The organism is Paenibacillus sp. 01T47, from assembly GCF_056398245.1.
In genome coordinates this window covers 1-41,682 of the sequence record NZ_JBFTPA010000033.1, presented here as the reverse complement: position 1 = coordinate 41,682, position 41,682 = coordinate 1, and the positions used below count along the sequence as shown (strand labels likewise).

At 45.8% G+C, this 41,682-nt stretch carries 42 protein-coding genes, 2 rRNA genes, 1 pseudogene and 1 riboswitch; of the genes and pseudogenes, 5 read left to right on the top strand and 40 right to left on the bottom strand.

Annotation, left to right across the window (positions count from 1 at the left end; genetic code table 11):
- Positions 1–266 precede the first annotated feature (266 nt).
- On the top strand, positions 267–1,457 hold the full coding sequence (locus AC1DOV_RS32665; RefSeq protein WP_477551989.1) for an IS256 family transposase: 1,191 nt from the start codon (positions 267–269) through the stop codon (positions 1,455–1,457).
- A 618-nt stretch (positions 1,458–2,075) separates the two neighbouring features.
- Here AC1DOV_RS32665 and AC1DOV_RS32660 read toward each other — a convergent pair.
- From AC1DOV_RS32660 to AC1DOV_RS32645, 4 genes are all read right to left on the bottom strand, one after another.
- Positions 2,076–4,301: a polysaccharide biosynthesis protein gene (locus AC1DOV_RS32660; protein ID WP_477551988.1), complete on the bottom strand. Its 2,226-nt coding sequence runs from the start codon at positions 4,299–4,301 to the stop codon at positions 2,076–2,078.
- A 127-nt stretch (positions 4,302–4,428) separates the two neighbouring features.
- The gene (gene spoVT, locus AC1DOV_RS32655) at positions 4,429–4,971 is read right to left on the bottom strand and encodes a stage V sporulation protein T (protein ID WP_054025813.1); all 543 of its coding nucleotides are present in this window, start codon (positions 4,969–4,971) and stop codon (positions 4,429–4,431) included.
- 343 nt (positions 4,972–5,314) lie between these two features.
- A complete protein-coding gene (locus AC1DOV_RS32650; protein ID WP_076271291.1) occupies positions 5,315–5,500 on the bottom strand; it encodes a type II toxin-antitoxin system antitoxin in 186 nt (61 codons plus the stop codon).
- A 12-nt stretch (positions 5,501–5,512) separates the two neighbouring features.
- The gene (locus tag AC1DOV_RS32645; RefSeq protein WP_477511759.1) at positions 5,513–6,385 is read right to left on the bottom strand and encodes an SPFH domain-containing protein; all 873 of its coding nucleotides are present in this window, start codon (positions 6,383–6,385) and stop codon (positions 5,513–5,515) included.
- Between the two features lie 155 nt (positions 6,386–6,540).
- Here AC1DOV_RS32645 and AC1DOV_RS32640 point away from each other — a divergent pair, with 155 nt between their 5' ends.
- Complete coding sequence (locus AC1DOV_RS32640; RefSeq protein WP_477511758.1) at positions 6,541–7,032, top strand: hypothetical protein; 492 nt, start codon at positions 6,541–6,543, stop codon at positions 7,030–7,032.
- 26 nt (positions 7,033–7,058) lie between these two features.
- Positions 7,059–7,931, top strand: coding sequence for a phosphotransferase (locus AC1DOV_RS32635; RefSeq protein ID WP_477551987.1), 873 nt, complete (start codon positions 7,059–7,061; stop codon positions 7,929–7,931).
- An 87-nt stretch (positions 7,932–8,018) separates the two neighbouring features.
- Here AC1DOV_RS32635 and urtE read toward each other — a convergent pair whose 3' ends face one another.
- The 24 genes and pseudogenes from urtE to AC1DOV_RS32515 all read right to left on the bottom strand — a co-directional run bounded on the left by urtE (position 8,019) and on the right by AC1DOV_RS32515 (position 32,329).
- On the bottom strand, positions 8,019–8,714 hold the full coding sequence (gene urtE, locus AC1DOV_RS32630) for an urea ABC transporter ATP-binding subunit UrtE (protein ID WP_477551986.1): 696 nt from the start codon (positions 8,712–8,714) through the stop codon (positions 8,019–8,021).
- The gene (urtD, locus tag AC1DOV_RS32625; protein ID WP_477511755.1) at positions 8,692–9,465 is read right to left on the bottom strand and encodes an urea ABC transporter ATP-binding protein UrtD; all 774 of its coding nucleotides are present in this window, start codon (positions 9,463–9,465) and stop codon (positions 8,692–8,694) included. The genes urtE and urtD overlap by 23 nt, the downstream gene beginning before the upstream one ends.
- Entirely contained in the window at positions 9,437–10,519 is a 1,083-nt protein-coding gene (gene urtC, locus AC1DOV_RS32620; protein WP_477511754.1) for an urea ABC transporter permease subunit UrtC, read from the bottom strand. The genes urtD and urtC overlap by 29 nt, the downstream gene beginning before the upstream one ends.
- A gap of 22 nt (positions 10,520–10,541) precedes the next feature.
- Complete coding sequence (gene urtB, locus AC1DOV_RS32615; protein WP_339205875.1) at positions 10,542–11,447, bottom strand: urea ABC transporter permease subunit UrtB; 906 nt, start codon at positions 11,445–11,447, stop codon at positions 10,542–10,544.
- Positions 11,448–11,576: 129 nt separating this feature from the next.
- Positions 11,577–12,851 carry an urea ABC transporter substrate-binding protein gene (gene urtA / locus AC1DOV_RS32610; RefSeq protein ID WP_441885266.1) on the bottom strand — a complete coding sequence of 425 codons (1,275 nt, stop codon included), beginning with the start codon at positions 12,849–12,851 and terminating at the stop codon, positions 11,577–11,579.
- Between the two features lie 325 nt (positions 12,852–13,176).
- Positions 13,177–13,635: pseudogene (locus tag AC1DOV_RS32605) on the bottom strand (TroA family protein); the annotation flags it as partial.
- A 116-nt stretch (positions 13,636–13,751) separates the two neighbouring features.
- Positions 13,752–14,837: a peptidylprolyl isomerase gene (locus tag AC1DOV_RS32600; protein ID WP_441885268.1), complete on the bottom strand. Its 1,086-nt coding sequence runs from the start codon at positions 14,835–14,837 to the stop codon at positions 13,752–13,754.
- A 71-nt stretch (positions 14,838–14,908) separates the two neighbouring features.
- The gene (gene mfd, locus AC1DOV_RS32595) at positions 14,909–18,436 is read right to left on the bottom strand and encodes a transcription-repair coupling factor (RefSeq protein WP_076271279.1); all 3,528 of its coding nucleotides are present in this window, start codon (positions 18,434–18,436) and stop codon (positions 14,909–14,911) included.
- A 109-nt stretch (positions 18,437–18,545) separates the two neighbouring features.
- Positions 18,546–18,776 (bottom strand): anti-sigma-F factor Fin family protein, encoded by a 231-nt coding sequence (locus AC1DOV_RS32590; RefSeq protein ID WP_339205871.1) that lies wholly within the window; start codon positions 18,774–18,776, stop codon positions 18,546–18,548.
- A 63-nt stretch (positions 18,777–18,839) separates the two neighbouring features.
- Complete coding sequence (gene pth / locus AC1DOV_RS32585) at positions 18,840–19,400, bottom strand: aminoacyl-tRNA hydrolase (protein WP_076271325.1); 561 nt, start codon at positions 19,398–19,400, stop codon at positions 18,840–18,842.
- A 184-nt stretch (positions 19,401–19,584) separates the two neighbouring features.
- Positions 19,585–20,235 carry a 50S ribosomal protein L25/general stress protein Ctc gene (locus AC1DOV_RS32580; protein ID WP_441885271.1) on the bottom strand — a complete coding sequence of 217 codons (651 nt, stop codon included), beginning with the start codon at positions 20,233–20,235 and terminating at the stop codon, positions 19,585–19,587.
- A gap of 257 nt (positions 20,236–20,492) precedes the next feature.
- Positions 20,493–21,890, bottom strand: a complete 1,398-nt coding sequence (gene glmU / locus AC1DOV_RS32575; protein ID WP_477551985.1) for a bifunctional UDP-N-acetylglucosamine diphosphorylase/glucosamine-1-phosphate N-acetyltransferase GlmU — start codon at positions 21,888–21,890, stop codon at positions 20,493–20,495.
- A gap of 319 nt (positions 21,891–22,209) precedes the next feature.
- On the bottom strand, positions 22,210–22,491 hold the full coding sequence (gene spoVG / locus AC1DOV_RS32570) for a septation regulator SpoVG (RefSeq protein WP_028609566.1): 282 nt from the start codon (positions 22,489–22,491) through the stop codon (positions 22,210–22,212).
- 130 nt (positions 22,492–22,621) lie between these two features.
- A complete protein-coding gene (locus tag AC1DOV_RS32565) occupies positions 22,622–23,020 on the bottom strand; it encodes a RidA family protein (protein ID WP_305953918.1) in 399 nt (132 codons plus the stop codon).
- Between the two features lie 51 nt (positions 23,021–23,071).
- Positions 23,072–23,899, bottom strand: coding sequence for a pur operon repressor (gene purR / locus AC1DOV_RS32560; RefSeq protein WP_076271323.1), 828 nt, complete (start codon positions 23,897–23,899; stop codon positions 23,072–23,074).
- 83 nt (positions 23,900–23,982) lie between these two features.
- Positions 23,983–24,837, bottom strand: coding sequence for a 4-(cytidine 5'-diphospho)-2-C-methyl-D-erythritol kinase (gene ispE / locus AC1DOV_RS32555; protein ID WP_339205863.1), 855 nt, complete (start codon positions 24,835–24,837; stop codon positions 23,983–23,985).
- A gap of 137 nt (positions 24,838–24,974) precedes the next feature.
- On the bottom strand, positions 24,975–25,160 hold the full coding sequence (locus AC1DOV_RS32550; protein ID WP_054025797.1) for a small, acid-soluble spore protein, alpha/beta type: 186 nt from the start codon (positions 25,158–25,160) through the stop codon (positions 24,975–24,977).
- Between the two features lie 203 nt (positions 25,161–25,363).
- Positions 25,364–25,639, bottom strand: coding sequence for a biofilm formation stimulator Veg (gene veg, locus AC1DOV_RS32545; protein WP_053373389.1), 276 nt, complete (start codon positions 25,637–25,639; stop codon positions 25,364–25,366).
- Between the two features lie 282 nt (positions 25,640–25,921).
- Entirely contained in the window at positions 25,922–26,806 is an 885-nt protein-coding gene (gene yabG / locus AC1DOV_RS32540; protein ID WP_076271274.1) for a sporulation peptidase YabG, read from the bottom strand.
- A gap of 76 nt (positions 26,807–26,882) precedes the next feature.
- A complete protein-coding gene (gene rsmA / locus AC1DOV_RS32535) occupies positions 26,883–27,800 on the bottom strand; it encodes a 16S rRNA (adenine(1518)-N(6)/adenine(1519)-N(6))-dimethyltransferase RsmA (RefSeq protein WP_477551984.1) in 918 nt (305 codons plus the stop codon).
- 4 nt (positions 27,801–27,804) lie between these two features.
- Positions 27,805–28,353, bottom strand: coding sequence for a ribonuclease M5 (gene rnmV, locus AC1DOV_RS32530; protein WP_076271272.1), 549 nt, complete (start codon positions 28,351–28,353; stop codon positions 27,805–27,807).
- A 124-nt stretch (positions 28,354–28,477) separates the two neighbouring features.
- Positions 28,478–29,626: a ubiquitin-like domain-containing protein gene (locus AC1DOV_RS32525; protein ID WP_477551983.1), complete on the bottom strand. Its 1,149-nt coding sequence runs from the start codon at positions 29,624–29,626 to the stop codon at positions 28,478–28,480.
- A 248-nt stretch (positions 29,627–29,874) separates the two neighbouring features.
- A riboswitch (cyclic di-AMP (ydaO/yuaA leader) is annotated at positions 29,875–30,055 on the bottom strand.
- Between the two features lie 184 nt (positions 30,056–30,239).
- On the bottom strand, positions 30,240–31,013 hold the full coding sequence (locus tag AC1DOV_RS32520) for a TatD family hydrolase (protein WP_076271270.1): 774 nt from the start codon (positions 31,011–31,013) through the stop codon (positions 30,240–30,242).
- 17 nt (positions 31,014–31,030) lie between these two features.
- Positions 31,031–32,329, bottom strand: a complete 1,299-nt coding sequence (locus tag AC1DOV_RS32515; protein ID WP_477551982.1) for an HD domain-containing protein — start codon at positions 32,327–32,329, stop codon at positions 31,031–31,033.
- A gap of 270 nt (positions 32,330–32,599) precedes the next feature.
- Here AC1DOV_RS32515 and AC1DOV_RS32510 point away from each other — a divergent pair, with 270 nt between their 5' ends.
- Positions 32,600–32,854 carry an AbrB/MazE/SpoVT family DNA-binding domain-containing protein gene (locus AC1DOV_RS32510; RefSeq protein WP_054025791.1) on the top strand — a complete coding sequence of 85 codons (255 nt, stop codon included), beginning with the start codon at positions 32,600–32,602 and terminating at the stop codon, positions 32,852–32,854.
- A 132-nt stretch (positions 32,855–32,986) separates the two neighbouring features.
- On the opposite strand, the gene rsmI is transcribed toward AC1DOV_RS32510, so the two are convergent.
- From rsmI to AC1DOV_RS32460, 10 genes are all read right to left on the bottom strand, one after another.
- Positions 32,987–33,868 (bottom strand): 16S rRNA (cytidine(1402)-2'-O)-methyltransferase, encoded by an 882-nt coding sequence (gene rsmI / locus AC1DOV_RS32505; RefSeq protein ID WP_477511748.1) that lies wholly within the window; start codon positions 33,866–33,868, stop codon positions 32,987–32,989.
- A complete protein-coding gene (locus tag AC1DOV_RS32500; protein WP_076271322.1) occupies positions 33,865–34,533 on the bottom strand; it encodes a tRNA1(Val) (adenine(37)-N6)-methyltransferase in 669 nt (222 codons plus the stop codon). Before AC1DOV_RS32500 ends, rsmI begins: the two co-directional genes overlap by 4 nt.
- A 127-nt stretch (positions 34,534–34,660) precedes the next feature.
- Positions 34,661–35,062: an initiation-control protein YabA gene (locus AC1DOV_RS32495; protein ID WP_076271267.1), complete on the bottom strand. Its 402-nt coding sequence runs from the start codon at positions 35,060–35,062 to the stop codon at positions 34,661–34,663.
- 62 nt (positions 35,063–35,124) lie between these two features.
- Positions 35,125–35,928, bottom strand: coding sequence for a PSP1 domain-containing protein (locus AC1DOV_RS32490; RefSeq protein WP_053373398.1), 804 nt, complete (start codon positions 35,926–35,928; stop codon positions 35,125–35,127).
- A 3-nt stretch (positions 35,929–35,931) separates the two neighbouring features.
- Entirely contained in the window at positions 35,932–36,909 is a 978-nt protein-coding gene (holB, locus tag AC1DOV_RS32485; protein WP_076271266.1) for a DNA polymerase III subunit delta', read from the bottom strand.
- 33 nt (positions 36,910–36,942) lie between these two features.
- Complete coding sequence (locus AC1DOV_RS32480; protein WP_076271265.1) at positions 36,943–37,386, bottom strand: YaaR family protein; 444 nt, start codon at positions 37,384–37,386, stop codon at positions 36,943–36,945.
- A gap of 16 nt (positions 37,387–37,402) precedes the next feature.
- A complete protein-coding gene (locus AC1DOV_RS32475) occupies positions 37,403–37,732 on the bottom strand; it encodes a cyclic-di-AMP receptor (protein ID WP_054025787.1) in 330 nt (109 codons plus the stop codon).
- 127 nt (positions 37,733–37,859) lie between these two features.
- Entirely contained in the window at positions 37,860–38,516 is a 657-nt protein-coding gene (gene tmk / locus AC1DOV_RS32470; RefSeq protein ID WP_339205851.1) for a dTMP kinase, read from the bottom strand.
- Between the two features lie 113 nt (positions 38,517–38,629).
- Positions 38,630–40,159, bottom strand: coding sequence for an aminotransferase class I/II-fold pyridoxal phosphate-dependent enzyme (locus tag AC1DOV_RS32465; RefSeq protein ID WP_477551981.1), 1,530 nt, complete (start codon positions 40,157–40,159; stop codon positions 38,630–38,632).
- A gap of 105 nt (positions 40,160–40,264) precedes the next feature.
- Complete coding sequence (locus AC1DOV_RS32460; protein ID WP_339205847.1) at positions 40,265–40,456, bottom strand: sigma factor G inhibitor Gin; 192 nt, start codon at positions 40,454–40,456, stop codon at positions 40,265–40,267.
- A gap of 232 nt (positions 40,457–40,688) precedes the next feature.
- On the opposite strand from AC1DOV_RS32460, the gene AC1DOV_RS32455 reads away from it, so the two are divergent.
- Entirely contained in the window at positions 40,689–41,219 is a 531-nt protein-coding gene (locus AC1DOV_RS32455; RefSeq protein ID WP_076271261.1) for a hypothetical protein, read from the top strand.
- A 111-nt stretch (positions 41,220–41,330) separates the two neighbouring features.
- On the opposite strand, the gene rrf is transcribed toward AC1DOV_RS32455, so the two are convergent.
- Both rrf and AC1DOV_RS32445 read right to left on the bottom strand, forming a co-directional pair.
- Positions 41,331–41,447: ribosomal RNA gene (gene rrf / locus AC1DOV_RS32450) — 5S ribosomal RNA — on the bottom strand.
- Positions 41,448–41,546: 99 nt separating this feature from the next.
- Positions 41,547–41,682 (bottom strand): 23S ribosomal RNA (locus AC1DOV_RS32445); the annotation flags it as partial.

Here is a 41,682-nt window from a genome sequence, read left to right as displayed (position 1 = left end):
GATCGGCGCCGTGCTCATGGAGATTGAAGCACATTGGGAGTCAAGTCGTAAATTCATGGAGATGACTGCTTACCATGAATGGAGAAAAAACTGTTAGTCTAATCTCAGACAACGTAGATGGGATTTTACACATAAATATGGACTTGACCGAATAAGTTGAGTCCATATAATTGTGTAAAATGAAGAACTTCATAAAAAGTAAGCCATGAAGTAAATACTCATCTAGAAGAAGTTGCCTAGACCATTCCAGAGGAGAGTATTTATTCATGGCTCAATATCAGGTTACACTAGATCACCAATTATTAAACCAGTTGTTTATCGGAGAATCTCGGGACGCAGGCGTAGCCGCTTTGCTCGAGACCGTTTTGAATCAAGTATTGAAGGCACAAGCCACAGAACAATTAGCAGCTGAGGATTATGAGCGTACGCCTGACAGACAAGGACAACGAAATGGCAGCTATTCGAGAAGCTTAACGACACGTGTAGGCAGTATAACCCTACAGGTTCCAAGGTTTCGAGATGGCAAGTTTTCGACAGAGCTTTTCAAACGCTACCAACGTAGTGAACAGGCGCTTGTACTCACACTGATGGAACTTGTTGTTCAGGGTGTATCCACCCGTAAAGTAGCACGTGTGACGGAAGAACTCTGTGGAAGGGAGTTTTCCAAGTCGACGGTCAGTGAACTGTGCAAGCAACTCGATCCCATTGTTCATGAGTGGAATAATCGCTCTTTGCACGAAGTTGCGTATCCCTTTGTTACGGTAGATGCCATGTATGTGAAAGTGCGTGAAGACGGCCGGATACGTTCTAGAGGCGTCTTCATTGGGTATGGCGTTAACACAGATGGCAATCGGGAGATTCTTGGGCTTGCAGTAGGCGATACAGAGTCCGAAGCAAGCTGGAGTGCTTTCTTTAACCAGCTAAAAGAGCGCGGACTGCATGGTGTCGACTGTATCACCAGCGACACACATGGTGATTTAGTAAAATCGATTCGTCAACATTTTCAAGGTGTAACGTGGCAACGATGTCAGACACATTTTATGCGAAACATACTCGATGCTTCACCGAAATCACTTCAGACGAGCATCAAAGGTATGGTTCGCTCTATCTTTGAAGCACCGGATGTAGACATCGCTAGGAAATGTCTAAAAGAAACGTTAGAGGCTTTTCAGGACAAAGCACCAAAGGCTATGGATACACTCGAAAATGGCTTTGACGATGCAACCGCAATCCTTGTCTATCCAGAAGAGTACCGCGTTCGTCTACGCACTTCAAATGGCATTGAACGTGTGAACGGTGAGATTCGTCGTCGTGAACGCGTCATTCGTATTTTTCCAAACCGTGAAGCCGTCGTACGCATGATCGGCGCCGTGCTCATGGAGATTGAAGCACATTGGGAGTCAAGCCGCAAATTCATGGAGATGACTGCTTACCATGAATGGAGAAAAAACTGTTAGTTTAATCTCAGACAACGTAGATGGGATTTTACACATAAATATGGACTTGACCTCAGAATAATCATTATCCCACAAATAAGCTTAGATATTAGTCTTATTTCGCAGCGCTTTCTGCCAATGGGCAGCAGAAGTGCGGAATGGTCGGAAATAGGACTAGAATTTAGTTCTATTTGCTTCAGAATGATCAATATTCCACAAATAAGCCTAAATATTAGTCTTATTTTGTAGCGCTTTCTGCCAATGGGCAGCAGAAATGCGGAATGGTCGGAAATAGGACTAGAATTTAGTTCTATTTGCATCGGAATGATCAATGTTCCACAAATAAACCTAGATATTAGTCTTATCTTGTAGCGCTTTCTGCCATTGGGCAGCAGAAGTGCGGAATGTTCAGAAACAGATCTGTGGATTCATCACGTTGAGAGATTACATGTTCAATCGAGGCAAGCGATGCCGCACAGCAATGATTGTGCTGAAAAGATGCTTAGGTTTTCTCAACTTTAGAGAAAACCCTAATAATCTACACGAGATAACCTGTGCAGCTCAGACAACTGGCGTTTTACATATTACTCCATGAAAAACACTTGCTTTACAAGCGCTCACCGCCGCCAACTTGCGGCGCTAGCGCTCATCTTTCGCTGGCGGAATAAGCCGCCAGCGCTGCAAACGGGCGGCCAGCACCGCGCCGCCCGGCAACGCGCGCAATTCGCGCGCGCTGATAGCGCCGCCACGCAAAGCTGCGACGCCAAAGGCGCAAGCGCCGACGGCAACGCACGTCAGCGCAAGCGCAGTTGCTGCCGCCCTAGGCGGCAGCCCGCCAAGCGCTGCGCTCAGCGCTCGCTCGGCGATAACAAGCGCCGCGGCCATGACCGCGAGCGCAAAGACCGTGCCCGCCGCCGCACGCCCATGCGACGGCTGACGTCCCTCTTCCTCGAGCACTCGTTCTTGCTCTCGCCCCTGCCCCTGCTCTCGCACTCGGCCCTGCTCTTCCTTCAGCAATTGCTCCTGCCCGTGCTCTCCCTCTTCCTCGAGCACTCGTTCTTGCACTTGCCAATGCACTTGCTCCTGCCCTTGCTCTTGCACTTGCACTCGGCCCTGCTCTTCCTTCAGCATTTGCTCCTGCCCGTTCTCTCCCTCATCCTCGAGCACTCGCCCATGAACTCGCTCCTGCCCTTGCTCTTGCTCTCGCCCTTGCACTCGCTCCTGCTCTTGCACTCGTCCCCGCTCTTCCTCAGACACCCGCTCTCGCACTACCCTCTCACCAACCACTCGATCGCGCGGCTTCACACGCCCTTCCACACCCGCTCGTCCGCCAGCTAACGCCGCTCCAGAACCCGAAGCTGCATACCGCACTGCAATGATCCCAAGCAAAGCCGCCACGCTTAGTGCCACGACACCTGCGATGGCTGCGCCTTCAATGCCATACGTGGGTACAAGCACAGCGTTAATGACGCCTTTAAGCAGCGCTGCAACCAGCAGCAGGATAGCTGGAATACGTACAGCGCCTAATCCTTGAAGCACAGGTGCCGTCACCGCATTCACACTGCCCGCAAGAGCAGTGCAGCCAACCAAGGCGAAGGCGAATGTACCTTGAGTATCCGAATACAGCATCATATTGAGCGGTTCCGCGAGCAGTGCCAAGCCGATGGCTGCTGCAGCGCCGATTGCCCAAGCCGCCCGCTCAGCAAGCGAAAGCTGTACTCGAAGCTGTCCGTATGCACCCCGCATACGTGCTAACGCAATGCTTGGTACGAGCGCCGCTGCCGCCGCTCCAGCTACCATAACAACAAGCTGCACAAGCGGCTGCGCTCGGCTGTACACGCCAAACGATGTCATTGCCGCAGCTTCCGAAGCCCCTCCTTCCTGCAATAAGCGAGGAACCATAAAGGCATCCACAACGCCAAGAACAGGAACAACCACCGCGCCAAGCGCGACAGGCAGTGCAATAACGGCAAGCTTTCTCATCTCTGCTCGTATTGCCCCTGCCATTCGATTAAGCCGCTCCCCGCTGCGTCTGCGCCATAAATATATAGCCAGCAGCAAAAGCGATGCGCAAGCTCCGAATGCCGAACCGCTCATCACACCAGACGCTACAGATGCATCTGCCCATCCAGCGGACCAGCTTAATGCAAGCACTAGCAGCATTACGCCTACACGAATCATTTGCTCAACAACTTGTGAGGCGGCAGACAATCCCATTTGTCCGATTCCCTGCACATATCCTCTTAACGCAGCAACGAATGGAGCAAGCAGCAGCGCAAACGAGACCGAGCGCACTGCACCAGCCGTCTCCGCATCGCCAATCCAACCTGCTACTTGATTCGCTCCACCCCACATCAAGCCAAACGAAATAATACCCGTCACACCAAGCAGCAAAAGCGCAGCGTATAACGTTCGCCTGACGCCTTCTGCATCATCTCCCTTGCGCAGCCTCTCTGCAATGAGAAGCGATACGGCCGTTGGCAATCCCGCAGTGGCTAGAACAGCTGCCAGCTGATAAAACGGATACACGGCGTTGTAAATGCCAAACACGCGGTCCCCAGCTAGATTTTGCAGCGGTATTTTTTGAAAAACACCAATCAACTTTGACAGCAGCGCCGCACCCGCCATGAGCGCAACACCATTCATGAGATGCTGCTTCGAGCTTCGTTCTACTTGAACCCGTCCTTCAACTGCAGGTTCCGCTGCTTTAGCTAGCGACTGTTCGCCGGCACAAGGTCGCTCTTGGCTCTCCGTAAGTTCAGCCTCAGCTTGGCGTGCTTCGACCACTCCCACGCTTGTTTTTCGCTTACCCGCCTGCCCCAGCATTTCCGCCGATTGCCTATTTTTCCCCGGCTTGCGGTTCATCCCGTTCACTCCTGCCTGTCGCACGATTTCTATTGGTATCTATTATACCTCACAATCGTAAACGTGGAAAAAGCTTCCCCAATCGAGTGTTTCTCGATCAAAGAAGCTGTTATAGCCACATTTCTTACTATTGCTCCATCTGTTTTGCCAAAAAGCCCGCTGCTGTTTCAGCCATTTTTGTTTCCATAGTAGACATTTTTACCGATTCATCCTTGCTAAGCAGCACGACTGTTCCAATGGGGTCGCCACCCGCAATGATCGGCGCAATAACGAAGGAGCTGTAAGTTTCCTGCGTATCCTTCACAATTTCAAAGGCACCGCCATTTGCTTCAGCAAGCGTCTTGCGATTTTCCATACAACTCTCCAGAACAGTGCCTACCTGCTTATCAAGCAGTTCTTTCTTGGAGGCTCCAGCTACAGCAATTATGGTATCCCGGTCCGTGATCAATGTAACATGATTTGTTCCTTCAAATAACGATTCCGCATATTCCTTAGCGAAGTCGCCAAGCTCACCGATAGGAGAATATTTTTTCAAAATAACTTCGCCATCACGATCTACAAATATTTCTAGAGGGTCTCCCTCGCGAATACGCAGTGTACGGCGGATCTCCTTCGGAATGACGACACGCCCGAGATCATCGATGCGACGTACAATTCCAGTTGCTTTCATTTCTTGTTGCCCCGCTTTCCTAGAGGATTTTGAATCGACTGGATTCTTGCAGCTTGTTTATAACGAAGAAGAAACTTCCTTCAAAAGATTTTGAATCTGACCATAGTATTCATCCGCTCCCAATTTCTTATGCACGGACTACAGTTCAAGCCAAACGTTCCATCTCTTTGTGAAAAAGGCCGTCGACGTATCGTCCAGCCTTCGTTTTACGCTTCCCCGAGCTCGTTTTCAGCATTCCCCATTTCTCCCTTTTGCTTGCATGAGAAGCAAATGCTTTTTAATTGTTTATGGATTAAAAAAGGCAATTATCGATTTGAATCGATAACCGCCCTTTGCCTAAATATTATTTACCTTCATTATTGTCCATCTGATTCGTTTTTTTGAGCCTGCCTGCCTTGCCAAGCGCTTCTCTGAGCAAAAACTCAATGTGCCCGTTGACGCTGCGGAATTCGTCTGCGGCCCATTGCTCAAGAGCACGATGGATATCGGGATCCAAACGAAGCGGAAATGCTTTCTTTTCTTTAGCCATAATAATCAGCCTCTAGCCGTAAAGAGTTCCTGTATTAATGACTGGAGTTGCAGCGCGATCAGATACAATCGCCACCATTAAATTGTTCACCATCGCCGCTCTCCGTTCGGCATCCAAGCTAATCCCGTTTTCCTCCAACTGCCGCAGTGCCATATCTACCATACCAACTGCACCTTCAACAATTTTGGAACGTGCCGCTACAATCGCAATCGCCTGCTGCCTTTGAAGCATTGCACTAGCGATTTCCTGAGCATACGCCAAATGAGTCAAGCGAGTCTCAAGCACCTTTACGCCGGCAACTGCAAGACGGTTTTGCAGCTCGTTGCCTAGCTCCGCCGCTACCTCATCCGCATTGCCTCTAAGTGAGGAAGCCGCGTCTGTAGAGAAAACATCGTAAGGATATTGCGCGGCAATGTGACGTATCGCCGTCTCGCTTTGAATTTCTACAAAACGCTCATAATTATCAACGTCGAAGCTCGCTCTTGCCGTATCCATTACTTTAAATACAACAACCGCACCAATCTCCACCGGATTTCCTTCCGCATCATTCACCTTTAGTGTTTGGCTGTTGAAATTGCGTACTTTAAGTGAAATATTAACCTTGTTTGTAAGTGGAAGAACCATCCATAAGCCGCTTTCAAGAACTGAACCCATATACGTTCCAAAAAACGTAACCACCTTCGCCTCATTCGGCTGCACGATCGTAAGAGAGGATAAACAAATGACGGACAGCAAAATTAAAAAGGCGCCAACACCGATAATTACCCCAGACCCGCTGTCCTTGGATGCTTCCGATATCGTTAGAAAAATACCGCCAGCAGCAGCAACTACCGAAAACAGCAATGCCATGTATCCGCTAACATACCAGGCTTTCTTCTCGTTCATTAAACCCCACTCCTTCATCTTTTTCTATATTGTTTTGATATAAATATGATATCACTTTTTACATATATAAGCAATTATTTCTTTTTACATCCAACCTCTTTTTGCAACAAAGGGAGCTGCCGCTTCGTCACAAAAAGCAAAGAGATTAAGAAGGGATGAATACATTGAAATATTTATTAATCCTATTTCTGCTTTCCTTGTCGATCGGTTGTACAGGAGAAACCAAAACAACGTCAGAGCAATCCATTTCTCAAAGCTATCTTGAAGAAAAAGGATATCGAATCAGCTCAAAAGAAGGGCAAGTTGAGAGCTATGAGCTTACCGAACAGAAATTATCAGCATTGCCCTATATGATGTACTGGGGGTTGCAGCGCGTGAACCCCTCCGATTATATTGGAAAAACGATTCATATCCAGAAATTTACCGTAACGAACCATCCACTGAGCAAAGAGAAAGTAGATGTTTTTGTTTATTTGGCTGATGGTCAGCCTATAGGAGGAACTTCATTTCCAAACGGAGACACTGCAGACGGCGGGTATTGGTCTATAGAAGGCAAAAATTTAGAAGATATTCAAGGAATGTCTTATCAAGAGTGGCGTAAAAGCTGGACTGAGAAATATAAAAGCACTTCACCAGATGAAGCATAAAGCATTCCATATACAGGGGGATTTACATGAAAATAAAGAACGGCGTGCAGGAAATCATCGAAAATCTTCGGCATATAAGTGCCATTGAAAAACAGTCCGAATTCCATAAACAAATGGACGGAACGACGGAAGGTCTTGTATATCTCATTAAAGTTGATGAATCACCCAAATATGTGCTAAAGCTTGATCAGCCAGATGCACTTTCTTTAGTTGAACAATATAAAAAAACATATCCAGATGCCCCTCTATTGCCTAAGCTTACTTACACCGCTCCAGATAAAACATATATCGTTTATACATTTCTCAAGGGTTCAACCGATTATATTGGCGGCTCTAAGGAGCAATGGTTGAAGGCTTTAGTGAACGGACTTATTCAGCATTACATAAGCTGCTCACCCTCACAGAAATGGGGAGATTGGCTGGAGAATCCCCGCAATACTTGGCGAGAATTTATGGAGGAGAAAGTCGATTACGCTAGAAGTTATATCGGCGACCGCTTGCCATTAGAGGATCATACCCTTGTAAAATCACTTTTAAAGAAAGCAACGATGAGTGAGTCTCAGGGGAAATTTTTGCTTCACGGCGACTGCGGTGTTCACAACTTCATCTTTAGTCATAACGAGTTAATTGGCGTTATCGATCCATCACCAATAATCGGACCTCCGCTCTATGACTTGCTTTATGCATTCTGTTCCTCACCTGATGACTTGAGCATAGAGACGTTAATGCCTGCATTCGTTATGCTTAATCAATCGGATGCGGATCAACCAAGGCTAATTGAAGAAGTGATCATTCAGCTCTATTACCGCTTAGGCATTTGCCTCAAGCATCACCCTCACGATATAGACGATTACTTACAAGCATGGCGTTACTGGAAGTCCTTAATAAGCAATGAATAAACCACTATCATCACAGCTCAAAAACAGCTCTAAAAACACAAAGCAAAAAGCGCCTCTCATAAAGGCGCTTCTAGCTCATCATTCGCTTTATACCGTCAAATATTTGCGTATGACCTCATCATCCAACGACTCCAAGCCGCCCTCCCACGCAATCGCCCCTTTTTCCAGCACGTAGAAGTAGTCTCCTACACTCTTAACGAAATCCAGGCTTTGCTCCACCAGCAAAATAGCCGTCTTGCCATCCGCTTTAATTGAGCGAATAACATCCCTAATATCATCGACAATGGAGGGCTGAATCCCCTCACAAGGCTCATCAAGCAGCAATACTTGAGGCCTTGAAGTTAACGCCCTCGCGAACGCGAGCTGCTGCTGCTGTCCGCCGCTGAGATCGCCGCCGCGGCGCGTATACATTGTCGGCAGCACAGGAAACTTCGCAATAGCCTCTTCTGGAATAGAAGATATTTTCGACTTTGAAGCCTCAAGGCCAAGCAGCAAATTTTCATAAACGGATAGCTGAGCAAATATTTCGCGTCCTTGCGGTACATAGCCGATTCCGCTTTTAGCCCGCAGTCCCGGCGCTTTCTTCGTTAAATCCGAGCCATTATAAGAAACAGAACCCTCGCGCGCCTTCAGCAGCCCCATAATGCTTTTCATAAGCGTTGTTTTGCCTACGCCATTCCGCCCGAGCAGACATACAACCTGCCCTTGCTTCACTTTCAGCGACACATCACGTAAAATAATGCTTTCACCATAACCAGCCTCAAGCTGTTGAACGGCTAACATCGGCATCCCGCCTTTTCCCCAAGTACACTTCCGCCACGCGGTCATCTCGTTGAATTTCATCCATCGAGCCTTCTTTCAGCAGCTTCCCTTCATGCATAACGGTGACCTTGCTCGCAAAATTACGAACAAACTCCATATCATGCTCCACAACTACAATCGACCGCATACGGGCTATCTGGTGGAGAAGCTCGCCCGTTTTATCCGTCTCCTTATCGGTCATCCCCGCCACTGGCTCATCGAGCAGCAATATTTCCGGCTCCTGGAGCAGCATCATGCCAATTTCGAGCCACTGCTTCTCTCCATGCGACAGACCGCCTGCCCGCCAGCTCGATTTTTTCTGCAATCCAATCATAACGAGCTGCCCGTCAATTTTAGCCCGCTCATCCTCAACCATCTTCGCAAACAACGTCGCGAACACAGTACGCTTTTGGCGCATCGCGATTTCCAAATTCTCAGCAACCGTCATCGAAGGGAATATCGAAGGAGCTTGAAATTTACGACCGATGCCAAGCTCAGCAATTTGATGCTCTTTCTTTTTCGTTATATCTACCTTCCCGAATGTGACACGTCCCGCTGAAGGCCTTACTTTCCCACAAATCACATCCAGAATTGTCGTTTTGCCGGCTCCATTTGGCCCAATGAGGAAACGAAGCTCCCCTTTCTCAAGCTTTAGGTTCATGCCTTGGACCGCTTTAAAGCCATCGAACTCAACAGTCACATCATCACACAGCAGGATTGCGGACTCCTTCATGCTTCGGCTCCCTCCCTTTTTTGCGTAATTTCAATTGGCCAACTAAGCCAGCAACACCTTTAGGCATAAATACGACCACGACCACAAACAGCAGCCCCATAAAGAATAACCAACCCTGCGGATAAGCGGTACTGAACTCACTTTTAGCCCAGTTCATGAGGATAGCGCCGAGTGCGGCTCCAACCAGCGTTCCACGTCCGCCAATTGCTACCCAAAGAACCATTTCAATCGAAGGCACAATTCCGAGCATCGACGGTGAAATAATACCGACGTGGAGTACAAACAGCATGCCCGCTATACCTGCAATGCCTGCCGAAATCGTAAATATGACCATTTGATAAATTGCGGGATTGTAGCCGATAAACCGCACCCGGTTCTCGCCATCGCGAATCGCACGAAGCACCTTGCCGAAGCGGCTGCCGATGACGTAACGGCAAAAGACGAAGATAGCAATGAGAGCAATGACGGTAATATAGTAAAGCACGCGCTTCGTCTCAGGAGAACCTATAGAGAAGCCAAGCACGGTAGAGTAGCCTGTTATCCCATTCGTACCGCCTGTAAAAGCTTGCTGACCAATGAGCAGTGTCGTCGTAATAATAACGAGCGCTTGCGTCAAGATCGTGAAGTAAACGCCGCGAATTCGGTTGCGGAACGTGACGTAACCAAGCACAAGCGCGAGCAGCGCAGGTATGGCAATCCCCATCGCTACCGCAAACCAGAAGCTCTGAAATGGCTGCCAGAAAAGAGGAAGCTCTTTAAGACCGCTCCAGCCCATGAAATCCGGCGGCCTTCCTCCGCTTGCCTCCAGCTTCAAATACATCGCCATAGCGTAGGCGCCTAAGCCAAAGAAAATGCCATGCCCTAAACTTAAAATGCCGGTGTAGCCCCATATCAGATCAAGCCCTAATGCTACTATGGCAAAGGCTAGAAATTTCGCTAACAAATTGAGCCGAAAATCACTTACAAATAGCGGAGCGGAGAAGAGTGCTGCCGCTGCTGCCGCATAGCCAATTAAGATCCATATCCGCGCAGGAGTAAACTTTTGCAAGCGCATAAGCGTTCCACCTTTCTTTTCCCTAGTCAAGCGACCGCGAACGCATGGCAACGAGTCCCATAGGCTTCCATTGGAGGAAAGCAACTATACAGACAAACACTAGCACCTTGCCAAGCGAAGCATTCGTCCAATACTCAAACAACGTATTAAACATTCCAATCCCTGTTGCCCCGAGCACCGTCCCAACCAGCTTGCCGACTCCGCCAAGCACGACGACCATAAAGGCATCAACGATATAATAAGTGCCAAGGGACGGACCGATAGGACCAAGCAGCGTTAACGCACAGCCGGCAATGCCGGCAATACCCGATCCGATAGCGAAGGTCATCGCATCCACTCGTCTTGTCGAAACGCCAAGGCATGCAGCCATATCGCGATTTTGCATCACTGCCCGCATCCTTCTGCCTTCATGGCTGCGGTAAATATAAAAATACATAGCAACTAAACAAGCGATGACGAGTCCGATGATGAATAACCTTTTGTAAGGAAGCAATGTTCCATCCATAATCTTCAAGCCGCCATTTAGCCATGCCGGGCTTGTGACTGCAACGTTTGGCGCCCCAAAAATAGATCTTGCTAACTGCTGCAGCACGAGACCCACACCCCAAGTGGCGAGCAAGCTATCAAGCGGCCGTCCATATAGAAAGCGAATCAGCGACATTTCGAGAATGAGACCAATGATAAATGCAACGATAAAGCTGACCGGAATGGCCAATACAAAATACCAATCAAACATCGATTTCGGCAAATAATCATGAAACACATTTTGCGTCAAATACGTGGAGTACGCACCGATCATAATTAACTCACCATGCGCCATATTGATGACCTTCATCAAGCCAAACGTAATCGCTAGCCCCAAAGCAACCAGCAATAAAATGGAGCTGATGCTTAAACCATTAAATAGCTGCAGCAGAAACACTTCCATATGACCGCTCCTCTCTAGCGTAAACGGCTGTCGCCTTCCTCTGTCACAAAAAAAGCAGAAGGGAGCATTCGAAGCGATCGAATACTCTCCCATTAATTGCTGTGTATTAGACCATTGTTTGCTTATGAATTATTGCGTTGGTTGAATGCTTGCTGCCCAGTCGTAGCCTTTGAGATACGGGTCCGGCTTAACCGCTTCACCAGAGTTCCACAGCTCCTTGAATTGGCCGTCCGCTTGCACTTCGCCAATACGAACCGTTTTATAAATATGCTGAGTAGCGCCGTCGATTTTCACTTTTCCTTCTGGAGCATCCCACTCCAGCTCTTTGGCTGCTTCCTTTACTTTATCTACGTCCGTTGAGCCTGCTTTCTCGACCGCCTTTGCCCACAAGTAGACCGCTGTATAGCCGGCTTCGATAGGGTCCGCCGTTACACGCTCATCACCGTATTTCTTTTTGTAGTTTTCGACGAACGTTTTGTTAGCTGGCGTATCCGTTGTTTGATAATAGTTCCACGCCGCCAAATGGCCTTCCAGCACATCGACGCCAATACCGCGGATCTCTTCTTCTGCAACCGATACTGACAAAGTAGTCAAATCTTTAGCTGTAATGCCTGCATCCTTCAATTGCTTGAAGAACGCAACGTTGCTGTCACCGTTAAGCGTGTTGTATACGACATCTGGTTTAGCTTCTTTAATCTTGCTAATTAGCGTGCTGTAATCTGTATGGCCTAGCGGCGTGTATTCTTCTCCAACTAGTTCGCCGCCTTCAGCCTTCAACTGTTCTTTTATTACGAGGTTTGCGGTACGAGGGAATACATAGTCCGATCCGAGTAAGTAAAATTTCTTGCCGCGGTTTTCAAGCAGCCACGAAACAGATGGAACGATTTGTTGGTTTGTCGTAGCGCCTGTATAAAAAATATTCGGAGAGGATTCAAGACCTTCATATTGCACCGGATACCACAGCAGGCCATTTAACTCTTCGAATACCGGCTTCATTGCTTTCCGGCTTGCGGAAGTCCATCCACCAAATACGGTAGCCACTTTATCTTCGGAAATAAGCTTGCGAGCCTTCTCAGCGAAGGTCGGCCAATCCGAAGCGCCGTCTTCAAGTACAGGTACAATCTTTTTACCTAAAACGCCGCCTGCAGCATTAATTTCATCGATAGCCATCATTTCAGCATCGATAACCGATACCTCACTAATTGCCATGGTGCCGCTCTGTGAGTGCAATATTCCCACTTTTATTTCCCCGTCTGCTCCCGATCCGGCATTGGCAGCATTCGTAGGTTTATCTTTTTCCCCATTCGTAGATGCTGGTTTGTTGTTGTTTGCGCCACAACCTGTCAATACGATCGTTAAAGCTACAAACATAAGGCCAAATGAATAAAACATTCTCTTTTTCATCTTCCCACTCCCCATCGCTTCATATTTGTCTCTATATTTCCGAACATTTACATGGATTTAACTTCCATTGTTCGTGCTTTTATTATAGATTGGGAATTAAGTTAATGTCAATATAGTTAACACTAATTTTTCAAGGGATACATTCATACTTAAAAATGGTCAATTAGGGGCAATTTATTCGCATTTATGTTATGTATAATGACACTTGTTTGTCGATTTACTTTTTTTATGTACGGAAGGTTGATTGTATGACATTTTTATTCACATAAAAAACCCAACCTAAGGCAAATGCCTTAAGTTGGGTTAACTTGTTTAAATTCATATATTATTTTTTATTTTCTTCTGCTCTTGCAATAAGCATGTCTACAATTAGATCGACTTGTCCGCTTATAGCAATAGGATCATAACGATAGAATGTATTAAAATCATTTTCAAAATATTGATTGTTTTTCACGGCGTCTAAGCTTTTCCAAACCGCTAAGTCTGTCTGCTGCTTAATCGCCTCACCCTTCTTCTCCGGGTCATAGACGGTCATAAACATATAATCGGCCGAATACTCAGGAAGTGCTTCTTTAGACAGCTGGAAAAAGCCGTCGTTAGCATCCACTTGCTTTTTAATCGATTCAGGAATTTTTAGACCCAGTGCATTATATACCGCTTGACCCGATCTGCCCGAATTTTCGCCAAACATCCATATTTCTCCTTTATCGGTAAGCTCAAAAATGCCGACTGTCGTATTTTCATCGACAACACCTTTCAGCTTCTCGCGGCCCGCTTTTGGCTTCACGCAGCAAATATTGATTTGTGTTCAGCATACAATCCATCCTTACTCAGCATAGTTTCAGAAAAAGACCCCTTAACCGGTGAATGGTTAAAGGGTCTGACATGTTTGTTTTGCACTTATTTCGTTGCAGGTGCTTCTGTAGCAGGAGCATCTGTAGCTGGAGCATCCGTAGCCGGCGTTTCTTCACCAGCAGGAGCATCACTAGCAGGAGCATCACTAGCAGGAGTATCACTTGCTTTTGGAAGCTTAATGACGATTTCTTGCTTAGGAAGCTCGTCTGTCATATATTTGTTCATTTTCTCAGAAGCAACTGTACCTTTTACTGATTCTTTATCTGCATCAGTTAATTTATCAAATGCTGGCGTATCACGTTTCTCAACAAGGATAACATGGTAGCCAAAATCTGTTTTCACAGGCTCGCCAATAACGCCAATCTCTTGTTTATAAGCAGCTTGTTTAAATTCTTCTACCCATTGACCATTCTTCTTGTCCGCATATAGACCGCCTGCGTCCTTCGAGCCTGGATCGTCGGAGTATTCTTTGGCAAGGGCAGCCCAGTCTCCGCCTGCTGCCAGCTTGTCTTTCACTTCTTTAGCACGAGCCAATGCTTCTGCATCCGTGCGAATCTCTTTTTCTTCTTGTGTAGTTGGATCCGTTGTTTTGGTTGATACCAAGATGTGGCGAACAGAAACGGTTGCATAGTTAATACCGTTCTTTTCATATTCTGCTTTCATTTCTTCCTCAGTTACTTGAGCGTTCATATGAGCTACAAGCTTGGAAGTCATAAGCAAATAGTTTTCCATATCTTTGTCTTTCAATTTCTTAGCATCTACAGCAGCTTTCAATTCGGCATCTTGGGAAAGCGCCGTTTTATACTGCTTCATTTGTTCTTTTACTTCTGTTTCAGCCTTTTTAACGTCTTCCTTAGAAGCCTGGCCGCTTAAAATTTTGTAGGAAATATACTGCTGGAGCAGCTGCTCCTTAAATTGCGGAATTTCAATAACTTGCGCATACGCTGGCTGCATAACCGTAAATACATCCAAATACTTGTTGAATTCCTTGTCTGTCACATTGCCGCCTTTATAGGTTGCAACTTCTGTTTCCTTCGCGCCGCCGCATGCCGCCATCGTCAAGACCAGCACGACTGCCACGATAAGCAGCGCGCCTTTGCGCCATGCCGATTTGCGTGAACTGTGTAACATGTTGAATCCCCTTTCATATTGAGAACTTGATAGTATTGTATCAGAAAAGGGGCGTATAAAGCGAATCTTGTCTATGTTGTCGCATCTTGCAATTCGTCTTTATAAAGGAGAACATCCTTGTACGCTTGCAAAAATTGTTCAATCATATGAATTTTCTGCTCCATATTCAATCCCTTGCCGCGCAGCAAAATACTTGGGTTTGGCTCCTGCTCGCTGCCCTGCTTAAAGCGGTTCTCATGCTTCAGACAAAGCTGATCCACCTTCTTACGGTCAATCCTCCGCTTCTCGCTAGCAGCGTAACGAAGCAGCAGATCATCACCTTTGCCGCTGAGCTGTTCAATACCATACATCGTGCCATACACTTTTAATCTAGCCACTGCGAGCAAATTGCTTACTGCTTGCGGTAAATCGCCAAAACGATCCACAAGCTCATCAATCACATCATCTGCCTCTTCGAACGTTCGGATAGCAGCCACTTTTTTATAGATCTCAATTTTTTGGATGCTATCATAAATGTAATCCGAAGGCAAATAAGCATCTACGCTAATATCAATAAGCATGCTAACTGGCTTCTCTTCTTTTATTTCTTCGCCGCTCATCTCCGCTTTACGCTTCGCGATCTCATCAGCCAGCATTTGCGAATACATGTCGAAGCCTACCGAGGCAATAAAGCCATGCTGCTCCGCCCCAAGCAGGTTGCCCGCTCCACGAATCGATAGATCGCGCATTGCGATTTTGAAGCCTGAGCCGAGCTCAGTAAATTCTTTGATGGATTGCAGACGCTTCTCCGCAACCTCCGTAAGCACCTTATCCCGTTGATACGTGAAATACGCGTATGCAATACGATTCGAACGACCAACGCGGCCGCGCAGCTGATACAGCTGCGAGAGTCCCATTTTGTCAGCATCATGCACAATAAGCGTATTCACGTTCGGAATATCGACGCCTGTCTCAATAATGCTGGTGCTTACCAGAACATCGGATTCGCCATCGAGGAAATCAAGGATGGTCTTCTCCAGCTCCTGCTCTGACATTTGCCCATGGCCGACCGCAACTCTAGCACCTGGTACAAGCGCGTTGATTTGCTCCGCCATCTGGTAGATGCCTTGAACACGGTTATACAAGTAATAGACTTGGCCTCCACGTGCCAGCTCGCGCTCTATCGACTCCCGTACGAGGGACGGGCTGTATTCCACCACATAGGTTTGCACAGGGAAACGATTTTCCGGCGGCGTTTCAATAACAGACAAGTCCCGCACGCCAAGCATCGACATATGAAGCGTTCTTGGAATCGGTGTCGCAGTCAGCGTAAGCACGTCGACATTAGTTTTCAGCTTCTTCAGCTTTTCCTTATGCGATACGCCAAAACGCTGTTCCTCATCCACGATCAGAAGGCCGAGCGACTTGAAAATAATATCCTGCGACAGCAGTCGATGCGTCCCAATAACGACATCTACTGTTCCCGCCTTCAGGCCCTTCATCGTTTCATTCTGCTCCTTGCGTGAACGGAAACGGCTGAGCACCTGAACGTTAATCGGATAACCTGCAAAACGCTCGCGGAATGTCTCATAATGCTGCTGCGCCAAAATAGTCGTCGGAACTAGCACCGCTACCTGTTTGCTGTCCATTGCTGATTTGAAGGCAGCACGAATGGCGACCTCGGTTTTTCCGTAACCGACGTCTCCGCATAACAGCCTATCCATCGGCTGGGTTTTCTCCATGTCCTTCTTAATCTCTTCGATCGCTCTGAGCTGGTCACGCGTCTCGTCATAAGGGAACATCGCTTCGAACTCATTCTGATACGACGTATCTTGTCCAAAAGCGTACCCCGGTGCCGTCTGCCGCTCCGCATACAGCTTGATCAAATCATCAGCAATATCCTGAACGGATGCTTTTACTTTGCTCTTCGCCCGTGTCCATTCACTGCCGCCAAGTTTATTGACCTTAGGCTCTTTATCTTCATTGCCGACGTACTTCTGAATCATATCTACTTGCTCGATTGGAACAGACAGCTTATCGCCGCCAGCATAGAGAATATGCAAATAATCTTTATGAATACCTGCTATTTCAAGCGTGCCAATGCCTACATACTTGCCTATACCATGATTATGGTGAACGACATAGTCGCCGACCTTAAGCTCTGTATAGCTCTTAATACGCTCGGCATTATCAACTTTTTTATCCATTTTCCGGGCTTTGCGCTGCTTCTGGGAGAACATCTCGCCTTCAGTAATAATGACAAGGTGAGAGGATGGCAGCTCAAAACCGGACTGCAAATTACCTTCTAGCAGAGTAGGCGTCTCAATGCTATAGTCGTCAAGAACTCGGCGCATGCGTTCCATGCGCTCTGCATTGCCGGCAAGCATCATTACTGTGGCACCCGTCTTGCGCCAACGTTCCATTTCTGCCTTCAGCACATTCATTTGCCCATGAAAATTTTGCATCGAGCGGCTTGTCATGTTCAATATATTTTGCGGCTGCGAATGCGGGATTTGCCTTAAGAATAAGGACAAGAACAGCGTTGGAAACGGACGGTGATGCAAAATCTCCTCTGTATCGCGGGCAAGAGCAAGATCCGGAAGCGACTTGCCGTTTTGCAGCAAATGCATGGACCATTCCGCTTCATCCCGCTCCAATTGCTTCGCTGTCTCTATTAAACGCGTTGGCTCGTCTAGTATGAGCAGCGTGTCAGCTGGCATATAGTCAAGAATCGTTTGACGCTCTGGGTATAACAACGAAATATATTTATAAATTTCCGGAAAATAAACATGCTCACGCAGCCTTTCAATCTCTCCGCCCAGCTCCGTGCGAAGTCGATCCTTGGCTGTACGATCTGTCATCTTATCGAGCTGCTTCTCCAGCAGCCGCTGCGCATGATTTGCCGCAGTCTCCATACGGTGTCCGTCTGCGAGTAGCTCTTGGCATGGCGGAACCACATAAGATTCCAATCGATCCAAAGAACGTTGATCTGCTGGATCGAAGGTACGTATGGAATCAACGTCATCGCCAAACCATTCGATCCGGTACGCTTGTGAAGCCGTAAGCGGATAGAAGTCAACAATCCCGCCGCGCACGCTCATATCGCCACGCAATTCTACGCGGTCAGCCCGTGTATAGCCAAGAGCGGTCATTTGCCGCAGAAAAGCATCTATCGGCAGTGATTGGCCAACTTGAACCTCTACTTGCGCTTCAGCCATAACACTGCTTATAGGCAAATAACGCCGAACGCCGGAGAAGGGCACGACAACAATCCCGCGATAGCCTTGGGACAGCTTGATCAGCACATCCATTCGCTGCGCAAGCGTCTCAGGACTCGAGATCGCCGCTTCTGCAGCTACCAGCTCATTTGCGGGATATAATAATACATTTTCTGACGAAAGACATTCCTGCAAGTCCTCCGCAATCTTCTGCGCAGAGAACATGTTATGCGTCACAACAAGCATAGGACGCTCTACATCCTCCCGCAGCGCTGCAATGAGCACTTGTCTGGAAGAGCCTGCGAGGCCAGATATCATCTGCTCACGCATGCCTTTACGAATACCGGATATAACGGACTGAACGTCCGTATCCGCGGCAAAAGCATTAATTAAAGCTTTCAACTTTTGCGACACCCCGTTTCTTTACACAATCGGAGAGTGATACGATCGCTCCCTGTACATTGAAAATAAGCCTCAGCCATCTGCTAAGGCTCATACTATTCACTTTCCGTCATTGAAGAGGACTAGTTACCAAATGAAGCTCTGGGTTCGCATCAATCGCCTCGCGGCAATAATCACAGACCACTTTTACCGTTACATCCCCATTTGGGTCATACGCTATTATATCGCTGCGTTCTTCGGGGGTCAAGAAATGGAAGCCCAGTTGATGCTCCGTTATATTTGACCCGCTAAGCGACCCCATCGATGTTCTGCAGTGCCGACAAATATAGTTTACTGCCATATGTATGCCTCCTGAAGGGTAGTTATATCCTTCAGTATGCCCTCATAATCAATTTCTAACAGATTATCGGTTAAACTTTGCCATTGTCTCCTCGAAAGGCGCCTTCAATCTAAACTCAATAGCATCACAAGCGTCAGCAACCATAGCAGACAATTTCTCATGCTCGCTCTTCGGAAAAGTGGAGAGCACATAGTCCGCAATGTTCATGCCTGGCTGAGGGCGCGAAATGCCCATCCGAACACGGTCAAAAGTTTGCGTGCCCAAATGCTGAATCAATGATTTGATTCCGTTATGCCCGCCCGCACTTCCTTGATAGCGAAGGCGAAGCTTGCCGATCTCCGTATCCAAATCATCATAAACGATTAATCCATCCTGGACCTCAGCCTTAAAGTAATCTAGAAATGATCTTACTGACTCTCCAGACAAATTCATATATGTCATCGGCTTAATAAGGACAACCTTCGTGCCTTGTACGTTGCCTTCTCCGATTAATGCCTTGCATTTATTTTGCGTTACACTAATGCCCCAGCGCCTTGCAAGCTCATCAATAACCATAAATCCGACATTATGCCGGGTTCCTTGATAAGCAGCACCGGGATTGCCAAGTCCTGCAATCCACCTCATTGCTCACTCCACTCCTTTACGGACAAATGTAACATAATCTATTACAAGCGTAAACATCGGAAGCCGTTCTGCGTCAGAACTTTCATTCTATTTTTCCCAAAAAGCAAACAACGCCGCCCTGATGAAGGACGGCGCCTGAATATGCTCGGTACTGCGTGGTATACGTAATTTTTCAAAAGAGATTCTACAGGCTCTTAACGCCCTCAAGCTTCGCTTCGTTGGAGCGTGACTCTGCTTCTGTAAGCTCCACTGCAGCAGCCTCTGCTTCCTCTTCTGTAAGCTCTTTTTGCGGCGCAAGAATCGTTGCAACTACCTGCTCAGGCTCGGCTAGTAATTCCACGCCGCTCGGCAGCTTCAAATCGCTTACGAGTATGCTTCCGCCAATCTCCAGCGACGATATGTCGACGGAAATAGAATCAGGAATACTGCCCGGCAAGCATTGCACCTCAAGCTCATGCAAAATCAACTGCAAGATACCGCCCTCACGCACACCTTGAGAATCGCCTTCTGCATGAATACGAACGTTCGCCCGCACATTCTCGTTCATATTAATTTGATGGAAATCAACGTGCAGCACTTGCCTGCTCAAAGAATCACGTTGCACCTCTGCGATCATAACGGAGGTTTTTCCATGGGATGGAATATTAATTTCAAGCACCGCATTCGGCTGAGAACGCAGCAAAGCCTGCAATTCCTTACTATCCACCATGACTTGTGCTGCATCATTCAACTGTTTACCATAAATAACGCCCGGTATTTTCCCTTGGAGCCGCAATTGGCGCAACTCACCTTTCGTCGTGCCAGTTCGTTGATCCGCGTTCATAGCTATCGCCATATTGATTACCTCCCAAAAGTTTTGTGAAGCAAAACTTGCTTCGTAAGCATACGCTTAGGTTTTGTGAAGCAAAAACTCGCTTCGTAAGCATACGCTTAGGTTTTGTGAAGCAAAAACTCGCTTCTGTTTTGATTTCCCTATAACTTACCCACTACAGCCAAAAATTAAACTTTAAACGACATTTGCATAAAAAAAGATGCAGCAACGAATTCATCCTCTGAATTCGTCACTGCATCCCCTATATCAACCATTTGGTATTATGATTGTTTCTTTTCTTTTTTTGCTTTTGCACGTCCACGGATCTTATCCGCATAACCTGATTTGTTCACTTGGCGCTCGCGTGCGATCGCAAGATCACCAGCAGGTACATCATGCGTAACCGTAGAGCCGGCAACAACATATGCGCCATCACCAATTTTCAATGGTGCAATCAAATTGACATTGCTGCCGATGAAGGCATTATCGCCGATTTCCGTTACAAATTTATTGTAACCGTCATAATTGACCGTTATGGCGCCGCAGCCGATATTAACGTCTTTGCCAACCTTAGCGTCACCAACGTAGCTTAGATGCGATACTTTGCTGCCATCATCAAGTGATGCGTTTTTGAGCTCCACAAAGTCACCTACTTTGCAGCCAACGCCAAGCTTCGAGCCTGGACGCAAATTAGCGTATGGCCCCACAGCGCTTGTATCGCCAATTACCGATTCAGAAACAACTGAATATTTAATCGCGACGCCGTTGCCGATCGTACTGTCCGCAATATCAGCTTGAGGACCGATAACACAATCTTCTCCGATAATTGTTGACCCGCGAAGCACTGTACCTGGATATATGACGGTGTCAGATCCGATCTGAACACCCGCTTCGATATAAGTTGAGGACGCATCAATCAAAGTGACGCCGCCAAGCAGATGATTGCGGTTAATTCGATCGCGCATAAAACGCTCTGCCTCAGCAAGCGCCACGCGGTCATTCACGCCTATGGCTTCTGACACATCTGTCGTGCAGTAGCCTTGAACGGATTCGCCCGCTTCACGGAATATTCCGATAACATCCGTCAAATAATACTCGCCTTGTACGTTATTACTCGTTACCTTAGCAAGCGCAGCGAACAGCTTCTCATTGTCGAAGCAATATGTGCCTGTATTAATTTCTTTAACTGCCGCTTCTTCAGCTGAGCAGTCCTTTTGTTCAACAATCCGCTGTACAGTGCCATCTTCGCCACGAATAACGCGGCCATAGCCTGTAGGATCGTCAAAAGCGGCTGTCAGCACCGTTGCAGCAGCTCCGCTCGAATGATGCAGCTCAAGCATGGCTTCAATTGTCGATGCTTGCACAAGCGGAGTATCGCCGCAAATCACAATCGTCGTACCTTTCTCGCCGCCGAGAAGAGCTTCCGCTTGCAGCACCGCATGACCGGTACCGAGCTGCTGCTCCTGTAAGACGTATTCAGCGCCATCGCCTAAATACGATTTAACCTTTTCAGCTCCGTGGCCTACAATAACGACCGCGCGCTCCGCAGCCGCTTCCTTCACAACATCAAGCACATGGCCTACCATCGGCTTGCCGCACACCGGATGCAGCACCTTATATAACTTCGATTTCATACGCTTACCCTGTCCTGCAGCAAGCACAATCGCCATAACCTTCAAATGAAAGACCCCCTAGACCTGCAATAAATGATTATTTTAGTATAGCTTTATAAGTGTAAAAAAAGTGCTATCTTCATCAGCAAACGCTGAAAGCTGCAATGATTCAAGTCGTACATCCTATTCCATTATACGAATATGTTGCTCGATTTCCAAGTGTATGGAATCGCTGCCTGTCATTCTACACTACAACCTATTCGTTTCATAGTAAAAAGATAAGTCGCACGTAATCACATGCTCAGCAATCACCTCTCGCAAAAAAAAGAGAAGAGAGCCATGGCTCTCTTCTCCAATCAACCCCAAAAACATAAAATGCAGTGCCTTAAGCTCCTTCTTCAATCGCAACTTCTTCTGCTGCGCGCTCGTATTCAGCGAGAACAGCAGCCTGGATTTTCTCCCGGGTGGTTGAAGAGATCGGATGAGCGATATCCCGAAATTCTCCATCCGGAGTACGTTTGCTTGGCATTGCAACGAACATACCATTGTTTCCATCGATGACACGAATATCGTGAACAACGAATTCATTATCAATAGTAATGGATGCGATTGCCTTCATACGCCCTTCGGAATTTACACGGCGGAGTCTGACATCAGTAATTTGCACTTGTGTTCACCACCTTTGTCTATCAGAGACTTGGTGTATACTTCCACGTTTTTGTGCCAATTCCTTCTACATTTTTGGTAAATTCATACTCAATTTAAAATATTTTTTTTATTTTGAATCTTTTTCGTTTTCATTCGACAATTGTCGATGCAATGACCTCTATTTCGACAAGAACATCCTTTGGCAGCCTTGCGACCTCCACGGCCGAACGAGCCGGTTTATGCTCTCCGAAGTAAGAGGAGTAAATGCCATTTACCGTTGCAAATTGATTCATATCTTTCATAAATACGGTCGCTTTTACGACATCCTGAAAACTGGCACCTGCAGCAGCAAGCACGGCCTCCAAATTTCTAAACACCTGATGCGTTTGTTCCTCAATGCCGCCATCAACAAGCTGCCCAGCCGCATCGAGTGGAATTTGTCCTGAAGTGAACAATAATCCTCCGAGCTTAATCGCTTGCGAATAAGGTCCGATCGCTGCAGGAGCTTTGTCCGTTGCAATCACTTGCATTTGTTGCTTTGTTGTCATGATGGTCCCAGCCTTCCTAACAAGATGTAATAAGCTCTCATTTACACGTATCTATTCTTTAAAATAGTTGCCTGGAATTACCGTCGTTTGTTTTGTCTTCATATCAACAGCCGTCAGTTTAGCTAGTGAAACATAGTCCTCAAGAAGCCGTTCCTCGAGTTCTACCTCGCCTGACTCAACAAATACGCCAACGCCTGCGACGATAGCTTTAAATTCAAACAGCAAATCCATCATGCCTTGGATCGTTCCGCCTGCCTTCATAAAGTCATCAATAATAAGAACGCGGGATTGCTCCTTAAGCGCTCTGCGTGCGAGTGACATCGTCTGAATCCGCTTGGTTGATCCTGATACATAGTTGATACTCACTGCAGAGCCTTCCGTTACCTTATTGTCACGCCGTACAATAACAACCGGAATATTCAAGCACGCAGCTGTTGCGTAAGCTAGAGGTATTCCTTTTGTCTCAACGGTCATAATGACGTCAATCTTCCGGTCTGCGAACGCAGTTGCAAACATCCTGCCGACATCCGCGAGAAGCTCTGGTTGGCCTAACATATCCGTTATATACAAATAACCGCCGGGAAGGACCCTTTCAGGCTGCTCTAACTGGCGGCATATGCTTGTCATAATGGTAAGAGCCGTCGTTTCTTGCATCTTAGGCGTATATCTTACTCCGCCTGCTGCTCCTGCAAGTGTATGAAGCTCGCCGATACCTTCTTCCTCAAACACTTCTTTTATGATCGCCAGGTCCTCACTAATTGAAGACTTTGCCGATTGATATCGATCAGCAAATGCTGTCAGTGAAATTAACGTGTGGGGTCGACTTAACAGGTATTGGGTCATCTCTACCAACCGCGAGCTCCGTTTCAACTTTTTCAAACACATCTCCCCCCACCTAAATCCGAATATTATAATGTAAATATAACATTTTTATACGGATTTAATCAAGGAGAACGTCAGCCTTATGTGAGCATTCTTACCACATATACTTCTTTGCAGAAACCGCGGAGCCCATTATAAATACGAGGAAGCTTGGCTTCCTTCGACACAAGGCCGAATACAGTAGGTCCACTGCCAGACATAAGCACACCGTCGGCACCAAGCCGAATCATACTTTCCTTCAGCTGCATAACCTCAGGATGCACATCCAGCGTAACTTTTTCGAGTACGTTGCCAAGACCTTCACATATATCGGCAAAAGAGCCGCGCTCAAGTGCACCAACCATATTTGAAATGGAGGGATGCTCTTTAAGCTCATTTGCGCGGAATCTGCCATATACGTCAGCCGTCGATACATTGATTGGCGGCTTGGCAAGTACAACCCAGCATTGCGGAGGATTGGCGATATGCTCAAGCTTCTCACCACGTCCCCTTGCGATTGCAGTGCCGCCTGTTACACAGAACGGAACGTCAGAGCCGAGCTCTGCGCCTAGCTTGCACAGCTCGTCCTCAGGGATCTGCAGCTTCCACAAACGGTTTAGCCCTCGCAAAGCAGCAGCAGCATCACTGCTACCGCCAGCGAGTCCCGCAGCGACTGGTATCTTTTTGTCTAAATGAATATATACGCCTTGCTTAACATCATAACGGTCTTTAATAAGCCTAGCTGCCTGAAACGCTAAGTTCTTCTCATCTAACGGTATGTATCCAACTTGGCTTGAAATAATGATCGTATCTCTAGGTAGCTCTTCCATTTCAAGTCGGTCTGCAAGGTCAACCATGGTCATAATCATTTCGACTTCATGGTAGCCGTCATCACGCTTGCGGAGTACATCGAGCAATAAATTAATTTTGGCAGGAGCTTTTTCATAAATTTTCATCTGATAAGTTCACCCGTTCGTTCGTAAGCTTAAGCATCATTATATCAAACCAACGCAATAAAAGCTAAGAGATGACAATCGAATGTTTTTCGACAGTCATCCGCTTAGCTTTTTCACGTATAAATAGGAGCCATCACTTAGGGTTGATTTGTTTTGGCAGCAGCCTGTTCAGCGATTTGTATTGCGCGTTTCACCATATTTCCGGCGTCCTTCGCGCGTATGCTTCCCCAGCCCTCTTGCTGCACCGTATCATAAAAACCAAGATCTTTAGCAAGCTCATATTTCAATTCCTCAGACATTACTCCGCGTCTTCTGCGACCCATATCATTACCTCCATATTCGAATTTACGTCATTCTAATCAAAATATACGGCTGTCACTATTGCACAGGTAGTATGCTTCAAATGACAAGCGACCATACGGAGATGGAAATGGCCGCCTTCTTTTCGCAAAGGTAAATGAATGAACGCAAAAAAAAAAGCGCAGATGCGATCTGCGCTAACATGCCTCACTAGGCGATATATATTCTATTGTTGCAAATGGGCGATACGGACTTGACCTTCATCATTGCATACGGTCACTTCCACCGACTCAGTCAGTATGTCCGCATAGCTGTAAGAGACACGCTTAAAGGCATGCTGCTCTTCATCCAGCTTTACAATGAAAACAGAAGGGTAGGTTTCTTCCAACGTACCGGTTCGTTCGATGGTCTTTCGTCGTCCACCGTTCGCTCGAAGACGGATTTTGGAGCCAACATGAGCTTCCAAGCTGCGTTTAATATCCAATAGCGCATTTTTTGCCATTGTCCACTACCACCTCTTTCCTTGTCCATTATAACCAAAAGGAGGAGGGTTGTCAAACAAAGCAAAATATTATATCAGTCGGTATATTTACTTGTCAACGGTGATTTCACCCATTTTTTAAAAAACCATACATAACGAAGCAAAAAATATACATATTAAGAAGTTGATTCAATTTAAACGTAACATTTGATACAAAATTGTGGCGAAAAGGACATGTTTGATTAGACTATTTTCAGCCTGAAAATAGTCTCTATTCATCCCTTCAGAACATATCGTTATCTGTTACTGCTTTAATACAGAGTTCGGTGACGTAATTTTTGGCTTTGGCAGACCTACACGGAAGCTGCCCATTGTCTCAATACCGCCCACGCCGTCAATTCCGCTTATCGTACCATGAATGACATCTGCTAAGTTAATCGTGTCTTTTATGGATGTATAGCTTGCTTTAATCGCTATATAAACAGGATCGAGCGCATGAATCAATATTCGTCCTGGCGAGCTTGCAAAGTTTGAGCCCACTTGCAGCAAAGCTTCAAAATGGGATTGGCAAGCACCTGCAATAACGATCAACCCGTCACGGCTTCTCTCATATTCTCTAGCGACGCGTACGGCATTAACGAAATGTTGTGAGTTTTTATAGCTGCTTAAACTGTACAGATCCATGGGCAAACGGCTTTTCAGTACGCCATCATGACCTGTTATTACGACAATATCCGGTTGAATTTGGGGCAGCAGACGGTAAAGCACATCAGCCATCTGAGACTCATGCACATGGAGACCGTGGGAAGGAACTTGCATCGTATTGTACAGCTGCATGCTCTTCTTCAAATAATTACTATCACCATCAAGGTGAAGTACCTTTCCTGGCACTTCAAAGAATGGTTGAGTCTGCTGCAGCGCATGCCGAATATGCTCCTCATTCTCAACCGCTTGACGTTCCCGTTCAGAATGCATGCGTCTTAATGAATCATTCACTTTAATTCGAACTTCTTGCACCGCACTTGTCGTTTCTGGATCGCGTATGACCGACAAATCAGGAATCGGAGCATCCGCAAGCAATCGGTAATCCGTGCCTTTCAGAACGGCAGTATGTGTACGAATAGCCTCAACCTTGAACAGCACGTCACCGCCATACGATTTGCGGACGACCAGGTCCCCTTGCTTCATGGGTAAATCACCTCTTCGTCTATCCTATGGGCAGAACGTGCGAATGGTGAGTATTTTATGATGAAACGGCCTAGCTCTACCAGCCGGCCTCCAGCATGCTGCGGCTAATCCGCGCAAATTCCTCGAGCGACAACGTCTCACCGCGTCTTATAGGGTCAATATCGTTGCTTAAAAGCATTTCCGTTAATGCTTCGCGGCGCTCCTTGCCCACGAATGCAGTTAGATTATTCGCCAGTGTCTTCCGTCGCTGTGCAAAGCTGGCTTGCACCACTTTAAAGAAATGATCCTCATCGGGTACATCAACAGCTGGCTTGTCACGCAATGACAGCTTAATAACGGCTGAATCTACATTTGGCTGCGGTATAAACACCGTATGAGGCACCATGCAGACAACCTTAGGCACGCAGTAATATTGAACGGCTACACTGAGGCTGCCATATTCCTTGCCGCCTGGCTTCGCTGCCATCCGCTCCGCGACTTCCTTCTGAATCATGACGACGATATGCTCAAGCGGCAGCTTCTCTTCAAGCAGCTTCATAAGAATTGGCGTTGTCACATAATAAGGCAAGTTGGCAACAACACTTACACCTGTTACGTCCGCAAACTGCTCTTCGAACAGCTTCTTCAAATCAAGCTTAAGCACATCGCCATGAATGACGGTTGTATGCTCCTCGCCCTCCAGCACATCCTTCAAAATCGGAATGAGCCTATTGTCGATTTCGACAGCCGTCACCTTACCAGCCGCTTTGGCAAGCCGCTGTGTGAGCGCGCCAATACCAGGGCCGATTTCAAGCGCGCCCTTCGTTTCATCAAGCTCAGCTGCCGCTACGATGTTATTTAATATATTTTGATCGATCAGAAAGTTTTGTCCCAAACTCTTTTTGAAGGAAAAACCGTATTTCGCAATGATTTCTTTGGTGCGTTTGGGCGTAGCCACCTCTATCGCGGATGGCTTTACTACTTCCTTGCTAAGCTCACTATGCTCTTGACTCATTCAGCTATCCCTCCAGTTCCTTTTCCATTTGACGGAAAGCTTCCGTAAACTCTGCTTTGGAAATCCGAAAGCTTGTACAGCGCTTATAGAACTGCTTGCCATTCGCATAACCAATTCCGAGCAGCTTGCCTATAACCAAGCGACGATTAGACGCATCAGGATGTACAATCAGACCTGCATCCATTAAGTCTTCCCAGCTAATTTCTCCCGCTTCATCTGCCGATTCTGTTCGGAGCTCAGAGAGCGCCGCACGAATAGCCTCGGGGCTCGCATTTTCGATGCCGATGTCCCCTTTATACAAAGCCTTCTCCTGCGGCAAAAAAGCATGCTTGCATCCTGGCGCATGACGCGCAACAATCTTGCGAATGCGTTCTCCTGCATGATCAGGGTCTGTGAATATAATAACGCCGCGACGCTCATTGGCCAGCGCAATCCTCTTCAATACATCCTCACCGATAGCGGAACCATTCGTCTCTATGGTATCTGCATCTACCGCCCTTTTTATTGCAACGGTATCATCTTTGCCTTCAACGACAATGATCTCTTTGATCACCAAGATCATCCCCTTCTACATAAACTGTATTAGACCCTTAGACATGCAAAAAGAAGAGGCAGTGCCTCTCCTTATGATGGCATATTTAATTGATTATTGCGATAAGATGATGGTAACCGCTCAATTAGCTTGCAGTCGGTTTATTCGGCCCCAGCACATATACGGTGATGCCTTTTTTCCTGCCGAATTTGTTCGCAATCTTTGTACTATCAAAGTATACGTCGATTTTGTTGCCTTTAACCGCACTTCCTTTATCCTCAGCGCGGCGGAAACCGATTCCTTCAATATAAACCCACCAACCGATGGGAATAACCTTCGGATCAACAGCTATCGTCCGACCCTCTTGCACCCGAGTGCCTGATGATGTAATCCCGTATTCCGGATGGCTTTCATCTTTTCCTGTTGAAGAGAGGTCTGCAGAATAAGCAGTCAACGTGACATTTTTAAGTACTTTTCTCGCCTTAAACGTTACACCGCTCTTCGTAAGCGAAGTAAAGCTCGGGCTCTTGTTCGAGAGCACAGATACTTTAGGCTCTTCCTTCTTCGTTCCGATGGCGACAACCTGATTAACCGCAGCGGTTTCAACCACCTTGCTGACCATCTTCTTCGATATAAGGATTCCGTCCTCGTACTGCTTCTCGATACTCTCTACGATCAGACCTTCCTTGCCGGGTTGAACAAGCTTCTGCTTGCCCGCTTCCAGCGTCGGATCGTTCTTCTTCACAATAGAGAATGGCATTGCACGCTCTGTCTCAGCTACCTTCTTATCTACGCGAACGACGGTTACAGTCAATTCGTTGTCCAAAACGGTATGAAGCGGAGGTATTACTTTATCTTGACCACGAACTGGAATATGTAATTCCTCGATCGCTGCCTGCACTGTTCTCTCTGTCGTATATACAGTAGAGGTCTTGCCATCAGCCTTCACAATTACCGGTATCGCATGAGTCACCTCTATACGATCTCCGTCCTTTATTGCCGCATTAAGCGGTATGGACACCTCATCATGTGGTCCAATTGCGATAGCTTGTTCATCCAGTAGGCGTTGCAGGACCCATTGCTTCGTTTCCACAACGGTTTCTTGTCCGTTCACTACTACGGAGACGCTTTTGACAGCCGTTCCGTACAACAACACCAAAAACATGAAAGTCATAGCGATTGAGATAGTAGCACTCAAAAGAATCAAACGCAAGTTTTCACGCTTCCATCGCAATGCGAAAGACATGCTGGATGATCGTTTCCCATGGGTGTCCTTAACCTGGAGTATTCCCACTTCATCGGTCCTCCTTCATAGCCCCGCCGCCAAGTGTTACGCATGATACAACTGACGCGACTATAGTATATTGGCGTGCGAGCACGCAATCCAGTACTGCTATCGATCCTCCCACCCCCATCTTTTATCCCTATGTCGACAAATTCCCGATTATTCGAAAATAAAAAGAAGCCGTCGACAGAGGATCTGTTTCGTGGCTTCCCGGTTAAATGATTCACTGGGATACAGAAAAATGGATGCACGAGGTTGATCACTCTCTATAACGCTTGCGAGGTTAGCTGACGGATTCGGACAAGAGAGTCGCCCTATTCGTTACACAATGCTCATGGCAATGGCTTCGAAATTCACCCCTGAAGAATTCAAAATACGGAATTAAAAACCGTACATGGTTCCCCCGCTCTCCGAATGGAGATTAAGCGTAAACTGGAAATCCAATACAAAATTTTATTGCTCTGAGATGAATCATACCTTCATACGAGGTCAATTGTAAAGATACGATAAAAGACGATTTAAGCGAAAAAGCAGGATAAAGCAGGAAAAAATAAGCGATTATCGCTATAAAAATTAGTTTTTACGCGATAAAGGTCTCTATTTCTCACTATTTCTCTCGTTTTTAGACAATACCAAAACATCTTCGACCGTTTTCAGTCGTAATTACACCTATTTCTTCTACCGTTTTGCCCAATAATTCGGCTGCTGTCTCTGCAACTAAAGAGACGTAAGAGGACTCATTTCGCTTCCCTCTGAACGGGTGTGGAGTTAAATATGGAGCATCGGTTTCAATCAAAATCCGGTCGATTGGAACCTGCTTAAGCACCTCTTTTGGCACCCTTGCATTTTTGAAAGTAACGGGTCCTCCAAATGATATATAGAAGTTCATATCAAGACATTGTTTAGCCGTTTCCCAGCTGCCGGAGAAGCAATGCATGACACCGCCAACCTCTGCTGCATTCTCTTCCTGAAGAATACGAATAATGTCCTCATGAGCATCCCGATTATGAATAACAATTGGCTTGCCCACCTTACGAGCAAGACGAATTTGCTCACGAAAAACCCTTTGTTGTACCTCTTTTGGAGAAGTATCCCAGTGATAATCGAGTCCAATCTCTCCAATGGCGACAACCTTCTCATGCGCGCATAGACGTTCAATCCATTCCAAATCCTCTGGAAGCATATCTATACTGTCAACTGGGTGCCAACCAACTGCTGCGTATATAAAATCATATTTCTCGGCAAGCGCCATGGTTGTAGGGATTGTTTCACGGTTAAAACCAATATTGACAAGCATATGCACGCCTGCATCCTTCGCACGCTGGATGACCTCGTCGCGATCCTCATCAAATTTTTCCGAATCTAAATGGGTATGTGTATCAAAAAGTAATGTCATGTTGATGTTATGCTCCTTCAATCGAGTTTGAAAAGCTTACGAAGTGATTCCGGCAATCGATGAATATTTTTTTTGAGCGGCTCTTCTGGATAATAAAGATGATATTGTCCTTGATGCAGGCCAGTAATAGAACGAACAATGTCGGATTTAGAGGATATTTCGCTTATATCTTCCAAACCATCTAACAACAAAATCGGCGCTTTTTCTTTCTTTTCTCCTTCTTTTTTATCTGGTCGATATACGTCATATGGCAAGTCAAATGGAAAATCAATTTCCATATGATAATCCGGATTCATTCCTATAGAAGAGAAACATTCGCTAATCTCATTTAGCAGCTCTTCATCTGGGTTTTCAAGCGTAATGTACTTATATAAATGCCTGTTCAGAAATCGTTCACATAGATCGTTTAAAATAGAATCATGCTCCTCCGCCCACTCTGCGAAAGCGGTCTGAACGAGCGCTTCATCCAGCTTCAGATAGTCGTGCACCGTCATCGTGTTCTGAAGCAAGCATTTCAGCTGCTTAGGCATCCACTGAAAGGAGTAGCCACCCACGTAAAGCTCCTGTGCTCTACGAAATATTTGACGTAGAATAATTTCCGAGCTTCTGGTCACCGGATGGAAGTAAATTTGCCAATACATTTGATAACGAGACATCAAATAATGCTCGACTGCATGCATACCGCTCTCTTTAACTACAATTTGCCCTTTATAAGGACGCAATACGCGCAAAATGCGTTCTAAATCAAATGTTCCATAGTTTACACCTGTAAAATACGCGTCTCGGAGCAAATAATCCATCCGATCAGCATCCATTTGGCTTGAAATCAAACTAACAACAATCGGCTGTGGATATTTTTTTTGTATGACTGCAGCGACCTGAGCAGGAAACTGCTCCGATACAGCACTTAGCACACGATTGATTTCTGTATCTCCCAAAATGATGTTACATGTCCACTCTTCGTGATCCGTGTCGAATACTTCTTCCAAGGAGTGCGAGAACGGACCATGACCAACATCATGCAATAAAGCAGCACAAAGCGAGACTAGCTTTTCTTCGACTGGCCAGTCAGGATAGCTGTTTCGTTCAAACTGAGAAATAATTTTTCGAGTAATTTCATATACGCCAAGTGAATGTGAAAACCGGCTGTGCTCTGCTCCATGGAAGGTCAAATAGGAGGTTCCTAGCTGTCGTATCCGGCGCAGTCTTTGAAACTCTTTTGTATTGATCAGATCCCAAATCGTTTGGTCTTGTACATATATATAATGATGAACAGGATCCTTAAAAACTTTCTCTTCGGTCAGCTGTTTTTTCATCGTCTCTCATCTCCTTTGTTCATATTTTCGACACAAAAAATGATTTTCATGTCGAATAGTGTCGGAAATTAGTTTCCAAATTGTCGAAGCTGTTGTATTCTATTACAGAGTAATATGACCGTACTAACTAGTCAAATACTTGTGAATTCAGCTATCCGGGGAATATTCCTGGTTGACTATTATGGTAATCGTTGGTATTATAGTAATCATAAAAGCAAAAACTATGTCGAACGATGACGAAACGTATTTTGAGAGGGGCAATAATAGATTATGATGAAATCTACTGGTATTGTTCGTAAGGTTGATGAGCTAGGACGCGTCGTTATACCGATCGAATTGCGCCGTACACTTGGAATAGGCGAGAAAGATGCACTTGAGATCTACGTAGATGGCGAGCGCATCATGCTTAAGAAATATGAGCCTGCATGTATCTTCTGTGGCAACGCAGAAAACGTATCTTATTTCAAAGGAAAAATTGTTTGTCATGTTTGTTTGTCAGAAATGCCAACACCTGTGACAAAATAAAAAAAATAAGTTATACTGTACTTATTAACTTGTTAATTCTAACCTTTTTTATACTCCTTGATACCTTCCTGCGCTTGAACCCGGCCAGGAAGGTCTTTTTTTTGTCTACTATTTCACATATATGATAATCATCTATCTATTTACTTCATTATATACTTCGCGTTTAGGCAAACCTCGATCGAGCGCAACCTTCTTAATGGCTTCCTTACGATCAAATTGTTCCTCATAATGAGCAACATGGGCAGCAAGATCAAGCTCAGACCACCAAATATCTGCCGCTGGCAGCTCACTTGCCCCTTCACCCTCTGATCCTTCCACCACAACACAAAATTCTCCGAGCGGCGGATGCTCCTCAAACCATGCTATACATTCTGAAATTCGGCCGCGGACCGCTTCTTCATGGCGTTTTGTCAGTTCTCTGATACATGCTATTTGGCGATCGCCGAGACATTCCTGAAGTGCATCAAGTGTTTTGTTTATACGATGGGGTGACTCGTAGAAAAGCAGGGTCCCTTTCTGTGCTTGCATATCGAGCAGCCATTTCATTAATGACTTTCGCTCGCGCGGCGGAAATCCAGCAAACAAAAATCGGTCCGTAGGCAGACCCGATATAATAAGTGCAGACAATGCTGCATTCGCTCCTGGAATAGGAATAACGGAAATACCATTTTCAATAGCGTCCTTCACGAGATCCGCACCTGGATCCGAAATAGCCGGCAGACCCGCATCACTAACTAATGCGATGGATTGCCCATCTAGAAGCAATCTGATCAGCTCAGGGCCGCTGGCTTGTTTATTGTGCTCATGATAGCTGACAATACGAGTTCCAATCTCGAAATGTGTAAGCAGCTTCCGTGTTTGCCTCGTATCTTCAGCAGCGATAAGCTGTACTTCCTTCAATGTACGAATCGCACGGAAAGTCATATCTTCTAAATTTCCAATTGGTGTCGCGACCAAATAAAGGCTTCCAACATTTTCTTTGGAAGCATCGGCAAAGCTTTTTTGTATATTCAAACGATCTGCACCCCATTCTCATATACCATTATTGGTGGAAGAAGCTTGATGTCAGGCTTCCCATCACGCATTGCTTCTATTAATACCATGTTTGCCTCTGCATTTGCATGAGGATGCACAAATTGAATCCGCTTCGGCTCAAGTCTCCATTTGCGCATCGTTTCCACAATATCAAGCAGACGCGAAGGACGATGAACCATCGAGACCTTGCCGCCAGGGCGCACCAGCCTAGAACATGCTTCTGCGACATCATCCAGCGTACAATGAATCTCATGCCTTGCGATCGCATAATGTTCGTTTTCGTTTTGTTCACCTGCTGTTATTGGCATGTAAGGCGGGTTTACCGTTATCGCATCATATACCCCGTTACCCGCAATCTTAGGATATAATTTCAAATCCTGCTCAATAACGTTTATTTGCTCCGTCAGCTTATTCAGCATTACGCTTCTTCTAGCCATATCCGCCAATCTCGGTTGAATCTCAACCGCATCAATTTGCGCATTTGTTCTCGTTGTAAGAAGCATCGGTATAACACCATTGCCCGTACATAAATCAGCAATTCGCCCGTGCTTTGGCACACTTGCAAACCGTGACAATAATACGGCATCAAGTGAAAAGCTGAACACTTCCCGGCTTTGTATAATTTTTAAACCATTTTCTGTCATAAGATCATCGAGACGTTCGTTTTCTGCTAAGGTTATATGTTCCGACACGATTTGGGCCGCTCCTTGATTGTATATTTAATAAAAATACCGCCCCTTGCGGCAAGGGCGGCATGTCGTACGGATTCCACTATTTATTAAGAAAGGATAGACAGAATAAACAGTCGCCTTCCGTCCGCAAATGCCCGTAATAAACGTTGCATATGTGGAATCCTTCGTGATACAACCGAGTTAAGTTGTCATGGCCTTCACCAATAGCTGCTCCCGCTTCCGCGAATGCATGGTCAGTGATGACCTGTTCCTCTTTGCTTACTCCCGGTTTAATTCCTTTGGCTGGAGCTGCAACAACTTCATGCTCTAGCTCAGCCTCTCTCTTAAACAACTGACGCAGCTGGTTGTTCTCCTCACTTAGACGCTTATTATCCTCGAGCAGCTCTTTTACCTTCTGCTTCAAGTCCGTAAGCTCCTTATGGAACACACCTACTTGGTTATCCAGCTCGTCCATTTTCGCAAAAATATTGTTCTTCTCCAAGTTCCCACCCCAGAGCTTCAAGCGTGAGTGTAACCTCACCCGTGAGAATCGCACTCTGCCGCTTATTTGATGACGACATCATCCATCGACAGTTCTTTCGGTTTACCTGGTGTATCAAATAATTGCACATACACACTTTTGGTGGATGTATTAATACCAGTTACCTTACCTTCACCATATGAGGTGACTACGAATTTTCCAATTGCCGGAAGTTCTTCTCGAATGCTTTCGTAATTGTCATGCTCATATTTCAGACAGCACATGAGACGACCGCATAATCCAGAAATTTTTGTCGGATTAAGCGATAAGTTCTGATCCTTGGCCATCTTGATCGATACGGGCTCAAAATCACCCAGCCAAGAGGAGCAGCAAAGCACTCGTCCACATGGACCAATACCACCGAGCATCTTTGCTTCGTCCCGAACTCCGATTTGTCTGAGTTCAATCCGAGTTCGAAATACGCTGGCTAAATCTTTTACTAGCTCGCGAAAGTCAACTCGGCCTTCTGCCGTAAAATAAAAAATAATTTTGTTACGGTCAAACGTAAACTCAACGTCAACTAACTTCATGCGAAGCTGATGACCTTTAATTTTTTCAAGACAAGTAGAAAACGCATTTTTGGCTGCGGCGCGATTTTCTTCAACAACTTTTGCATCCACATCGCTTGCAATACGTATCACTTTCTTAAGAGGAAGAACAACATCCGATTCACCGACTTGCTTCTGTCCCACCACCACTTTACCGTATTCGATTCCGCGTGCTGTTTCAACAATAACATGTTGTTCCTTATCCACGGGATGCTCAACCGGATCAAAGTAATAGATCTTGCCCGCTTTCTTGAAGCGGACGCCGATGACATTATACAAGAATTAGCCCTCCTGTAAGTTTACCAATAGTTGCTCAAATGCGAGCTGGGGCGTAACATTCGCTCGCATACGCTTACTCGCTTCTAACGTATGCTCGATGCAGGACACCCAACCTGCGAACGAACGATTAAATGCATGTTTACTTATCCAATCCAACTGATCTATAAAAACGATGTTGTCCTGCCTGCCGGCCTGGAACTGTATCAAATCTTTAAACCATATAACTAATAACGACAACAGCAGTTGCGTATGCTCTACCAAATCTGTTTTAAATAGCTGTTGTCCAGCAGTGATCATCGCCGCGGTGAATCGGGTCAAACTCTCCTTGCCTAATTGTATCACTAGGGTTCTGATTTCTGCAAACTGATTCTGCTGGAGAAATTGTCTTGCACCGTCTAAACCTGATGTTAATTGAACAACGGTTCGGGCTAAAATAGATGGAGCACCCTCAGCAATAAGAGTTTGCAGCATAATCTCAGGCGACATCGGCAGGAAAGGCACCCACTGCGTTCGAGAACGAATAGTAGGAAGAACAGCTTGTCCATTATCCGTAATCAGAATAGCAACAACTGGCGACAACGGTTCTTCCAAAAATTTCAGTAAACTATTCGCAGCCTGCAGCGTCATTTTGTCAGCTTGCTCTATCATATACACTTTGCGCTTCGTCCCGCTATTGCGATAAGAAAAGTCTCGCTGCAGCTCGCGAATTTGATCAATTTTTATGGACTGGCCATCTGGCGCTATCGTCGTTAAGTCTGTCTGATTGCCATGTTCAAATTTTCTGCACTCCAAGCATTCCCCGCAAGCAGCGGCAATACCTGCCGTACAGAACAATGCCTTTGAAAATTCGCGAGCCATCGCCATTCTTCCCGTACCTGAAGGACCATTAAATAAATAGGCATGAGAAATTTTACCGCTCTGCAAAGCGTGGGTCAAAATCCGCTGCGCTTTCCATTGCCCCGGAATATTTTCGAAGCTCATCGCCGTTCCTTACCTTTCCCTGCTCTCTTATCATCAAAACAATAAATTAATAAGAAGGCCTCGTATCTCACCGATCCTGTTAAGCAAGTCAATTCTTCCTTGCTCACTGTCGAGTAAATCCTCAGCCATGGAGACGAGTGTCGCATCGATCTCATCCAGCAGTTTATATCGTTTAATTCGTCCTCTGCGATCGAAGCCTTTGACTTCCTTCAGCACAACGCCGCGCCGGATGGTGTCCTCCAAAAATTGCTTGATCATTTGACGATAAATTTTCAATTCACGGACAGTCATCACTCTAGCAAGCCGATCACCTTGTCTATGAATGTCCTGCAGCTTCAGTTGAAGCTGCTCTTGTGTACGATCAGCATCCTGCTGAACCATCACATCAGCAAAGCTTCTTGGCTGTATCTGTTTGTTTGTGGCTTCGTTGTTTGTACGGTTTTGTCCCAATGGTCGAAAGCCTTGATCAATTTTCACCCTATATCACGCCCATTCAGAAATGCTCAAATCGTTCAACAGGCATTACGAATACAGCTGCTCCACCAACCTGTACTTCAACAGGGAAAGGAATATAGGAATCTGTTGATCCGCCCATCGGTGATACAGGAGTAACCAATTGGTCTCTTACTTTGCAATTTGCATTAATGACTTGAAGAACCTCATGTACTCTCTCGTCCTCAATACCAATCATAAAGGTAGTATTGCCTGCTCTTAGAAATCCACCCGTACTTGCCAGCTTCGTTGCTCTAAACCCTTCACGAACAAGTGCATTTGACAGTCTGTTGCTATCCTTATCTTGAATAACCGCGATTACTAATTTCATCTTCATTCCCCCTTGACTACTATTAGAATAGGTTATTAATAACTTGCAATTTTAACCATTAAACTATTTATTGAATCTCAAGCCCCATAACGACAAATCTCTTGTTGCATAGAATTTCGTCTATACTTTAAAGTTTGACATCGGTTGCAAAAAATCCTGCAAAACGCTCATCAATTGCTGATAAAACGTCAGCAAACACCAAATCCGCACTATTTTCGGCATTTACAAGCACGATTCGTTCCGGGTTCTGCTGCAACAGCTTCATATAGCCTTCTCGCACCTTCTCATGGAAAGACTGCTTCTCTAGGTCTAAACGATTGATTTCTCTCTCTGATGCTTGTGCGATACGTCCGAGACCTACTTCCGGAGACACATCCATGTAGATCGTCAGATCAGGCATCACTTCTTTAATCGCGAATTGATTGATGGCCCAGACCTCATCTATCCCAAGCCCACGCGCATAACCTTGATAAGCCAAGCTGCTATCTACGAAGCGGTCACAAATAACAAACTCGCCTTTCTCCAATGCTGGAACGACCTTTTCCACCAAATGCTGTCTTCTCGCAGCTGCATAAAGCAGTGCTTCTGTTCTTGCATCCATTGCAGTATTCTCGCGATCCAATATAACGGCGCGAATCTGTTCTGCAATGGGAATGCCTCCTGGTTCTCTCGTCGTCGTGATCGACTTTCCCCTTTGAAGCATTATATTCGTCAATTGTTCAATCAGTGTCGATTTGCCGGCTCCTTCGCCGCCTTCTATGGTAATGAATACACCTTTTTTCAAACTAAGGCTTCTCCTAACGTTATGTTAACTATACTTTCTTCTATATTAACAAAGCGGTACTCCTAGTACAATCAACATTTACTTCAAGTTCATAATCGTTCTGCTATTTCAGCTTATTCAGGGTAAACAGCTATGGTATTCATCATTCCATCAGCAGCGCCTTGAAACTTTGCACCCATCTCGGCAAGCTGTTGTATATGCTCAATTAACTCTGCCGTGATTCTCTCTCCTGGATACAAAATAGCGATGCCAGGCGGATAAGGTATGACCATCTCTGCTGATATATGATGTACAGCATCTTTCAGCTGTATTCGCTCACTTGATTTGTTCTTAAACCTAGATCTCGCAAACGAAACAGGCTCTGATATCGAACGGCTCTCATGGCAGGTAATTATTGAAGCTGCTGGCAGCGCACACCCCTCTTTATCATCAGCCATCAGCCCATCAGAGTTTTTATTTGTCGTAGCATTGGACTCAAGTGCCTCAACAGCCTCCTGCAGCCTCTTTATGTCCTCTAATGATGTCTGAATACCGACAACAAGTACAATATACTTAGGATCTGCCATCTCAGCAAAACAGCCATGCTGCTCCAGGTGCTTCAGCAGCTCATAACCGGTTCGCTTACCGCTAGAATCGTATAACACTAGTCGCAGCGGATCTGATCGCAAGTCTGATTCGCTATTTTCATCGATTTTCATCTCCCGTATAACGGATGAGTGACGATGCAGCCATTGACGGAAAAACGCCGCTGATTCAAGACTTTGTTTAAAAAGATCAGCACCCAAAGCATCAATCATTGCTCGGGAAATATCTATTGAAGCCAAAATCGGAAACGACGGGCTTGAGCTTTGAATCATCGCAAGCGACTGACGCAGCAATTCCCTTGATATTCTTTTGCCTTGAATGTGAAGAAGCGCCCCCATCGTAAGTGTCGGCAATGTTTTATGCGCTGACTGTACAACGCCGTCTGCTCCCTCTGACATTGCCGACTGCGGAAAAGCTGGCTCCAAGCCATAATGCGCACCATGTGCTTCATCTATGAAAATCGGCTTATTATACCGATGGACAGTCTCAACATATGATTTAAGTTTCACACTAATACCGTAATAATTCGGGTTAGTCAAAAAGACAGCTTTTGCATCAGGATATTCAATAAGCGCTTCTTCCACTTGCTGGACAGAAGGAATCGTTGCTAACCCCGATAACGGTTCAATCTGAGGCGAGAGGAACACTGCTTTGGCCCCAGCAAGCTTCAAACCATTTATAATGGATTTATGTACATTCCGCTGAACGATAACAATATCATCTGGATCACATGCGGCGAGCAGTAGCGCCATATTCCCAGAGGTGCTTCCTCCAACCAAAAAGTAAGTCTCCTCTGAACCAAATGTTTTTGCAGCCAATTGCTGTGCTTCTTTAATAGAAGCTTCAGGATGATGCAAATCGTCGGTTGATGATATTTCAGTTAAATCAAGCTGCATTATTTTATAAAAATAATCGACTACATCATCATTTAATTGATCATTCCATGATGGTTGCTTAAGTGCTTGTCCCCCATGATGGCCGGGTACGTGAAATCCGACTGGCTTAGTACGGGTATGATTCACAAGCGCTTCAAATAACGGAGCAATAAAGGGCTTCATTGTTTATGTACAATCCTCTCCAGTAAACATTCATTCCTATTTCTATTATATATAATATTCAATAAACACTACAAAAAAAGAGCAGCTTCTGTAATCAGAAACCGCTCATGCATTTTTACCCAAAAATATTTGCTTCATTTGATTAATGAAAAAAGGATATTTGGCATCTTTAACATCTGTTCTTATCATTTCCGCTTCACAGGTATCACAGATAAAACCGGTCACTATCCGAATACCCTGACCTTCAGCCTTTTCCTCGTTACAAATAATACACTGATACTCGCGATTATCGTCCATAACAATCCCCGCTTTCTGATCGTCCCTTATTAACTATTATTATGACACATAGTCTATCTATTTATACTTGTTTCATAGCGCATTTCAAATATTTATATATCGTATGCCCCGTATGGGCTAATGGTTACAGCATATGTAAAAATGTTTCATAAAGCTATGGACAGAATGCTTGTAAATACCGATATAGTTAACGAGAGTCACAGTATCTCTGAGAAGGAAAGGAAAAGTAAATATGCGTCAAAAATTATCTGAACAACAAAATGCTACAATTTATCAATATCAGCTTGTAAAACGAAAAATCATTCGCCCTGAGCTTATTCAGAGCCATTTGCTTATTGCAGCCGTATTATTGGCTTTCCAAATGCTTATGTATGAAATGGATGGTCTATTTTCATGGCTTTTCGGCTTTGCAGTCGTACAGATCATCCATATCGCGATTATACTGCTTACTTTTATCCGAGTGGACGAAGCAGCTGACAGGCAATGGGTGTGGCGTATTACACCCCCATGGATTGGATTTAAACCGGCTAATGATATCAAGCTGTTCCTATTTCGCCGAGTTCATCGTCATATGTTCTGGATCGGCCTTTGTGCCATTGCGCTTCTATATCCATGGATCAAAGAATCATTGATGATTAGCATTGTAAGTTGGCACCTATGGCTGCTGATCCCGCGTATGCTTCTGTCCTTCTCTTTCCGTAAGGAGCAGAAGGACGGCGTACTTAGGCTTCAGTCTAGAGAAGCATCTTATTACCGCAGATAACAAAGAGGCCTTAGAAGCTCATGCAGAGCGTTCTAAGGCCTCAATTTTTAATCGAAATTAGATACGGAAGAAACAAAAAACCTATCGCATCACATGCGATAGGTCTCTCGTGCTTGGCGACGTCCTACTCTCCCAAGACCCTGCGGTCTAAGTACCATCGGCGCTGAAGGGCTTAACGGTCGTGTTCGGTATGGGAACGCGTGGTTCCCCTCCGCCATCGCCACCAAACGTAGCGTGTTGCACGCTGAAAACTGGATACGAAAGATTAGGCTTGCTGAAGCCTTWATGCTGCTGTCTACTGGATGTATGGGTCRCAGTAAACGTGTTTAGGATAAGCCCTCGACCGATTAGTATTCGTCAGCTACACACATTGCTGTGCTTCCACCCCGAACCTATCAACCTCGTCGTCTTCAAGGGGTCTTACATACTGGGAAATCTCATCTTGAGGGGGGCTTCACGCTTA

Coding starts and splice junctions, on each gene's coding strand:
- AC1DOV_RS32665 (WP_477551989.1), top strand. CDS start 267: ATGGCTCAATATCAGGTTACACTAGATCACCAATTATTAAACCAGTTG.
- AC1DOV_RS32660 (WP_477551988.1), bottom strand. CDS start 4,301: ATGAACCGCAAGCCGGGGAAAAATAGGCAATCGGCGGAAATGCTGGGG.
- spoVT (WP_054025813.1), bottom strand. CDS start 4,971: ATGAAAGCAACTGGAATTGTACGTCGCATCGATGATCTCGGGCGTGTC.
- AC1DOV_RS32650 (WP_076271291.1), bottom strand. CDS start 5,500: ATGGCTAAAGAAAAGAAAGCATTTCCGCTTCGTTTGGATCCCGATATC.
- AC1DOV_RS32645 (WP_477511759.1), bottom strand. CDS start 6,385: ATGAACGAGAAGAAAGCCTGGTATGTTAGCGGATACATGGCATTGCTG.
- AC1DOV_RS32640 (WP_477511758.1), top strand. CDS start 6,541: ATGAATACATTGAAATATTTATTAATCCTATTTCTGCTTTCCTTGTCG.
- AC1DOV_RS32635 (WP_477551987.1), top strand. CDS start 7,059: ATGAAAATAAAGAACGGCGTGCAGGAAATCATCGAAAATCTTCGGCAT.
- urtE (WP_477551986.1), bottom strand. CDS start 8,714: ATGTTAGCCGTTCAACAGCTTGAGGCTGGTTATGGTGAAAGCATTATT.
- urtD (WP_477511755.1), bottom strand. CDS start 9,465: ATGAAGGAGTCCGCAATCCTGCTGTGTGATGATGTGACTGTTGAGTTC.
- urtC (WP_477511754.1), bottom strand. CDS start 10,519: ATGCGCTTGCAAAAGTTTACTCCTGCGCGGATATGGATCTTAATTGGC.
- urtB (WP_339205875.1), bottom strand. CDS start 11,447: ATGGAAGTGTTTCTGCTGCAGCTATTTAATGGTTTAAGCATCAGCTCC.
- urtA (WP_441885266.1), bottom strand. CDS start 12,851: ATGAAAAAGAGAATGTTTTATTCATTTGGCCTTATGTTTGTAGCTTTA.
- AC1DOV_RS32600 (WP_441885268.1), bottom strand. CDS start 14,837: ATGTTACACAGTTCACGCAAATCGGCATGGCGCAAAGGCGCGCTGCTT.
- AC1DOV_RS32590 (WP_339205871.1), bottom strand. CDS start 18,776: ATGGCAGTAAACTATATTTGTCGGCACTGCAGAACATCGATGGGGTCG.
- pth (WP_076271325.1), bottom strand. CDS start 19,400: ATGAGGTGGATTGCAGGACTTGGCAATCCCGGTGCTGCTTATCAAGGA.
- AC1DOV_RS32580 (WP_441885271.1), bottom strand. CDS start 20,235: ATGGCGATAGCTATGAACGCGGATCAACGAACTGGCACGACGAAAGGT.
- AC1DOV_RS32565 (WP_305953918.1), bottom strand. CDS start 23,020: ATGACAACAAAGCAACAAATGCAAGTGATTGCAACGGACAAAGCTCCT.
- ispE (WP_339205863.1), bottom strand. CDS start 24,837: ATGAAAATTTATGAAAAAGCTCCTGCCAAAATTAATTTATTGCTCGAT.
- AC1DOV_RS32550 (WP_054025797.1), bottom strand. CDS start 25,160: ATGGGTCGCAGAAGACGCGGAGTAATGTCTGAGGAATTGAAATATGAG.
- veg (WP_053373389.1), bottom strand. CDS start 25,639: ATGGCAAAAAATGCGCTATTGGATATTAAACGCAGCTTGGAAGCTCAT.
- yabG (WP_076271274.1), bottom strand. CDS start 26,806: ATGAAGCAAGGGGACCTGGTCGTCCGCAAATCGTATGGCGGTGACGTG.
- rsmA (WP_477551984.1), bottom strand. CDS start 27,800: ATGAGTCAAGAGCATAGTGAGCTTAGCAAGGAAGTAGTAAAGCCATCC.
- AC1DOV_RS32520 (WP_076271270.1), bottom strand. CDS start 31,013: ATGACATTACTTTTTGATACACATACCCATTTAGATTCGGAAAAATTT.
- AC1DOV_RS32515 (WP_477551982.1), bottom strand. CDS start 32,329: ATGAAAAAACAGCTGACCGAAGAGAAAGTTTTTAAGGATCCTGTTCAT.
- AC1DOV_RS32510 (WP_054025791.1), top strand. CDS start 32,600: ATGATGAAATCTACTGGTATTGTTCGTAAGGTTGATGAGCTAGGACGC.
- AC1DOV_RS32500 (WP_076271322.1), bottom strand. CDS start 34,533: ATGACAGAAAATGGTTTAAAAATTATACAAAGCCGGGAAGTGTTCAGC.
- holB (WP_076271266.1), bottom strand. CDS start 36,909: ATGAGCTTCGAAAATATTCCGGGGCAATGGAAAGCGCAGCGGATTTTG.
- AC1DOV_RS32475 (WP_054025787.1), bottom strand. CDS start 37,732: ATGAAATTAGTAATCGCGGTTATTCAAGATAAGGATAGCAACAGACTG.
- AC1DOV_RS32465 (WP_477551981.1), bottom strand. CDS start 40,159: ATGAAGCCCTTTATTGCTCCGTTATTTGAAGCGCTTGTGAATCATACC.
- AC1DOV_RS32460 (WP_339205847.1), bottom strand. CDS start 40,456: ATGGACGATAATCGCGAGTATCAGTGTATTATTTGTAACGAGGAAAAG.
- AC1DOV_RS32455 (WP_076271261.1), top strand. CDS start 40,689: ATGCGTCAAAAATTATCTGAACAACAAAATGCTACAATTTATCAATAT.